We start from the raw sequence: 57,671 nt of genomic DNA, 5'->3' as shown, positions 1-57,671 counted from the left end.
GGGTCAATGACGCGCCGGCGCTCGCCCAGGCCGATGTCGGAATTGCCATCGGCGCGGGCACGGATGTCGCGATCGCCTCGGCGGGCGTGATTCTTGCGAGCGATGACCCGCGCTCGGTGCTTTCGGTGATCGAGCTGTCTCGCGCCGCCTACCGCAAGATGCGCCAGAACCTGTGGTGGGCGGCAGGGTACAACCTGATCTCGGTGCCGCTCGCGGCGGGCGTGCTGGCGCCGGTCGGGTTCGTTCTGCCGATGTCTGTGGGCGCCGTGCTCATGTCGATCTCCACGATCGTCGTGGCATTGAACGCGCAGTTGCTTCGGCGGCTCGACCTGAGGCCGGATGCGGGCGCTGTCGCGCCATCGGCCGCGCGCTGAGGTTCGCGTCGCTGGCGTTCGCGGCGCTGGGGTTCGCGCCGCTGGTGTTCGCGCCGCGGGCGTGGAGAGTCGATCAGCAGCCGGGGCCGGTGGGGTTCGCGTTGCAATCCTTGTCGACGAGCACGGTCTTCGCGTCGCTCGCCAGCACCGCTACCACGGTGGCATCGGCCGGGATCACACCGTTCACGGGGCGCCAGCCCGGCTCCCCGTAGCGATACTCGGCGGTGTACTCCACCGTGAGCCGCACCTGATGCACGCCCTTGGCTGTGTAGATGTGGCTCGTCGCCGTCTGTGAGAACTCGGGAACCCGCAGCGCGGCCCACGTCGCTCCGGCTGCGCTGGTGCGCCTGGTCGCGCCATCTCCGTACGACCACACATAGGCGTGCGGGGTGAAGCGCACCTGCGCCTGATAGCCCAACAGCATTCCTGACTGGATGCTGCCGGTGGCGCGCGCGAGGAAGTTCGCCGGCAGCCCCACGATCGCCCACCCGTCCGGCTCCATCGAGGCGGAAGGCGCCGCCGGCGTGAAGTTGACGAGATCGCTCGCGTTCACGGTGAAGTTGCGGGTGTCACACGGGCTGAACGGGATGCATCGCGCCGAGGGGGTGTCGCGTACGACCTCCTGTGACTCGAAGTTGCCGCACACCCGCTTCGGCACGCCGTCCTGCTCCATGGTCACGCAGGTCCACGGCACCTCGGGCTCGGCTTCAGGTGCCGCGGCGGTGCGGCCAACGGACCGACGCGGCGCTTTCGTCGCCGCCCCTGGACCCGAGCGATTCGCCCACACGTCGACGCCGCCGCCGGAGGCTGCTGCGCCTCCACATGTCCCACCCACTGTGGCAGTGATCGGGCAATCAACCGAAGCAAACGCAGCTGGAGCACTAAGGGCGACAGACGCGACGACCAGCGCGATCGTCAACAGATACTTTTGCCGGACCATGGTTCAATCCTGGAAACGACCAATTGCTTCGGGTGCTCTGCCGAAGCGCTCTTGAATTGTGCAACAACGGTCGCCAACGGCGAGCGATCTGACGGAAGAACACTCGTGCCGGCGGCGTCGACAAAGTCAGTTGCGGATGAGTCGACGCACACATAGATGGAAAGAGCGCCACCAACGTCCGTGATCTGATCTTCTTGTAACTGGATCTTCGTATAACGAGACTCGCCGACCTGGCGATACCCACGCTCACGCAATTCCTTAAACTCTTGCAGCTCCGCCTTTGCCTTTGTTGGAGTTACTACGGAAACAATCTGAGTCGCACCTTCACCGCCGTTTTGGGCAATTTTCTGCCCAATCGACTGGTACTCGGCGTAAGCCTTCGTCGCCGCTGCGAGCGCTTCGTCGTTCGTGGCGAACACGGGGGTCGCGGCTGGCTTCGACGAGTGGGTCTTGACGGGCGACGGTGCGGAGGCGCATCCGCTTAGTAGAAATGCCGTGATCGAAAGCAGGGCGACTGCCGCGATGCGCGCAGGGGCGGCAGGCAGGCGGCGGTCGGTCGCGAAGCGCATGGGCCAACGGTAGGGCAATGCCATGCCGTCGCGGGGAACTTATCCACAGCGTGCGTTGGCGAGAGGGACTCGGGTTTCGAGACGGCCGCTTTGCGGCCTCCTCAACCTGCATAGGCGAGAGCGACTCGGTTTCGAGACGGCCGCTTTGCGGCCTCCTCAACCTGCATAGGCGGGAGCGACTCGGGTTTCGAGACGGCCGCTTTGCGGCCTCCTCAACCTGCATAGGCGAGAGCGACTCGGGTTTCGAGACGGCCGCTTTGCGGCCTCCTCAACCTGCGAACGTGCACTCGCCACCAACTGCCGTAGTTTGGAGGGATCAACGCAGAGATGAGGGGCAGCATGGCGATCCCGGGTCGATGGCAGCACGCCGCGCGAGGGGCGGGCCTGCTCGCGCCCGACGGCACGATCGCCGCCACGATCTTCGCCGAGATGAGCGCCCTCGCCGCCCGCACCGGCGCGATCAACCTGGGCCAGGGCTTCCCCGATGAAGACGGGCCAGACGTCGTGCTCGAGGCGGCGATCGACGCGATCCGCCGCGGCGACAACCAGTACCCGCCGGGCCGCGGCATCCCCGATCTGCGGCAGGCGGTCGCCGAGCACCAGGAGCGCTTCTACGGCATCAGCCTCGACTCCGATCGCGAGATCCTCGTGACCGCCGGTGCAACCGAAGCGATTGCCGCCACGCTGCTGGCCCTGCTCGAGCCCGGCGACGAGGTCGTCACGCTCGAGCCGTTCTATGACGCGTACGGCGCCCTGATCGCGCTCGCCGGCGCGCAGCATCGCACGGTCCCGCTGCACGCCCCGCACTTCCAGCCGGACCTCGACGAGCTTCGCGCCGCCGTGACCGACCGCACCCGCGTCATCCTGCTCAATTCTCCGCACAACCCCACGGGCGCCGTGCTGCCCGCAGAAACCCTGCAGCTCGTCATCGAGCTGGCCCACACGCACGACGCCATCATCGTCACTGACGAGGTCTACGAGCACCTCACGTTCGAGGCGCCGCACATCCCGATCGCGAGCCTGCCCGGCGGCCGCGATCGCACCGTCACCATCTCATCGGGTGGCAAGACGTTCAGCACCACCGGCTGGAAGGTCGGCTGGCTGTCGGCCCCTCCCGCGATCGTCGACGCCATTCTCGCCGTCAAGCAGTTCCTCACCTACGTCAACGGCGCGCCGTTCCAGCCCGCCATCGCGGCCGGCCTCCGCCTACCCGACTCGTTCTTCACCAACGCGGCCGCCCAGCTACAAGCCAAGCGCGACCTGCTCCTCGACGGCCTCACCGAAGCCGGCTTCACCGTCACGCGCCCCCAGGGCGGCTACTTCGTCATCGCGGATGCCGCTCCGCTCGGCTTCGACGATGCATCTGATCTGTGCCGACGCCTGCCCGAGCTTGCCGGGGTGGTGGGGGTGCCCGTGAGCGCGTTCGTCTCCGAACGGCATGGCGACGCGTATGCGTCGCTCATCCGCTTCGCGTTCTGTAAGAAGAGGGACGTGCTTGAGCGCGCGGCCGCGCAGTTGGCGGGGTTGCAGGCTCAGCGCGGCTCGACCCGGTAACGACGCATCGCGAGGCTCGGGTTGACGCGGCGCGTCTCGGCAAGGCGCGCCGGTGAGACCCAGGCGAGAACCGTATCCGTCTGCTCGCCGAGCGAGGCGAGTTCGACGCCCATCGGGTCGATGATGACGCTGCCGCCCACGCCGGAGGGCGGCGCGTGGTCGGCCGCTGCGACGTATACGGTGTTCTCCAGCGCCCGCGAGGTGAGCAGGGTGCGCCAGTGGTGCTCTTTGAGGGGTCCGCGCACCCACTCGGCGGGAACGAGAATGAGGTCTGCGCCGGCATCCGTGATGCGCCGGCTCAGCTCAGGAAAGCGGATGTCGTAGCAGGTCTGCATGCCCACGCGCACGCCGTCGACCGTGAACAGCTGCGGCTCGTCGAGGTCGCCGGGCACGACCCAGCGCGACTCCGAGGCGCCGAACGCATCGTAGAGGTGCTGCTTGCGGTAGGTCGCGACGAGCTCGCCGGCGGGCGAGACGGCCACGACGGTGTTGTGGAAGCGGCCCGGGTCGTTGGCGCGCTCCAGCAATCCCGCGACAATGTGCACGCGCTCGGATGCGGCCAGCGCCGCCAGCTCGCTGACAAACGGGCCGTCAACCGCCTGCGAGGCGGTCACCATGCTCTCGCCGAGGGGCTGCTCGAAGTAGGAGGAGTATTCGGGGAAGACGACGAGGCGCGCGCCGCGGGAGACGGCCTTGCGCGTCAAGGTTCGCATGGCATCGAGGTTGATTCGCGTGTCGGCGGTCGGCGCGAATTGAGCCACGGCAACGGCGAGTTCGGGGGGCGCATCCATGAACCCATCATCGCCGATGTGAGCGTTATGGCGACTATTGCGTGCGGCGGGCGTCAGCCATCCGGGCGGATTCGAGGCGCTCGGCCGCCTGTGCTATCGTTGACTCTCGTGCCGCGGGGTGGAGCAGTTCGGTAGCTCGCTGGGCTCATAACCCAGAGGTCGTAGGTTCAAATCCTGCCCCCGCAACCAAGAATGGCCCGATCTCCGACAGGAGATCGGGTCATCGTTTTTCCCTTTGACCAGCCGTTACGAAGTTTCGAAATCGTCTAGATTTCCCGTGCGTCTGGCTCAAGTCTTGTCGCGAATGGCGACTCGCCAAAAAGGGGTTACGTGTTTGCCCTCAAAAGATGCGGGCATTAGGGCGGCTACTTCAGGGTTAATGTTTGGGCCAAGCTCAGTGCTGACGACGCGACATTCAATGACGTCGATCGAGGATCGGATGCGCGTCGCCGCCTCAGGAACAGCAGCTGCCCACCGACGCGTTCGAGCCGTGTCCGCTGTCGGTCGGACCGCTGCTGGAGCAGACCCCGGTCTCGGGTAGGACGAGTTGAACGCGTCGAGCGGCCTGCTTGTCGCCTGCCAGTTCATCCGCGATTGAACGGACTTGCTCGTAGCCTGTGAGCAACAAGAACGTGGGGGCGCGGCCGTAGCTCTTCATGCCGACGACGTAGAAGTTCGGTTCGGGATGCGTCAACTCCACGACACCGTGCGGGGGCACGGTTCCACAGCTGTGCAGGTTCGGGTCAATCAGCGGAGCGAGCGCACGCGGCGCTTCGACGATCTCATCAAGTGAGAGCCGGATCTCGCGGAGCATGTCGAGATCGGGCCGGAAGCCGGTCGCCCCGACGATCGTGTCTGCCTCGATGGTCGTCGTCTCACCGTTCCGTCGTCCCATCGCGCGGACCCGACCATTTTCAGCGGCCTCCGTTGAGTCGATCTCGAACCGGTCTATGAGAGCGATAGCGCCATTGCGGACGAAATCGTGTACTCGCGCGCCGATCGACGCCCGGGCGGTTAGCTCGTCGGTCGCCGCTCCGTAGACACGCGCCGGCGTTTCGTTTCGGATCGCCCACGTGACGCTCGTGCCCGGCACTTCGTCGGCCAGGGTGGCGAGTGCGATCAGCGTGTTCGCGGCGCTGTGTCCTGTGCCGACGACGAGGGTGTGTTTGCCGGCGAAGCGGGCGCGTTCGCGTCCCAGGACGTCGGGAAGCGCATGGCTGACGTGGTTCGCGACGTCGTCGAATCCGACTGGGTCGAGGCCGCTCGAGCCGATGCTGTTCGGATTGAAGTACGTGCCCGAGGCATCGATAACCGCACGGGCAAGGACATCCTCAGTGCGGTTCGCGTTCGTCACGCGCAACAGGAACGGGGTCTCGGCGCGGCCGGCCGAGCGGGTGCGATCCATGCCCTGGCGCGAGATAGCTGCGACAGTTGAGCGGTATCGGATGCGCGGGGCAAGTTCGTCGGTCGCGGCAAGCGGCAGCAGGTAGTCGTGGACGAGTTCGGTGCCATACGGGAGACTCGCCGCGGCTGGTGCTTCCCATCCGGTTCCTTCCAGCAGCCGCGCCGCGGCCGGAGACACGACGTATTCCCATGGTGAGAACAGGCGGGTGTGGCCCCACTGCTCGACCGCTGCCCCGGCGCGGTTGCCGCGCTCGAAGACGATCGTCTCGATGCCGCGTTCGAGCAGCTCGGCTGCCGCTGCGAGACCGACCGGCCCGGCGCCGATCACGGCGACGGGAACGTCCGCCAGTTTGTCAGTGGCCGGCGTGGTGAGGGTGGGGAATGGCAGTTCTGCGATGCTCATGGTCTTCTTCTTTCTTCACTCTCTGCGCTGGGCAGGATCTCAGCCAACAGGCTTTCGATGCGTGCCCTGATCTCGTTCCGGACCCGACGAACCGTCGTGATGTCTTTGCCGGCAGGGTCTTCGAGTTCCCAGTCCTCGTACCGTTTGCCGGGGAAGATCGGGCACGCATCACCGCATCCCATCGTGATCACAACGTCGGACTCCTGGACCGACTCGGTGGTCATCAGCTGCGGCACCGCTTCGGAGATATCGATGCCCTCCTCAGCCATCGCCTCGACGGCGATCGGGTTAATGCTCTCGCCAGGCTCCGAGCCGCCGGAGCGAACCTCAACAGCACCTCTGGAGAGAGCCCTCATATAACCGGCGGCCATCTGGGAGCGGCCGGCGTTGTGAACGCAGACGAAGAGAACGACGGACTTTTGGGACATGCTGTCTTCCTTACATGGTGGGATTACGCCCGGCTCGAGGCCGGAAGTTGAGGAACAGAAGAGTCAGAGTCATGGGCCGGTTTGAACAACCGTCCGCGCAACCACAGTGAGACATACACCAGTCCGACCAGCACCGGCACTTCGATCAGAGGGCCGACGATGCCGGCCAACGCTTGACCGCTGGCAGCACCGAACGTGCCGATGGCCACGGCGATCGCCAGCTCGAAATTGTTTCCCGCGGCGGTGAACGCCAGGGTTACCGTCTTGGCATACGTGAGACGGATCGCCTTGCCCAGGAGGAATCCGACGATGAAGGTCACCGCGAAATACACCAGCAGCGGCAGCGCGATTCGCGCCACATCGAACGGATGCGCGATCACCTGATTGCCCTGCAACGCGAATAGCATCACGATCGTGAACAGCAGCCCCCGCAGGGCGAACGGCCCAACCTTTGGCAGGAATGTTGACTCGTACCAGGTTCGGCCCTTGGTTCGTTCACCGATGCGGCGCGAGAGATATCCGGCCACCAATGGGACCCCGAGGAAGATCAGAACACTCAGCGTGATCGCCCAAATCGAGAAGCCGGCACTGGTGGTGGCAAGACCGAGCCAGCCGGGAAGTACCTGCAGGTAGAACCAGCCGAGCGCCGCGAATGCAAGCACTTGGAACACCGAGTTCAGTGCGACCAGGAACGTAGCAGCTTCTCGATCTCCACAGGCGAGGTCGTTCCAGATCAGCACCATCGCGATACAGCGAGCGAGACCCACAATGATCAAACCCGTGCGGTACTCGGGCAGATCCGGAAGGAGAACCCAGGCCAGCGTGAACATCAACGCCGGCCCAACGATCCAGTTCATCACGAGCGAGGCGATGAGCAGTCGCTTGTCGCCCGCGACGGCCGCAGCATCCGAGTAACGCACCTTGGCCAACACCGGATACATCATCACCAACAGCCCCACGGCGATCGGCACACTCACCGTACCGATCGTGAACGCCTGCAACGCAACGACCAGCCCCGGCGCGATCACCGCCAAAAGCAGTCCCAGACCCATCGCTAGCAATATCCACACTGGCAGGAACCGATCGGCTGTGCCGAGCTTGCCTGATTTCACCACAGTCTGCTGGTCAGTCACAGTGTCTCCGAGATTGTGAGAATCGATAGTCATCGATGTTCAGTTTCCCCGACGATATCGACGTTTGTCAATGTTGGTGAGAGACTACCTCTATGACGTTGACTGGCTTCCTGCCCGTGACCGACGTGACGGCATGCTGCAACCCGATCGCACGCGAAGCGATCTCGGCCGGGAACGCGACGAACCTGGCGAAGTCGCTACGTGCCCTCGCCGACCCGGCCCGGATCCGGTTGATCTCGATGGTCGCCGCACACGAGGATGCCGAGGCGTGCGTATGCGACCTAACCGAACCTCTCGGGCTGGGCCAACCAACCGTCTCGCACCACCTGAAGATCCTGGTCGACGCCGGCTTTCTCAGCCGCACCAAGCGCGGAACCTGGGCTTACTACCGACTCATTCCGGGTTCCCTCGACTCTGTCGCACGATTACTTGTAACGGTCTAACCGAGACAGCGGGCGAACACTGCTCCGATACGGGTGACACAAGATGGTGACGTGAGCGCAGCCTTCGATCGCGGGGCCGTCACGGCGGAATATCAGCAGGCGGGCGACGAGCCCCAACGGCTCCTCGACTCGTTATCAGCCAGCCTGGATTGCAGAGCAACGGCACCCGCTGGACAAACGAGCAACTCCTGTTCCACATCCCCACGGGCGCCACACAAGATAATCAGGAGACCGGGCAGGGATCACCGGCTATGCAATAATCTGCGTATGGATGCAGATATGCCGGTGTGCGGGCGAGAACCTGATAGTCAATACGTCGAGCTTGCGGTCGAGGTCTTCGCGATGCTCGCCGACGCAACGCGGGTGCGGCTGATCCTCGCGCTGCGTGATGACGAGTTGTCGGTCAACCATCTGGCGGACATCGTCGATAAGTCACCGGCCGCAGTTTCGCAGCATTTGGCGAAGCTGCGGCTCGCCCGCATCGTGTCGACTCGGCAGCAGGGGACTCGCGTCTTCTACCGGCTCGAAAACGAACACGCGCGACAACTCGTCTCCGACGCGATCCTCCAGGCCGAGCACTCCCTCGACAGCAATCCCCGCCACCACCACGCCCAGAACGAGGCGACCACGTGAATACTTCACAGGCACATCAGGACGAGGATGGTCACGAAAACGGGCAGCCTCAAGTTCATGAGCACGCGCACGCACACGCTCACGAGCACCCCCACGAACACGGTCATTCGCACGATCCCGGCGGCCACTCGCATCCGGCCGGAATCAAGGGTTTCTTCTACGGCTTGTTCGTGCCCCACAGTCATGACGCTGCCGACTCGATCGACGACGCGCTAGAGGCGAGCACGCGAGGCGTTCGCGCCTTGAAGATCAGCCTGTTCATCCTTCTGGGAACAACCGTGGTGCAATTCATCATTGCCCTCTTCAGCGGATCAGTGGCGCTGCTGGCGGACACAATCCACAACTTCTCAGACTCGCTAACCGCCGTACCGCTCTGGGTTGCCTTCGTGCTCGGTCGCCGCGTGGCCACCCGCCGATACACCTACGGGTATGGTCGGGCCGAAGATCTCGCCGGTCTGTTCATCATCGCGGTTGTCGCCATCTCGGCGGTGGTCGCGGCGTGGCAGTCCATCGACCGGTTCTTCAATCCACAACCGCTACACAATCTGTGGTGGGTGGCCGCCGCCGGTGTGATCGGCTTCATCGGCAACGAGGCAGTCGCGATCTATCGCATACGGGTCGGGCAGAAGATCGGCTCCGCCGCTCTCGTCGCCGACGGGGTGCACGCCCGCATCGATGGCTTCACCTCCCTGGCTGTCGTTGTCGGCGCTTTCGGTGTGATGCTGGGCTTCCCGCTAGCGGACCCTATTGTTGGTCTTCTCATTTCGGCGGCGATCATCGTGCTGCTGTGGGGCACGGTCCGAAGTATCGGCCAGCGGCTCATGGACGGCATCGAGCCGGAACTCGTGGACCGTACGCAGTCGGCGCTTGAGCACACGCCGGGAGTGCTGTCCGTATCAAAATTGCAGCTGCGGTGGGTCGGTCATCGACTCCAGGGTGCGGCCACGGTCGTGGTGGCCGACACTGCGCTGTCACATGCGGAATCCGTGGCTCATGAGGCAGAACACCAGCTCGTCCATTACCTGCCTAACCTTGACGATTTCGCCATCCGCACCGTTACCACAGCAGAAGATTTGAAGCCGCACTCTCATGACGGTTGAGCCGACTGGCAGTCATTCGGCACACAGCCATGGCATCGCCCCTACAGCGGACACGCGTTACCTGGTCGTCGCCCTGTCATTGATCGTCGGATTCATGATCGTCGAGGTCGTCGTGGCAGTACTGTCCGGGTCGCTGGCGCTGCTATCGGATGCCGGTCACATGCTCACCGACGCCGGCGCGATCGGCGCGTCACTGTTCGCGCTTCGCCTGGCGGCGCGTCCGGCGAAGGGAAAGTGGACCTACGGACTCAAACGAGCCGAGATCCTCTCGGCCGCCGTGAACGGAATCACGTTGGTGGTCATCAGCGGTATCGTCGCGGTCGAAGCCATCCGCCGCCTGCTCGACCCACCTCCCGTCGAGGGCGGTCCGGTGCTCGTGGTTGCCCTCGTCGGGGCGGCGGTGAACCTGGTCGCCGTGTGGGTGCTGGCCAAGGCGAATCGCACCAGCCTGAACGTGCAGGGCTCCTATCTGCACATCCTGACCGACCTGTACGGGTTCATCGCCACCGTCGTGGCAGGAGTTGTCATTCTGGCCACCGGCTTCAGCCGTGCCGACGCGATCGCATCATTGATCGTGGTTGCGCTGATGGTGCACGCCGCCTGGGGGCTGCTGCGAGATTCCGGACGCGTTCTCCTGGAGGCCGCTCCGGAAGGCGCGGATCTGTCGATGATCCTCAACCACCTGATGGAGCCGGAACATGTCCGATCCGTGCACGACATGCACGTCTGGACGGTGACCTCCGCCCTGCCCGCTCTGTCGGCGCACATTGTGCTCGACGACACCTGCTTCCGCGATGGCCACGCCCCGCAGGTTCTCGACCAACTGCAGACCTGCTTGATCGGTCACTTCGACGTCGAACACAGCACCTTCCAACTGGAACCAGCCAACCATGCCGCCCACGAGAGCGGAACGGAACACTAGGGCCGGCGCCAACGACTCCTGACGACGAGGTGAAGATGCGTCAGCGCGTGCTGTATAGTCAGCCTATGCTGACCTCCGCCTCCCGACTTGACGTCATAAACCGGCTGGGCCGCGCCATGGCCGATCCGACCCGCTCCCGCATTCTCATGAGTCTGCTCGAGCAACCGGGCTATCCCGCACAACTGGCGCTGACGCTGGAGCTGACCCGCTCGAACGTCTCGAACCACCTCAGCTGCCTGCGGGGGTGCGGCATCGTCGCTGCTGTTCCCGAGGGCAGACAGACACGGTATGAGATCGCCGACGCCCACCTGACGCGGGCGCTGTCGGCGCTGGTCGACGTGGTACTCGCTGTCGATGACGGTGCAGCCTGCGCCGACGAGAGCTGTGACCTCCCCCTATGCTGCGGAACCGGCGCATGACCGCCACCACGAACGGTTCAACCCCGGTGCTGGGACCCCAGCGCAAGTGGATGCTGCAACGACGCATCCGCTGGATCGTCGCCGTCACCATCGGCTACAACCTGATTGAGGCGATCATCGCCCTCGCCGCAGGTACCGTCGCATCCTCGGCCGCCTTGGTCGGTTTCGGTCTCGATTCCGTCGTTGAGGTGCTCTCCGCAGCAGCGATCGCCTGGCAATTCAGTGCGCCCGACCCCGAGAAGCGTGAAAAGGTCGCCCTACGCGTGATCGCTCTCTCGTTCTTCGGCCTGGCCGCCTACGTCATCGTCGATGCCGCGCCGTCGATCTTCGGTCTGCGCGAGGCGGAACACAGCCCTGTCGGTATTGCTCTCGCTGCGATCAGTCTGGCGGTCATGCCATTTCTGAGTTGGTTCGAACGTCGAACCGGTCGCGAACTGAGGTCGGCATCCGCGGTTGCCGATTCGAAGCAGACTCTGATTTGCAGCTTTCTCTCAGCGGCACTCCTGGTAGGCCTGCTGCTGAATGTACTGCTCGGGTGGGCGTGGGCGGACTCGATCGCCGCGCTCGTCATCGCAGGCTTTGCGATCAAGGAGGGGCTCGAAGCATGGAAGGGCGACACGTGTGCCGTGCCGGTGGCCGCGCTGACCGGTGAACGCACAGTCGAGGCCGACGAATGCTGCCAACCAGGCGAGGAACAACCGTGAAAATAGAGATCCTCCACATCGACGACTGCCCGAACACGGCGGAAGCCGGCGACCGGCTCCGCACGGCACTCGACGTGACGGGCCACGAGAATGCGCGCATCGCATTCGTGCTTATCGGTTCGGCGCATGAGGCAGCAGGACTACAGTTCGCTGGTTCACCCACCATCCTCGTCGATGGAACGGACCTCTTCCCCTCAGCCGGCCGCACGCAGAACCTGGCGTGTCGGATCTACAGCACTCCGACGGGAATCGCTGGGGTGCCGACTGTGGACCAGTTGAGTGAAGCGCTAGCCTCACGCCGCTGAAAACGAGTCGGCTAGTAACGGGTGAGAATCTCCTTCACCTGGTGCCTTGATGCGGATAGGACGGCCAACAGCTGCGGCACACTCACCGAGTCGAGGTCGATCACCAGCGTCCTCCCACTCCATATGCCCATGCGATCGCCCGCGATAGAGCGAGAGGCGCGCGGGGTAGGCAGCGACGCTGCGCTGACCACGGCTTGAAGATCGGCGAATGCTACGGCCGTGTAAATCTGCGTCGTGGCAGGCGAGGAATGGCCAAGCACTTCTTGGGTCGCTCGAAGGTCTTTCGTGCCGGCATAGCCCATGGTCGCTGCACGATGGCGAAGGCTGTGCAATGTCCAGCCCCGAGTGAGCTCTGTCACCCATTTGTAAACGGTGCTCGAGTGGAGGTGGCCACCGAATCGGCCAGGGAAGTAGAAGGTATCGGTGCCCTGCTCGTGCTCAAGTTGAACGAGTGTGGTGCGGGTCAGCTCGTCGAGTGGCACTGCTCGTTCTCTCGATCCTTTGCCAAAGAACCGGATGGTGTTGCTTCGGCGATTACGGGGGTGCAAGGCTGCGATTTCGGAGCGGCGGAGGCCCTCGGTCGCAGCCAGAAGAATCATCGCCCGCACCGCCAACGATGCTTGTGCGAACGCTTCCAAAACGACGTCCTCGGGAGTCGGATGCGGCAGAGGCCGAGGCACTGCCACAGGCATCAGCGCATACGCCGGATCGGATGCCATGCGTCCCGACAAGTGCGCCCACCGATAGAACGATCGGAACGAGGCGCGGATCTTCTTCAGGTACTCCGGCTTCCACCCGGCACATTCGGCGCCAACGCCCAGGTAGACGACAAGATCTTCCGCACACACCGCAAAGAGTTCTGGGTAGCGCCGGGAGAAGCGCTCGATATCGCCCATGCGCTGCTTGACTGTTCCGGCGCTCTTACCCGCCGCCAGCAGGTGATACCGGTATGCGGCAGGAACCTCCATTTCCCCGTTACCTAATCGTTATGCGCTCAGTGCCCTGCGGCGCAGAAACTCATCGACCCGAGTCACCACGGCGCCGCTAACCTGCTCGGACTTCCGCGTGTTTCCGCGGCTAACTCGTAACCCAGAGGTCGTAGGTTCAAATCCTGCCCCCGCAACCAAAGTCAGAACGCCCGGTCTCTTCGGAGGCCGGGCGTTCTGCGTATGCGGTTCCCCTTGCGGTGGAGGCGGCTGAAATTAGTCCGAAACTCCCGGCTTCCGCGATTTCGTTGGCCAACGCACATTAGATTCGGGTGGTGGCAGAAACAGAAGCCGAGCGACGCGACGCGCATCCGCTACTCGTGCTGATGTGTGGTCGGTCGTTCTCGGGCAAGAGCACGCTCGCTCGCGCAATCACCGATGAGCTCGGCGGAGACATCGTGAGCCTGGACGCAATCAACGAGGAGCGTGGACTGCGTGGCGGCGAGGGCATCCCGATAAACGAGTGGGCGCGCACAAATGACGAAGCGGATGCGCGTGCCGCCCTCGCACTCGCTGCCGGCCGCCCAGTTGTCGTCGACGACACCAGCTCACCGCGCTTTCTGCGAGACGGATGGCGCCGGCTGGCCGAGCGGTCGAGCTCGCGCTTCGTGCTGGTCTACGTCAACGCGGCGGAATCGTTGATTCTCGAGCGCGTGGAGGCCAATCGACAGGCGGGCGACCGACACGACGCCCGGGATGAGCTGCTGCAAGCGCATCTCGGCTCCTTCGAGCCGCCAGCCTCGGATGAGCCGCACATTCTCGTGGACGGTGGCGGGTATGACGTCGCCAAGGTGGTTGCGGCGGTTTCGCGAGACACGAGCTCTCGGGTCCCGGGACCCCAAGTGGTCTCGCGGGACCTGAAATGAAGGGTCCCACGAGGCGCTTTCGGGTCCCGCGACGGGCACGCGCCCCGCAACGGGGCACGCGCCCCGCAACGGGGCACGCGCCTCGCAACGGGCACGCGCCCCGCAACGCTGCCGTGTCACAGGGGCTCGGTACACTCGTCGAAACTCCGCGCACGAGGAAGAGGCGAGATGTCATTTCAGGCGTATCTGGACACCATCGAAGAGAAGACCGGGCTCACCCCGCGAGAGCTCGTCGAGATTGCCAACCAGAAGGGGTTCAACGACCCCGCCGTGAAGGCGGGCGCGATCCTCGAGTGGCTCAAGACCGACTACGCGCTGGGGCGCGGGCACGGCATGGCGCTCGTGCACGTCATCAAGAACGGGCCCGCGATCAGCGCGAAGCACGTCGGCACCACCGGCACCCACCGAGACGCGAGCGACACCCTGTGGCTCGACGGCAAGGCGACGAACCCGGCGGTAAGCTGAGCGCTCAGCTCGCCCTCGAGTGCGGGTCGGTTGCGTTCAGTCGGCTAACGACCGCGTCGTAGTCGCCCCGGGTCTCGGCGAATCGCAGCAGTTTCACGCCCTCGACGAGCACCTCCCCCGCCTCGCCCTCGAGGCGCTCGTCGAGCAGCGCGGCGGCCTCCGCGATGAACTCGTCGAGCGGCATCGCCACTGGGCTCTGCTCCTGCCCGGGCATCAGTGCCGTACGCACCGCCGGCGGTACCAGCTCGATGACCCGCACGCTCGTGTCGGCCAGCTGCAGCCGCACCCCCTCGCTGAGCATGTGGATGGCCGCCTTCGACGCGTTGTAGCTCGGCGTAGCGGCGAGCGGCACGAACGCCAGCCCTGACGAGACGGTGACGATGGCAGCATCCGCCTGTGCCTGCAAGTGCTCGATGAAGGCGCCGATCAGGCGGATGGGCCCCAGCAGGTTCGTGGTGACGATCTGCTCGGCTGTGCCGACGAACCCTGCCGGCGAGTGCCAGTCCTCGGCCCGCATGATGCCAGCCATCGTCACCAGCACGTTAAGGCGCGGATGCGCGGCGAGCACCTTCTCGGCGGCCCGACCGATGCTCGCGGCATCCGCCGTGTCGATCTCAACGGTATCGATGCCCGGATGCTCCCGCGCGATGCTCTCGAGCAGTTCGACCCGTCGGCCGCCGACGATGACGGTGTTGCCCTTCGCCTGCAGGGAGAGCGCCAGGGCGAGCCCGAGGCCGCTCGTCGCGCCCGGAATGAAGATGGTGTTGTTTGTCGTGTTCATGGCTCAAGCCTGAGGGCGCTCGGCCGGCTGTGGCAGAGAGGCCTCATCGGGGGATCCGCAGTCTCTGGCTCGCCACGCGCGCCGCGGTGGATGATAGAGGTATGGATCGCGCTGAGCTCGCCACGTTCCTCCGCACGAGGCGCGAGTCGCTTCGACCGTCGGACGTCGGCCTGACCGAAGGCGCAAGACGCCGCACCGAGGGCCTGCGGCGCGAGGAGGTCGCGGCGCTGGCCGCCATGTCGACCGACTACTACACGCGACTCGAGCAGCAGCGCGGCCCGCAGCCCAGCACGCAGATGCTCACGTCGCTCGCCCGCGCGCTCCGGCTGAGCTCGGACGAACGGGACTACCTGTTCCGCATGGCGGGTCACAACGCGCCGGGGCGGGCGGGCGCATCCGCTCATGTCTCCGCCGCCCTGCTGCGCGTGCTCGACCGCCTCGACGACACACCTGCGCTCGTGCTCTCGAACCTCGCCGAGGTGCTGGTCGAGAACCGGCTGGCGGCGGCGCTGCTCGGGGACCACTCCGCGTACACGGGATTCGAGCGCAGCGACATCTACCGCTGGTTCGCGCACCCGGAAAACGAGCGCGAACGGTACCCCGAAGACGATCGGGACCGACAGAGCAGGGCCCTCGTCGCGACCCTGCGAGTGACCTACGGCAGCATGGGCTCACGGTCGCGCGCCGGGGAACTCGTACGAACCCTGCAGGAGCTCAGCGCGGAGTTCGCGGCACTCTGGGAACGGCACGAGGTCGCTCAACGCTTCGCCGACCACAAGACGATCGTGCACCCCGAGCTCGGGCCCATCGAACTGGACTGTCAGGCCCTCTTCAACGAGGAGCAGAGCCAATGCCTGCTCGTGCTGACCGCCGCCCCACGGTCCGCGGACGCGGAGAAGCTCGAGCTGCTCGGCGTACTCGGCGCGCAGAGGTTCTGAGTGACGCGGCGTCACGCAACTCGCAGCTAACCGGCCTACCGTCAGCATGTGAGTTGGCCGCACACACTGACGGCTGCAGGCGAGCCCCTCGCCGCGGGTAGTCGCCGCATGCCCTCCGGGCTGGCGGCATGGCTGCCTTCGATAGCGTCGGGCGCGGTCATGGCTGCCCTGGGCGCGTGGGGGCTCGGCCGCACCTCGATGTACGGCACCGAGGGAGCCACCTATTGGGCGGCACACCTGCCGCTGGCACAGCTCTGGCACCTTCTCGGCCATGTGGACGCCGTGCACGGTCTCTACTACCTGATGATGCACGGTGTGTTCGCGCTTGGCAGCAGTACCGTCGTGCTTCGCCTTCCGTCCCTCATCGGCGCCATCGCGGCCGTCGCGCTCACCGCTCGCGTGGCGCAGTTGCTGACCGGCAGGTGGGTGATCGCGCTCACGTCGGGGCTGGTGCTCGCCGCGCTGCCCCTCGTCAACGAGTACGCCCAGGTCGGCCGGTCGTACGCGCTCGACCTCGCGCTCGTGATGGCGGCGAGCCTCGCGCTGCTGCACGCGCTCCGCGGAAACCATTCGGCCGTGCCGCGCTGGCTTCTCTACCTGGGACTCGTCGTGCTCGCGGGGTACCTGCACGAGATGACCACGCTGATGCTGCTGGCACATGGCGCGACGCTGCTCTGGGCGCGGGTTCCCAGAGCCACGTTGAGGGCATGGATGCTCTGCGCCTGCGGCGCAGCGGTGGCCATGACTCCGCTCATCGTGGTCAGCCACGCCGAGGAGGCGCAGCTCGCCTGGATCGGTTCGGTGGGATGGGCCGCCGCCGGCCGACTCTACGCCACACTGTTCGGCTCGACACCCGGCGTCGTCGCCACTGTGAGCGCGCTCGTGGGTGGCGCACTCCTGTTCGGTGTCGGCGGCGCGCGGTCGAAGCAGAGCGTCGGGATGCGCGCGCCGAGTGCCGGGATGCTCGCGCCGAGCGGGCCGCAGCGCGCTCCCGTCTCCCTGGTGCAGTTCGCACTTCCGCTTCTCGTGCTGCCCGGCGCCGCGCTCATCATCGAGTCGTCACTCAGCACTCCCCTCTACGGCGGCGTGCGATACGTGCTCTACAGCTCGGCCGGCGTCGCGCTGCTCGCCGGGTACGGAGCCTACGAGATATCCCGGCGACTGCAGCCGGCCCTCCGCGGATCGCACCTCGAGCGCTTCGTCTGCGCAGCCGTCGTCGCGATCATTCTCGTGGCCGGGGCCCCGCTGCAAGTGACCCTGCGCACGGCGTCCGGGCATCCGCAAGACATGCTTTCAGCATCCGAATACGTGACGAAACACGCTCGAGCGGGCGACGCGATCCTGTTCCTTCCCGAGGTGTCATCGCTGGCCCGGCTCGCGTACCCGGGCGACTTCTCGCATGTGAACGACATCGCGCTCGCCGCCTCCCCCATGAGCACCGGCACCTTCTACGGCACGCAGCACTCGCTGCCGGCGATCGTCGACGAGGTGCTGGAGACGCGACGAGTCTGGGAGTTCAGCAACGACGGCTCTACCGGGATGTCGGCGCGCCAGCGACGCGAGCGCGCGACACTGGAGCGCGACTTCCACCTCGCCCGCAAGCAGGAGTTCACCGGCATCACGGTGCGGCTGTGGGTGCGCGACGCCGGCGTCGGCCGCCCCGCCGAGGCGGATGACAACGTGCACCAGTCGGCGGCCCGCGGAATTCTTGGGACATTCTGAGAGGCGTTGGGAAACGCTTGAGAGCGTGAGCACACGTGAACTCAAATCTGTGAGCGCCAGCCTCCCCACATTCGACGTCAGCAAGGTGCCCGCTGCGAGTGTGCCGTTCTGGGTGACGAAGGTTTTGACGACGGGAATGGGCGAGACGACCTCGGACTTTCTCGTGCACCGCTTTGATCCCGTGCTCGCGGTGCTGGGCGCGGGGATCGTCTTCGTGATCGTCCTTGCGCTGCAGCTCGCGGCGCGGCGCCTGTTGCCATGGCTGTATTGGGCAGCCGTCGTCATGGTGGGTGTGTTCGGCACGATGGTGGCCGATGTGATCCACGTGCAGTTCGGCGTGCCCTACGCGGTGTCGACTGCGGCGTTCCTCACGATCCTCGGCGGGATCTTCGCGCTCTGGTACGTGAGCGAACGCACTCTGTCGATCCACAGCATCCGCAGCAGGCGTCGGGAGCTGTTCTACTGGGCCACCATCGTCGCCACCTTCGCGCTCGGCACAGCAGCGGGCGACATGACCGCGAAGACGCTGGGTCTCGGCTACCTCGAATCCGGCGTACTGTTCGCCGTTCTCATCGCCCTGCCTGCCGCGGCGTACCGCCTGCGCGTGCTGCCGGCGACCGCAGCATTCTGGATCGCGTACGTGCTCACTCGCCCTCTCGGCGCCTCGTTCGCCGATTGGGGCGCGATGCCGTCGAGCGCCGGCGGACTCGGATTAGGCCCCGGACCCGTCTCGATCGTGCTCGGTTGCGTCATCGTGATGTGCGTCGCGGTCATCAGCGTGCAGTTCGTGCGCCGCTCTGCCACGCTCAGCTGAACTCGGCGCGCGTAAACTCGGCCCATGACCTGGTCGGCCGACCTGCTACCGAGCCTTCTCGGCATCGCCATACTCGTGCTGCTCGCCACGGCCGTGCTCAGCGTGTACCGCGCCCCTCACCGTTGGGCGCCGGCCCTGGCCGTGCTGCGAGGCACGCTGCAGTTGGCCGTCATCAGCGTGATCCTGACCGGCGTGATCTCGAGCGGGTTGTGGGTCGGCGTGGCGCTCGGCGTCATGTTCGTCGTGGCTGCTGCGACCGCATCCCATCGCCTCGGCTGGTCGCTTGCCCACGCCGGGCTGGTGACGGGCGCGATGGCGCTCGGGATCGCCATGACCCTCAGCATCGTCTTCGCCACGGGAGCGATCGAGTTCTCGCCCCGCTACGCGCTGGCGATCGGCGGCATCGTGATCGGCAACTCCATGAGCATCGCCACGCTGGCCGGCCGGCGTTTCACCGAAGCCGTCGGTGATCGGTGGGAGGAGGTCGAGGGGTGGCTGGCGCTCGGGGCGACGCCGCGCCAATCGACCCTCGACATCGCGCGGTCGTCGGTCTACTCGGCGCTGATCCCGTCGACCGATCAGACGAAGACGACCGGCCTCGTAACCCTGCCAGGCGCGTTCGTGGGTGCGATCTTCGGCGGCGTCTCCCCGCTCGAAGCCGGACGTTTTCAGATCGTCGTGCTCGCCGGCATCATGGCTGCCGGAGCGATCACCGCCGTCGTTCTGGTCGCGGGCCTCGCGCCGGTGCGAGTGAAGCCGCGCCCGGTCTCCTGACGCCCGCTGCCGTCGGTCTACGACACTCCGAGCTGGCCCGACAGCACCATGACGCCCGCACCGCGCACCACGATGTCGCGGCCAAGGGCGGTCATGCGCAGCTGCACGTCGGTGTGGAAGCCGGCCATCGTTCGCTCGCGAAGCGTCGCGATGGCCGCATCCGTCAGCGCTCCCCCGAGCAGATCCTCGGGGCCGCTCAGCACGACCTCGGCAAGGTTGAGGGCGCCCACGATCGGTGCGAGCACGATGGCGAGGCGGCGGCCGGCGTCGGCCAGAACCGCTTCAGAGTCCTGACCAGCGGATGTCGCGTGGCCCAGCCGTTCGCGAAGCTGCGGCACGGCGAGCGACGCCTCCAGCGACCGCGCCCCGTCGTACGGCCCACGCGCCGAGTCCACCATCACCTGGCCGATCTCGCCGGCCGCGAACCGGCTGCCGTACACGAGCGCACCGCCGACGAGCAGGCCGGCGCCGACGCCGTGGCCCACCTTGACGAGCATCATGTCGCCGAGAGCCTGGCCGAAGCCGTACTCGGCGAGCACGGCGACGTTCGCATCGTTGCCCACATACGCGGCAGAGCCCGTGTGCTCGCGAACGCGCTGCTGCAACTCGAGAGCGGACCAACCGAGGTTGGGTGCCGACACGACGACACCCGTCGGATCGACGATTCCCGGAGAGCCGACACCGATGCCGAGCAAAGGGGCCGTCGCATCGGCAGCGAGCGCGTCGGCGAGTTCGAGAACGAGTGTGACCGCCCGCTCGCCCGTGGCACCGTCGAGAGGCACGTCGCGGCTCGCCAGCACCGTGCCGTGCAGGTCGAGCACGGCACCACGAAAGTACGCGTCTTCGCTGAGGTCGAGACCGACGATCTGCGCGTATTCGGCGTTCATGTCGAGCAGCACCGCCGGCTTGCCCGGCCTGGCCTCGTCGCGCTGGCCGAGCTCGACGATGACACCCTCGGCGACGAGCTCGGCGACCAGGTCTGAGATCGTCACACGGGTCAGGCCCGTGGCCCTGGCCAGGTCGGCGCGACTCTGGCCACGGTCGCGGTAGAGCGTCTGCAGAACCAGGGAGCGGTTGTGGGCGCGCGCCTGTTCGGGAAGAACCTTGGTTCGAGGCCGGAGTGTGCGCCCCAGCTCGAACTCTCCCGACATGCGTGCGCCCTCTTCCGCGCGACTACTTGCCGGACGAACCGGAGCCGGAGCTTCCCGTCGAGCCGCTGCCCGAACCGCCCGTCGAGCCGCTGCCCGTCGTGCTGTCGCCTTCCGCAGCGAGTGCCCGGTTGAGAGCATCCGTCAACTGCTGGTCCGCCGTGCCGTACGCCGCCCAGTCGCCCGCCTTGAGCGCCTGGTCACGAGCGAGCATGGCGGCCTTCGCATCCTGCAGAGCCTGCTGGAGCGCCGCGTTGTTCGCCGCGCTGCCCGTGGACCCGCCCTGAGACCCGTTTCCGGTGCCCGTGCCGTTGTCGGCCGGCGGCGTCTCGGTGCCGCCCGTGCCGCCCTGGCCGTTACCGGTATCCACGTTCGTATCACCCGCGTTTGCCCCTGAGTCACCGCCGAACAACGCGTCGAGCGCGCCGTCGAGGGTGTCTTCAAAGGCGATCTTCTCGCCGAACGCCACAAGCACCTTCTGCAGCAGCGGATAGCTCGTCTCACCCGTGGACTTCACGTAGACAGGCTGCACGTACAGCAGTCCGCCGCCCACAGGCAGCGTCAGCAGGTTGCCGCTGATGACGTCGGTCTTGCCGAGTCGCAGAACGTTGAGCGCCTGAGAGACGTTGGGGTCGGAGCCGAACGTGTTCTGCACCTGGCCGGGCCCGGGCACGTTATCGTCGGTCGGCAGGGTCAGCAGTCTCAGCTTTCCGTAGCCCGAAGCGATCTTGCCCGGCGTTCCGCCGGCATCCGCATCGACGGCGAGGTACCCCTTCAGCACGCTTCGCGTCGACGATGTCGTCGCCTGAGGTATATACGTCGAGTACAGCGAGAAGCTCGGCTTCTTCTGACCGGGCATCTGCATCGTCAGGTAGTACGGCGGCTGCAGACTCTGATTGCTCGACACCGGGTCATCCGGCGTCACCCACGCGTCATCCCTGGAGAAGAACGAGCCGGGGTCTGTGACGTGGAACTGGCCGAGAACGTCGCGCTGAACCTTGAACAGGTCAGCGGGATAGCGCACGTGGCTGAGCAGCTGGCTGCTCATCTCCTTCATCGGCTTGACGGTCGTCGGGAAGATCTTCTCCCACGTCTTCAGAATGGGATCGCTCGTATCCCAGGCGTAGAGGGTGACGGAGCCGTCGTACGCGTCGACGGTGGCCTTGACCGAGTTGCGAATGTAGTTGATGTCGTCCATCGCATACGGGTTCGTCTTCGGCGTCTGCGAATCGGCGATCGCCGAGCTGAAGCTGTTCACCTTCGAGTACGGGTAACTGTCGCTCGTCGTGTACCCGTCGATGATCCACTTGATGCGGCCATCGACGACCGCCGGATACGGGTCGGAGTCGATCGTGAGGTACGGCGCCACCTTCTGCACGCGCTCGACCGGCGAGCGATCGTACAGGATCTGCGAGTGGCTGTTCACCGAATTGGAGAGCACGATCTGCTCGTCCTGGAACTTCAGCGCGTAGACCAGGCGATTAAAGAGATTGTCGAGCTTCGGACCACCGTTGCCCTGGAAGGTCGTGTACGTCTGTGACGCGCCGTCCTTGCCGGCGGGGTAATCGAGTTCGACGCCGCCCTTCTTGTTCTTCAGGCCCCCGACGATCGAGTATCTGGGCGATTTCTCGCCGAAGTACACGCGAGGCTGATATTTGCCGAGCTCGCCGGAGACCGGGATGCCGGATTCGAGGAAGACGGGCTGGCCGTCGGGCGACCGTTTGTTGCCGTAGGCCGCGACAACGCCGTAGCCGTGCGTGTAGACAAGCGCGTCGTTGAACCAGTTGCGCGACGAGATGCCGGACTGCTCGAGCTCGCGCACGGCGATCACGGTGTCCTGCTCCTTGCCGTTGAGCTTGTAGCGGTCGACATCGAGCGTGTCTGGGAACCCGTAGTACTGCTTGAACTGCTGCAACTGGGCGAACGACTGGCTGACCTCTGCCGGGTCGATGATGCGAATATTCGCGGTCGTCTCGGCATCCTGCCGAAGCGCACCCTGTTCTGCCGTGGTCTTCGCGTTGTACAGCCTCTCCTGCACATCGCTGACGCCGTACGCGTCGCGCGTGCCGTCGATCGCCCGCTTCACGTACGTCTGCTCGATGGTCTTCTCGCTCGGGTCCACCTGGAACTTCTGCACAACCCAGGGGTAGATCGAGCCGATGATGATCGCGGAGACGAGCAGCAGCGCCGTGCCGATGAGCGGAAGTCGCCAACGGCCGACGAGCGCGGTGATGATGAAGAGCACGGCGACGACCACGGCGATGCCCGCGAGAATGGCGCGACCGGGAATGGTGGCGTGCGTATCGGTGTACGCCGCGCCGTTGATCATGCCACCGTTGACGTTCGCGTCGGTCAGCGTCGCATAGCGGTCAAGCCACACGCTCACGCCCTGCAGCAGCAGGTACACGGCGGCGGTGATCGCGATCTGCACCCGGGCCGCCTTGGCGATGCGCACCTCGCGACCCGTGATCCGGATCGAACCGTAGAGATACGTGGTCGCGAGCACCGCGATGAGCGAGATGATCACGGTCGCCGAGGCGAACCCGACGAGGCCGCGATAGAACGGCAGGTCGAAGAGATAGAACGAGATGTCGAGATGGAACTGCGGGTCGACCTTGCCCGTCGGCGTGCGGTTCAGCCACATGAGCGCACTCTGCCAACGGCTGCCGGCCGAGACACCGGCGAAGAGTCCGAAGATGATGGGGATGCCATACATGGCCAGGCGGCGAAGCGGCTCGATCACCTGCTGGTAGCGGTCGAGCTGCGCGTTCAGCTTCGCGTAGACGGGGCGCAGCCGGTACGCGAGCTGGATGCTCAGCCACATGGGGAACGCGAGAGAAATGAACCCGATGCCGAACAACGCCGCCGCGGCGAACCACTGCGTCGTGAGCACCTCGAGGAAGCCGAGCTGCTGGTACCAGAGCCAGTCGGTGTACAGCCCGCTGAAGATGAAGAAGAGGATCACCAGGGCGACGATGACCCCGATCGTGATCCAGATCGCGGCGCGTCGCCGCGTCGTCGGCCGTTGTGCTGCAGCTGATGTCACCCTGTTGTCCTCGTGCTCTGCGTCGGAAGGGGGTCTAGACCATCCTAGGCGTGGCAGCGAGGCAGCTTGTCGAGGTCGCCGGAGGTTCGAAGCGCCTTCATAACATCGAGCGAGTCGCCGAGCGTCTTCACCGAGAACACGCGCAGCCCATCGGGAACGTGCCCAACGACATCACCGCAATCGGATGCCGGAGCAAGGAAGTAGTCGGCGCCCGCATCCCGTGCGGCGAACATCTTCTGCCGGATCCCGCCGATGGGGCCCACGTTGCCCTCGTTGTCGATGGTGCCTGTGCCCGCGACGGATTTTCCGCCATTGAGCGTGCCCGGCGTGAGCTTGTCGATGATCCCGAGCGCGAACATCATGCCGGCGCTCGGTCCGCCCACCTTGTCGAGCTGAATCCTTACCTCGAACGGGAACGTGTAATCCATGCCGACGCCGACGCCGAGAACCACCGACCCGTCCCTCGTGACCGGCGTCACCTCGACCGTCTTCGACTTGCCGTGACGCAGCACGCCGATCTCGGCCGTTCGGCCCGCACCGCTCTTCGCGACGAGGGAGCGCAGGCTGGCGACGCCTCCCACCTTGGTTCCGTTCACGGTGACGATCTCATCGCCGACCTCGAGTCGACCCGACGCCGGCGTGCCCTTCAGAACCTGCTTCACCGAGACGGCCTGGGGGAACGTGGTGCCCAGCTGGTTCAGAGCCGCTGCGACCGCATCCTTCTGGGAATTCAGCATGAGGGCCGTGTTCTCGGCGTCCTGCTCCTTGACGGTGCTCGACGGCGGGTACGCCACGTCGACGGGAATCACGGCCTTGCTCGGCTCGAACCAGGCGCCGACGACCTGCATCCAGCTGGGCAGCGCACCCGGCCGGCCCACCGACGCGACCGTGAGCATGTCGAGGCTTCCCGACGTGGGATACGTCTTCTGGCCGGGGATTGAAATGAGCGGCACGGCCTTCTCGGTCTGCTCCGCGCCGGTGGCCTTCCCCGAGTCGCCCACGGGTTGATCACTCGCCAACGTGTTGAAGACCGGGCCCGGCATCTCGATGACGTACGGCGCGGGAGTGAGGCCGAGGATCAGAACGAGAACGACGCCGATGGCGAGCAGCACCCAGCCGACCGTGACCGAGCGGCGCACGACGGGTGCGGGGCCCTGGGGCTCGGCGAAAGCAGAGTCTTCTCGGAACAGCGCCACGGCATCCCTTCTGCATGTGTTCGCGGCAGGCGGACACCTCGGTGCGACAGTCTATATACCGGCGGGTTAGCGTAGTTTGAGCGGCTGAGAGCTTGCCATGATGAAAGAGGCGCGATGACCATGCCAGGCGACGACAACGAAGACCGGCCGGACGACGGCGCGAACGGCGACGGCCCAGATGACTTCCTCGAGATGCTGCGCGAAATGCTCTCGGGCTCCTCGTCGATGGATGCAAGCCAGCTGGCGGGTGCCGCAGGGCTGCCGAACGATCCGGCGGCGGTGGCAGGGCTCATCTCCCAGCTGCAGAATGCGATGCGCGCTGGCGGCGGGATCAACTGGGACCTCGCGAGTGAGCAGGCACGCACCCTGGCTTCCGAGGGCGCGAAGGCGATCGAGCCCGGCAGGCGCAGCGCCATGGAGCAGGCGTTCCACGTTGCGGCGCTGTGGCTCGACGAGGCCGCTTACGTGTCGGAGCTGAGCGGCACGCCCACCCTCACGAGTCGCGCCGAGTGGGTGCGCACGACCATGCCGTTGTGGATCCAGCTTGCCGAGCCCGTGGCTCTCAGCATTGCCGCCGCGATCACTCGCGTATTCCAGGAGCAGGCGCCTGAGGAGATGCGCTCCATGGTGCAGGGCGCAGAGTCGGTCATTCGCTCGGTCGGCGGCGCCCTCTTTGCGATGCAGCTCGGTCAGGTCGTGGGTCAGCTCTCGCGCGAGGTCGTCTCGGGAGGCGACATCGGCATCCCCCTGCTCGACGACGGCAGCGCCACGCTGCTGCCGCAGAACGTGGAGGAATTCGGCGCCGGCCTCGACATTGCCCAGGACCAGGTGGAGCTGTACCTGGCCGTACGTGAGCTGGCACACGCACGGCTGTTCCGCCACGCGCGCTGGATGCGGCTGCAGCTCATCACCTCGATCACCGAGTACGCGCGCGGCATCTCGATCGACACCGGCATGCTCGAAGAGGTCGCCGAGAACTTCGACCCGTCAAACCCCGAGGAGCTGCGGCAGATCATGGCGAGCGGCGCCCTGATCCCGCCGAAGTCGCCCGCGCAGGAGGCGGCGCTCGCCCGCCTGGAGACCATGCTCGCCCTCGTCGAGGGCTGGGTCGACGTGGTCACCCGCTCGGCGACCACTCGCCTGCCCTCGTCAGACGCGATCGCGGAGATGGTGCGCCGACGGCGCGCGGCCGGCGGGCCAGCCGAATCGGCGTTTGCGACGCTCGTCGGCCTCGAGCTGAGGCCGCGCAGGCTGCGTGAGGCCGCGGCCATGTGGCAGCAGGTGACGGATGCGGTCGGCGCCGAGGCGCGCGACCGGCTGTGGTCGCACCCCGATCTGCTGCCGGACGCCGGCGACCTCGACGACCCTGCCGCCCTCGTCGCCCGGCTGCGCGCCGAGCAGAGCGGCCAGTCGCCCGAGCCCGACGAGCTCGACCAGGCCATCGAGGATCTGCTGCGCGACGACGGACCGGACGAACGGCCGACGGAGCAGTAGGGGCACGCCAGCGCAGCACTTCTCCCCCGCCCCGCTGTGGACAATCGCGGCGGCCTCACCCCGTTTTCGGGCATCATGCCTGCATGGTCCTGCGCATCGATCCCCGCGTTCCCCACGTGTGGCGCACGCCGCACGAACTGCAGTTCGGCGTCGACCGCCCCGCCGTGCGACTCCTCGACGTCTCCAACGCCCAGGAACGGATGGTCGCCGCGCTGCTCGCCGGGGTCACACGTGCCGGGCTCACCATGCTCGGCCGCACCGCCGGAGCAGCAGACGCCGAGATCGACGCTCTGATCGCCGCGCTCGCGCCCGTGCTCCTCGAGGATGCGACGGGGCTCGGCCGCCGGCTTCCGCTGCGCGTAGCGGGCAGCCGCGAGCCGTCGACTCCCGTGCACGAGAACGCCCTGAGTGTGGCGATCGACGGTGACGGGCCGGCGGCCGACGCCATCGCCGGGATGCTGCGGAGATGCGGGCATCGGGTCGTGGCCGTCGCCGGGGACGCGGCCGAGGCATCCGTCGATCTGGCGGTTCTCGTGGGCGATTATGCGATCTCCCCCACCCGGTACGGCGCGTGGCTTCGGCGCGATGTGCCGCATGTCGCCGTGGTGATCGGCGACCGGCTGGCGCGCGTCGGCCCGCTCGTGACGCCCGGCGACGGGCCGTGCCTCTACTGCCTCGACCTCGCCAAGACCGATGCCGACCCCTCCTGGCCGGCGATGGCGGCGCAACTGCTGCGACGCCGAGCGCCAGAGACGGCCGCGGAGGTTCTCGCCGAGGTCGCGGCGCGGGTGGTGCGCGCCGTGCGCGAGGTCGCGGCAGACGGTAGCGAGCGTACCCTGCACGCGGCAAGCGTCGCGATCGATGTGGAGGACGGCAGCGTCAGCGTGCAGCGACACCGGGAGCACCCGGCCTGCGCTTGTCGAGCTCTGCCAGAAAACGTGACGGTGCTCGGGAGCCGCCGCGCTGCGCCTGCTCCGCCCAGCTCAGAGACAGCAGACGTCGTGCTCTGGTGATGCCAACGTAGAGCAGGCGCCGCTCCTCGTCGATCTGCTCGAAGCTCGTGGCGTAGCTGATCGGCACGAGGCCCTCGCTGAGGCCGAGAATGTGCACGGCATCCCATTCGAGGCCCTTCGCGGAGTGCAGCGTCGCGAGCGTGACGGCGGCGAGCGTCGGCTCGTGCTGCGCCGCCTGCCGCCGCAGCAACTCGTCGGTGAACTCGCGGAAGGTCGTGCCGGGCCTGGCCTCGTCGACGAGGCCCATGATGGCGTTGAGGGAATCCCACCGCTCGCGCACGGCACCGCGCGTCTCGGGCGGTTGCTGCGCCCAGCCGAGCGAGCGCAGCACGTCGCTGACCGACTTGAACAGGGGCTCGCCCGAGATCGAGACCGAGGCGGCCCGCAGCGTGAGAATCGCCTGGCGCACCTCGGGCAGGTCGAAGAACCGCGTGGCGCCGCGAATCTGGTAGCTCACGCCCGCCTCGCTGAGCGCGGACTCGAGGGCCGCAGACTGCACGTTGACGCGGTACAGCACCGCAATCTGTTCGGGAGGCACCCCGGCCTCCAGCTCGCCGAGGACCGACTGGGCGACGCCGCGCGCCTCGGCGATATCACTCGCATACGAGCGGATGCGCGGCTCCGGCCCCTGGTACGCCTCGTCGGCGCGTGCGTGCAGCGTGAGGGCGCCGGCCCTGCCCCGCATGAGCCGGTTGGCCGTCTCGACGATCTGCGGGCTCGAACGGTAATTGTGCTCGAGGCGCACGACGCTGGCGTCCTGATACCGCCGTTCGAAGTCGAGCAGGTATTCGCTGCGCGCGCCCGCGAACGAATAGATGGTCTGGCTGGCATCCCCGACGACGCACAGGTCACGGCGGCCGCCGAGCCACAGATCGAGCAGCTGCTGCTGCAGCGGCGAGACATCCTGATACTCGTCAACGATGAAGAATCGGTACTGCTCACGCACCTGCATGGCGATCTGGGGCTCGCACTCGATCATGCCGGCGCAGGCGAGCAGCACGTCTTCGAAGTCGAACTGCCTGCGCTCGTCCTTGAGGTCTTCGTACGTCTGCAGCAGCGCGAGAACCTGCTCCGCCGACAGCGCCTTCGGGGTGGGCCGGCTCGCGGCGCGGGCGGCGTACCCCTCGATGCTGAGCGCGGAGACCTTGCGCCACTCGATCTCGGCCGCGAGGTCGCGCAGGGTTGCGGTGTCGACCTTGAGCTTCAGCCGTTCGGCAGCGTGCCCGAGCAACCGGGCCTTGCCACCCAGAATGGCCGGCGGCTGGCCACCCACGACCTGGGGCCAGAAGAAGTTCAGCTGGCTGAGCGCGGCGGCGTGGAACGTGCGCGCCGCCACGCCTGCCGCGCCGAGTGCGTGCAGCCGGCCACGCAGCTCGGATGCGGCACGCGTCGTGAAGGTGAGGGCCATGACACGGCCGGGCGCGTATGCGCCGCTCGCCACACCGTACGCGATGCGGTGCGTGATGGCGCGCGTCTTGCCCGTTCCGGCGCCGGCGAGAATGCACACCGGCCCCACGAGCGTCTCGGCGGCGACGCGTTGCTGCTCGTCGAGCGCCGCGAGCAGGCCGTCACTGCCGATCATGGCGCCGGCGGGGCGTCGAGCGGGCCACCGTACCAGCCCTCGATGAGGGCGTGCGCGATCGATGCCGTGCCAGGCAGGCGCACGCTCTCGCGCGCGGCCCACAGGTCGGCGCGGCTGAAGAACCGCAGCTCCCGGATTTCCTCTCCGTCGGGGCGCAGGTCGGCATCCGTCTGCCCAGAGGCGAGCGAGGCATGCATGCCCACCATGATCGAGGCGGGGAACGGCCACGGTTGCGAGGCCTCGTAGGCCACATCGGTGAGACGGATGCCGGCCTCCTCGCCGATCTCCCGCACCGCGGCCGCCTCGAACGACTCGCCCGGCTCCACGAACCCGGCGAGCAGCGAGAAGCGGTCGGATTCCCACATGAGGTTGGAGCCGAGCAGCAGCCGGTCGTCGTCGTCGGTGACGGCCACGATCACGGCCGCGTCGGTGCGGGGAAAGTGCAGGGCGTCGTCCTGGAAGCAGCGGCGCACCCACCCGCCCTGCTCGACCACGGTCGGCATGCCGCAGCGCGAGCAGTGCGTGTTGGCGATGTGCCAGTTGACGATGGCGAGCGCCTCCACGAAGATTCCGGCGTCGCGGGCGCTGAGGCGGGGTGCGGCATCGCGCAGGCCGGCCCAGCGGCTCTCGTCGGGTTCGAGTTCGCGTGCCGCGGCATCCGTCAGCGTGGAGACGACGATGGGGGCGCCCGCTGGTTCATCCCCCGGGACGCCTCGTGTGCGGCCGAGGTAGACGCGGGTCAGGGCGCTGGTGACGTCGTCGACCCGGCGCAGGTCGAGCCGAAGGTTGTCGCCGAGGGCGCCGTCGCCGTCGGAGGCGGCTTCGCCGTCGCGCAGCAGCGCCCTGCCCTGCCAGAGCGGAAGGATGCGGGTGCTCTCGTCTGACCACAGCTCGTCGAAGAGGTCGGGATGGCTGCGGCTCTGGCCGTCGCGGTCGAGCGCCGGATACGCGAGGCTGAGACCGGGGTGAGGCAGAGCGCCCATCGACGACCTTTCGTTTCGAGCGGCCTGGCGACCGATTGTGCACGAGGGGCGCGGTCAGGCGTGGCGAACGGCATGGGGCGGCCGGTGTCGACCTAACCTAGAGGTCATGGCCAGATCCCATCTCACTCTAGCCGCGTTGGCCACTTCGGCCGTCGCCGGCCTCGACGTTGCCGGCGCCCGCAGCTTCAGCAATTCGGGGGCCGGTGACTACGATTCCGCGCTCCTCACGAGCCGGGATGGTGCCGAGTACCTGATCCGCATTCCCACGACCCAGGCGGCGGAGACCGAGCAGAGCGCCGACCTCGTCGCGCTGCGTGCGCTGACGACGGGGGTGCGCGGCAGGCTGCCGTTCGACGTGCCGACGTACCTGGGGCAGACGCCGATCGGCGGCACGCGTGCGCTCGTGTACGAGTTCCTGCACGGTCGGCACGTCTCGGTGGATGACATCACGGTCGACGACGGTCTCGCCGCGTCGGTCGGGCGCGCTCTCGCGGCGGTGCACCGGCTGCCGACGGCGTTCATTGCCGAGGCCGGGCTGCCGTCGCTCAGCGCCGCCGAGTGCCATTCGTCGACGCTTTCGCTCATCGAGGCGGCCGTCTCGACCGGGCATGTTCCGACGGGGCTCCGGGACCGCTGGCGTGAGGCGGCGGCAGACGACGCCAGCTGGCAGTTCCAGCCCACGGTGATCAACGGCGCCCTGACGGCCGACTCACTCCTGGTCGAGGGCGCGACCGTGACGGGTGTGCTCGGCTGGTCGGCGCTGCGTGTCGGCGACCCGGCCCGTGATCTGCACTGGATTCTCGCCATGTCGTCCGACGCTGCGGACGCGGCGCTTGAGGCCTATGCCGCCGCGCGCCAGGTGTCGACTGATCGGCACTTCACGCAGCGCGCCATGCTCTACGCCGAGCTTGAGGTGGCCCGCTGGCTGCTGCACGGGCGAGAGACGCACGACCAGTCCATCGTCGACGACGCGGTCGAGATGATGGATGGGCTCGTCGACCAGGTGCACGGCTCTCAGGCTGCCCCGCTTTCCACCGAGACGGGGCCGGTCATGGCGGTCTCCGACGTGGAGGCCCTGCTGCGCAGCACACCGGGCGACCGCGGCGCGGACGACTACGGTCACGCTGGCGGCATGAAGCCCGTGGAGGAGCGCAGCGAGCCCGAGTATCAGGCCGACGACGAGGACTGAGGTCTCGCGCGTGACGCGGCGCGTCAGGCCATGGCACCCTGCCACAGCCGCAGCAGCTCATCCTCATCGAATACTCTCGTCGGCTCGATGACGGTGTCGTCGCTGACGAAGTAGAAGTACGCGTCGATCAGGCTGGAGTCGATGCCCGCCCAGCGGGAGTATGCGAGGCGGTAGAGGGCGAGCTGAAGCTGCCGGCGCTCCAGGTCGGCGGCGTCGGTCGGTGCCTTTCCCGTCTTCCAGTCAACGACCTGGTAGCGCCCGTTCTCGGCGTAGACGGCGTCGATCTTGCAGATGACGATGCGGTCGGCGAACGGCAGATGGATCTCGCGTTCCACCTCGACGGGCTTCAGCTCCGCCCAGCGGGACCGTTCGAACGTGGCCTTCAGCTCGTCGAGACGCTGCGCCTCGTGCTGCTCGACGAGCATGCCGCCGTCGTCGCGCTCGGTCGCCCAGGCGTCCAGGGCCTCGCTCGCGTCGAGCAATCCGTCGGGGCCCGCCCCCGCGCCGGAACGCTGCTCGACCCAGCTGTGGAACAGCGTTCCGAGCCGGGTCGCGCGGTACGGGCGCTCTGGCATGGGGCGGCGCAGTGATGCGGCCACCTCGGCCGGATCGTGCACGTAGTCCTTGAAGCGGGAGGCGGGTACGCGCACGGGAAGGCTGACGGTGGCGGCAGGGCGCATCCGCTGCCGCCGCTCTTCGAGCAGCAGGTCGACGTCGCGCTGCCAGGCGCCGCCCTGACCCGCCACCGCATGCCGCACCTCGTCGGCCGCGCGCTCGACGGCGGCGCGGCGCGAGCCGAGCGGATCGAGCGGCCAGCGCAGCATCTCGACGTCGTCGCCGAGGGGGTTCTCGTCGTCGACGCTCGCCTCGGGCAGCGGGGCGATGATGCCGGATTCCGCCAGCTCGGCGAGAAACCTGCTGGGGCGGCGGGGCTTTGTCTGGCTCGCCCAGAACGACCCGGTGACGAGCAGCGAGTGCCGCGCCCGGGTGACCGCGACATACGCGAGTCGGCGCTCCTCGAGGTCGTGCCGCGCGCGCACGGCGTCTTTGAAGACGGCCACCGCGTCCTTCACCTCTTTGCGCGTATGCGCGCCGCGCCAGGCGAGTGCGGGCAGCTCGGCGGCGTCTCCGCGGAACTCGTACGGCAGGGTGCCGAAGGTCAGCCACCCGCCGGAGCCCTCGCGCGGGGTGCCGGGCAGCTCGCCTTCCACCAGCCGCGGCACGACCACGTGATCCCACTCGAGGCCCTTCGCGCCGTGGATGGTGAGCAGCTGCACGGTCCCCGGCTCGGGATCTTCTGGTCTCGGCGCGAGCCCGTCGCGCCATTCCGCCTCGCGCAGCCAGCCGAGGAAACCGCCGAGACCGGCGTTCTCGCTGACCGAGAGGTAGTCGCCAAGCGCGTCGTAGAACGCCTCCATGGCTGCCCCTCCCAGACCGGCCGTCTCGTTGGCGAGCGCCTCGATGTCGAGCATCAACTCCTGCTCGACCAGGGTCACGAAGTCGAGCAGATCGAGGCCAGATCGTGCGCGCAGCTCGGCGAACAGTAGCCCCGCCTCGCGAAGACGCTCACGGCCCGCGTCGCTGAAGGTCGCGAGCTGCGTGTGGCCGTCGGGGGCGTGCGCGACGAAGTCGAGAGCGTCGACGATGGAGCCGCCCTCACCCTCGGCGACGGATGCCCGCAGCCGTTCACGCACCCCCTCGTCGAGAGGGCGTTGCGCCCAGTCCCGGTCGCGCAGCCACGAGGCCACCCGGGCGAGGGCGCGCAGGTCGCGCACGCCGATGCGCCAGCGCGGACCGGCGAGCAGGCGGATGAGCTCGCTTCCCGCGGTGGGGTCGCTCACGACCGAGAGCGCGCAGACGAGGTCGGCGATCTCGGGCTGCGCGAGCAGGCCGCCGATGCCGAGCACGTGGAACGGGACGTCGTGGCGCTTCAACGCCTCGATGAACACACCCTGCGTGCTGCGGGTACGGAACAGCATGGCTCCGGTGGGGGCTTCGAGAACGCCAGCAGGCCGCGCCATCTTCTGCTTCAGCCACCGGGCGGCGGAGTCGGCTTCGGCGAGCACCGTCTCATGGAAGCCCACCTCAACCGGCACGGCGCTCGCGGTCGGGCTCGGCTCGAGGCCGGCGACGGCAACCCGGGTGACGGCGGCGAGCGGTTCGACGATGGCGTTGGCGACCCTCAGCACGTCGTGCCCGTTGCGCCAGCTGGTCGTGAGCGCGAATTCCCTGGCGCTGCCCGACGCGAACTGCGCGGCGAACTGCTCGAGGTTCGCGGCGCTCGCGCCGCGCCATCCATAAATGGACTGGTTGGGGTCGCCCACCGCCATCACCGCCTGGCCGGCGAATAGCTCGGAGAGCAGCCAGGTCTGCACGACCGAGGTGTCCTGGTACTCGTCGAGCAGCACGACGCGGCAGCGCGCCCGCAGCTCCTCGGCCACGCGCGGCACGGTGCGCACGATGGTCAGGGCGAGCGCCACCTGGTCCGAGTACTCCACGAAGCCGCGCCGCAGCTTCTCGTCGCGGAACCTCTCGGCAAGGTCGACGAGCACCGGGAGCGCGCCGAGAGTCGAGGCGAGCGCGGCGACATCTGCATACGCTCCCGAACCGCCCGGCGGCAGCTCCGCCAGAGCCGCGAACGACTCCGCCATGCGCTGCACGGCCTCGGGGTCTGCCACGTTCTCGCTGAGTTCGTGACTGAGCGAGAGCACGGCCTTCGTGACGACGTCGACGCTGCGATCGAGCAACGGCAGGCGTTCGTCGGTGCTCGCGACGACGATGCGCCTGGCCAGCTGCCACGCAGAGGCTTCGCCGAGCACCGCGCCGTCGCTCTCGCGGCCGAGCAGGATGGCGTTGTCGCGATAGATGGCGTTGGCGAAGGCGTTGTATGTGCCGACCTGCGGCGGGTCGAACGGATCGAGGTCTTCTGCGACAAGGCCGACCGCCGACAGCTGCGCGATGCGCTCGCGGATGCGCGCGGCGAGCTCGCCCGCCGCCTTGCGTGTGAAGGTGAGACCGGTGATCTCGCCGGGCTTAACGTGCCCGTTCGCAAGCAGCCACAGCACGCGGTTCGCCATCGTCTCGGTCTTGCCGCTGCCCGCGCCCGCGACGACGAGCGCCGGCTCGAGGGGCGCCTCGATCACCGCGCGCTGCTGGGGCGTCGGCCGGGGGCGGCCAAGCGCATCCGCTATTTCATCCGCGCCGATCACTGGTCACCGCCCTCACCCTGTGCAGTCTGCGCCGGGCGACATCGCCCGCGTTGAACGCGTTCAGCTCCACGACGCCGTCGAAGGCCGCCGCCGCCATGCCGATGGCAGCCTGACGGATTCGTGTGCGGAACCCCTCGAGGCGCTCCTCGCCGAGCGCCGCCTGAACGCCCTCGCGATACGCCTTGCCGCGCACGCCCTTCTTGACGTAGAGCAGCTTGGCGCCGCCGGGCCGATGCTCGCCCAGCTCGGCGAGGAACTCGTCGAGCACCCCCTCGGCGTAGGCGAGCTGGTATGCGCCCAGCTGCGGGTGTTCGTCGATCTGCTGCTGGTTCGTGATGGGCATGCCGGTCTTCAGGTCGACGATCACAACCGAGCCGTCGGCGGCGCGCTCGACCCGGTCGATGGAGCCCCGCAGCGTCGCCCGGTCGATCGTGAGTTCGAAGCGGCTCTCGGCGCCCACGAGCGCCTTGCCGTCGCGCCGGAAGTCGGCGAGGTACTCGGCCACCCCCACCGCCAGGATGCGGGTCGCCCGCTTCTGCCGTTCGGCGAGCCACGGCGCCTCGAAAAGCAGCTCTTGCCACCGCCCCTCGATGGCCTGCCAGATGGCGTCGACATCGGTGTCTGTCGCCGTCTCCATGGCCCAGTGCACGATCGTGCCGATTCCCATGGCCGGGCTGGGGTTCGAGCCCGCGATCGACTCGATGAACCAGTCGAGCGGCGACTGCTCGAACGCCTCAAGCTTCGAGGGCGAGACCGGCACCTGCTCGTCGTCATCGAAGAGCGGCTCGGCCGTCGAGGGCTCCAGCAGGCCGTGCCACTGGGCCGGGTCGGCGCCCGGTACCTCGGCCGCCGCGAGGGTGGCCAGAGCGGATGCCGCCGCCGCTCTCTGCGCCGATGACCGCTCGAGGCTCGTGATCTCCCGCCGCAGCCGCCCCGTGAGGCCGCGCAGTGTGAGCGGGACCGGCACCGCGGCATCCGCCTGCACGGCGGATGCGGGCAGCAGGGCGAAGAACACACTTGCGGCTTCATCGTCGTTGGCGACCGCTGAGACGATCACCTGTCGGCGGGCCCGCGAGAGCGCGAGGGCGAACATGCGCAGCTCGTCGGCGAGCACGTCGCGACGTTCGTCGAGCGTGACGTCGGCGAGACCCGTGACGACGCGCACGAGCTGCTGCGGGTATAGCAGCGAACCGCGCAGGCGAAGGTTGGGCCAGATGCCCTCCTGCACGCTGGCGACCACCACGACGTCGACCTCGAGGCCGATCGCGCCGGACGGCGTGGTGACGAGCACCGAGTCGGCGGCCGCGGTCGGCGACAGGGTGTCCTCCGGCACTTCCGCGTCGAGCACCGCCTCGAGGAACACCTGGGCCGGCGACGACGGCTCTCGCTCGACAAAGCGCTTGGCCGCGGTGAACAGCGCGACGATGCCGTCGAGGTCGCGATTCGCCTCGGCTGCAACGATGCCCGTGCCGAGCGCCTGCTCGCGACGCGAGCCGGGCCGGCCTGCCCGTTCCCACGCGAGCCACAGCAGCTCTTCGATGGTGGAGCCCTTCGCGCTCGCTTCCCGCAGCTCCGCGAGCGTCTCACCCAGCCTGGCGGCATTGCGCGCGACCCGATGGTCGATGGTCGCGAGGTGTCCGGGCGCCGAGAGTGCCTCCACAAGCAGTTCATCGGATGAGCGGTTGCCGTCGCCCGCCAGCTCCTCGGCACGCAGTGCGAGCCGCAGCCGCCGCAGGGTGAGCCGGTCGAGGCCGCCGAACGGGCCGAGAAGCAGCTCGCTCGCGGCCTCGGGCGTGAGCGAGCTTCGGCCCGTTCCGATGTCGACGAGGTTCAGCAGCGCCCGCGCAGCGTGGTCGTCGCGCAGGGCGGTGCCGCCGACGGCGACCCGCGTGGGTACGTCGGCGAGCGCAAGAGCGCGCGCGGCAGCGGGCACCTGGGCGCCGCTGCGCACGATCACCGCCATGCGCCGCCACGGCATGGCACCGAGCAGGTGGTGCTCGCGGAGCCGCCGGGCCACTGCCGCCCACTGCCTGCTCGGGGTCGCCGCCTCGATGCGCACGATGGGCGGAAGCTCGTCGTCGGTCGAGCCCGCCGGCGCCAGTGCCGCTCGGTGGCCCACCGCGCCCGCCGTCCCGATGCGCTCGGTCACCACCCGCGTCAACTGCCGCAACTCCGGCCGTTGCCGGTGCGCGCTCGAGAGCGTCAGCGTCGCAAGCCGGGGCAGCCCGAGCGCGTTTCCGAGGCGGCCCAGCACGTCGGGTTCGCCGCCGCGGAACGCGTTCGCTGCGACATCCGGATCGCCGAACGCCACGATCGCCACGCCGCGCGCCGCGAGCGCCCTCAGCAGCCCGACCGTCGAGGCCGTGGCCTCCTGCAGGTCGTCGACGACCACGAGCCGCAGCGACGCGACCGTCTCAGAGACGTCGCCCCGCTCGAGCGCGGCGATCGCGAACTGCACGAGTTCTGCTGAGTCGAGCTGGCCCGGTCGTGAGCTGGAGACGACCTCGAGATATTCCGAGATGAAGGATGCCGCGGCCTCCCACTCCGGCCGACCGTGCTGCGCGCCCAGCTGCCGCAGCCGCTCCGGCGAAACGCCGTACTCCGTGGCACGCATCATGAGCTCGCGCAGCTCGGTGCGGAAGCCTCGAAGGCGCCGCACCTGAGGCTCAAGCAGAGGCGGCCACTGTGGCCCCGTTCCGTCGTCGATCTGCCCTTCGAGCAGCTGTGCGACATCACTGTCTTGTTCGCCGCCGGTGAGTAGGCGCGGCGCCGGGGCACCCGTCAGGGCGGCGGCGTGGCGCACGATCTCGAACGCGATGGAGTTGACCGTTCGCGCCAGAGGCCCGCTGGTTGGCCGACCGACGCGCGTGGCGAGCGCGTCGCGCAGCGCGGTGGCCGTCGAACGTGTCGTCGTCAGCGCGAGGACGGACGAGGGGTCGTAACCACGCCGCAGGATGCGGTCGGCGACGAGCTCGATGAGGGTCGACGTCTTGCCGGTGCCGGGCGCGCCGATGACCACGGCGGATTCGCCGTCGGCGAGCGCAAGCACGGTCGCCTGAGCGTCATCGGGGATCATGGCTGCAACGGTATCCGCCGCCTCCGACATCGGCAGGCAGAAGCGCGCAGGAGTCCGCCGAGAGAGAACGATGCCTCTGGCCCGCGGCTTGTGTCGTAACCTGATCGAGCAGGCCGGGGATATCGCCTCGGCCCTTCTGCACAGGCCAATGGAAGGTACGACAGGTGGAAATCCGCATCGGTATTCTGAACGCCCCCCGCGAGCTCAGCTTCGAGAGCAGCCAGTCCACCGACGAGATCACGAGCGCGGTGACGGCCGCACTCGACGGCGGGGCGTCGCACATCCGCCTGACCGACAGCAAGGGCAGCGTCTACCTGGTGCCGACCGCGAACCTCGCATATATCGAACTGGGCAGCGAGGAATCGCGCCGCATCGGCTTCGTCGGCTGAGCGACGGCAGACCCATGGAACTGATGTTCGTCGTTCTCGGCGGCGCCATCATCGGCCTCGCCGCGAGGTACTTCCTGCCCGGGCGGAACACGCATGGCAGTGTGCTCGTTCCCGCACTCGGAGCGGCCGTCGCGGCCGTGTTCTGGGAGGCCCTCACCTGGCTCGGCATGAAATGGGACGGCGGATGGATCTGGTGGATCACGCTTCTCGCTACGGCGCTGGTCACGTTCGCGGTTGACCTGGGACTGGTCATGTCGAGGCGGCGCTGGGACCAGGAGCGGCTCGCGACCCTGACGAAGACGGGCGTGGCCGCGCGGGACTGAGGCGGGCGTCGCTCGGGGCCGGGTTTCGAGACGCAGCCGTTGGCTGCTCCTCAACCCGCAGCCGCTCACGCAGCCGTTGGCTGCTCCTCAACCCGCAGCCGCTCACGCAGCCGTCGGCTGCTCCTCAACCCGCAGCCGCTCAGGCGGTCAGGCCGAGCGCATCCATTCGCCGCGTGTGCGCCGCGATGAGCTCGGTGAGAACCGGCTCGATGTTCTCCTCGTGCTCGGCGTGATCTCCCGTGTGATGCAGCACAGAGCGGGCGAGCAGCAGGGTGTCGCCGACGAGCCTCCTGCCCCACATGGCCAGCACCGAGGCGAGCGGCTCGTCTTCGGCGATGGCCTGGCGCAGCACCTCGGCGATGGCCTCCTCGCCCGAATCCAGGGCAAGCAGCCGCGCGGCACGCGGGCCGAAGTCGCCCGGAAGCCCCTCGGCGAGGCGGATGAAGAAGTCGTCGAGCAGCCCGAACCCCACGTAGGCGCCGAGCAGGGCCTCGGTCCAGCCCTCTCCGCGGATCACCCGGCCGTACCGCTCTACAGGCTCAGCAAAGGGCCGCATGACCTCCACCGGGTCGTCGTCTCTGCGCCGGATCTCCGCCGCGAGCCCCTGATGTCGCACGAGGGCCGCGCCCGCCGCCTCGCTGACCGCGGCCTTGACGGCGAGGTCCGACACGCCCGAGACGATCGACGAGAGCGACTCGAACGCGAGCAGCTGCAGACGCGCGCTGAAACCGAGGTATGGCAGCAGCTCCGGGGTCAGTTCGCCGAGGTCGACACGGGTCGACGGGGCCTGCTCTCCGCGCGGCTTCAGCCGGGGCACGACGACGGGTGCACGACGACGAGAGAACCAGGAAGCCACGTAGGCAAGTGTATGCGGCGGGGCGCGTGAACTAGGCTTGTCTCGCCGCCGGCGTTGGATCGACGGCCCTACGCCTGTGCGAAACGACGGGGCGTAGAACTCTTTTCCCCTTATCGACGGGCATTCATAACGTGACATTCACCGATCTCTCGATCGACCAGGACATGGTCGACGCACTCGCAGCCAAAGGCATTCTCGAACCGTTCCCCATCCAGACCCAGACGATCCCCCTCGCGCTCAGCGGGCAGGACATCATCGGTCAGGCCAAGACCGGCACGGGCAAGACCTTCGGCTTCGGCCTCCCCCTCATCCAGCGCCTCGGAACCGACCCAGAGCCCGGCGTCAAAGCCCTCGTCGTCGTGCCGACGCGCGAACTCTGCGTGCAGGTCTCAGAAGACCTCGAGCTCGCGGCCTCGAACCGCGGCACACGCATCGTCTCCATCTACGGCGGCAAGGCCTACGAAGGCCAGATCGAGCAGATCAAGGCCGGTGCGCAGATCGTCGTCGGCACGCCGGGCCGCCTTCTCGACCTCGCCGGCCAGCGCCTGCTCTCGCTCGCGAACGTGCGCGAGATGGTGCTCGATGAGGCCGACAAGATGCTCGACCTCGGCTTCCTCTCTGACATCGAGAAGCTGTTCGCGCAGACCCCCGCGAACCGCCACACCATGCTGTTCTCCGCGACGATGCCAGGCCCCATCGTGGCCCTCGCGCGCCGCTTCATGAACAAGCCCATCCACATCCGCGCCTCCGACCCCGACGAGGGTCTCACGCAGGCCAACATCAAGCACATCGTCTACCGCGCGCACTCGCTTGACAAAGACGAGGTGATCGCGCGCATCCTGCAGGCCGAGGGCCGCGGCAAGACCGTCATCTTCACGCGCACCAAGCGCGCCGCCGCCAAGCTCGTGGAAGAGCTGAACGACCGCGGGTTCAACGCCGCCGCCGTGCACGGCGACCTCAGCCAGGAGCAGCGCGAGCGCGCCATGGCGGCGTTCAAGGCGGGCAAGAAAGACATCCTCATCGCCACCGACGTCGCCGCCCGCGGCATCGACGTGCTCGACGTCACTCACGTCATCAACCACACCATCCCCGAAGACGAGAAGGCGTACCTGCACCGCGTGGGCCGCACCGGCCGCGCAGGCAAGACCGGCGTCGCCGTGACCTTCGTCGACTGGGACGACCTGCACAAGTGGGCCCTCATCAACCGCGCCCTCGACTTCGGCCAGCCCGAGCCGACCGAGACGTACTCGTCGAGCCCGCACCTCTTCACCGACCTCGACATCCCCGAGGGCACGAAGGGCCGCCTGCGCCCCACCAGCAGAACAGCGGATGCGCACGGCTCCTCGAGCGAGCGCGGCTCGCGAGGCGGCTCCGGCGACCGAGGCGCCCGCGGCGGCAGCGGCTCGGGTGGCGGCCGGTCACGCACGCGCAGCCGAGGCGGCCAGAACCAGAACCGCACCGAAGCGGATGCCGCATCCGGCGCCGCGACAGGAACGCACGACGGCCAGGGTGGCGGTCACCACGACGGCAACAGCGCGCCGCGCCGCCGCAGTCGCACGCGTCGCCGCTCGGGCGGCGGCTCGACGCCCGCCGTCGGCTGAGCCTGCTCCACGTAGGTTTCGAGACGCCGCTTCGCGGCTCCGGGGCCCGCATCGCGGGCAGGCCCTACTGGTACCGGCCGGGGTTTCGAGACGCCGCTTCGCGGCTCCGGGGCCCGCATCGCGGGCAGGCGCTACGCGTAGATCGGCGCGCTGCCCGTGGCCTCGGCGATGATGCGCTCGAGCACGGCGGGCACCGTCGTGTTCTCGCCGAGCAGGTTCGGCTTGCCCTGCCCGTGATAGTCGCTCGATCCGGTGACGGCGAGGCCGAAGCGGGCCGCAAGTTCGCGCAGCCTCTCCTTGCCCGCGGGCGTGTTCAGCCGGTGCTCGATCTCCAGCCCGAACAGCCCGGCGTCGACGAGCCGCGCGAGCGTCGCCTCCGGCACGATGCGCTCGAGCGGCCCCGTCGCCGGGTGCGCGAGCACGGGCACACCACCCGCCGCCCGGATCAGCCGCACCCCCGTCAGCGGGTCCGGTGCGTAGTGCGGCACGTAGTAGCCGCTTCGCCAGTGCAGGATCCCGGCGAACGCCGCACTGCGATCCGGCGCGTGTCCGCGGGCCACCAGCGCATCCGCGATGTGCGGTCGGCCGACGGTGCCGCCCTCGATCGTCTGGGCGAGCACGTCGTCCCAGCTCAGGTCGTAATCGCGGCCGATTATTTCCACCATCGCCTGGGCGCGCTCGCGGCGAGCCCGCCTGATTCGCTCGGTCTCCGCGGCCAGTGCGGCATCCGCCGGGTCGAAGAGGTAGCCGAGCATGTGCACGCTGGCGTGGCCCATGCGGGTCGACAGCTCCATGCCGCCGATGAACGTGACGGATGCGTCGCGAGCCGCGCTCGCGCCGTCTCCCCAGCCTGCCGTCGTGTCGTGATCGGTCAGCGCCACCGTGCCGAGACCGGAGCGCGCCGCCGATCGCACGAGGTCGCCGGGCGTCTCGGTGCCGTCTGAGACCGCCGAGTGCGTGTGCAGGTCGATGGGACCAGCGAACGCCCGCAGCTCAGCCATGCTCTCATCGTAGAGGGGTGGGAGACTGGAGGCATGGCAACGAACACCGAGACCAGAGTCAGTTCGTCGGCGGCGACCGGCGGCGCCGATGCTCCCGCCGAGGGCAGCCACCCCGAGACATCCGCTGCGCAGGCGAACGGAAGCCAGGCGCACGGCGACGCTCCCGAGCCGCGCGCGACTTCGAACCGGTCGACCACGCCCGGCTCCGAGGGCTTCAAAGAGTACATCGGCAGCGGATGGGCGCCCCGCGACGACGCGCTGCCGGCCGCCCGCGAGCAGGCGCCGTACGCCGCCACCCGCCGCCAGAAGCTCTCATCGATGTACCCCGGCAAGCGGCTGATCGTGCCGGCCGGCTCGCTCAAGCAGCGCTCGAACGACACCGACTACCCGTTCCGCGCGCACGCCGCGTTCGCCTGGCTCACCGGCTGGGGCTCGGATTCCGAGCCCGGCAGCGTTCTCGTGCTCGAGCCCACGGGTGACGGCCACGAGGCAACCCTGTACTTCCGGGAGCGCGCCGGCCGCGACTCGGACGAGTTCTACGCCAACCCTGAGATCGGCGAGTTCTGGATCGGCCCGCGCCCGTCGCTCGCGCAGGTCGCCGCCGACCTCGCGCTCGCCACGCGCGGCATCGCCGAGGTCGACGATGTCGTGGCCGCGGCCGATGCCGACACGCTCATTGTGCGAGAAGCGGATGCCGCGCTCACCCGCGAGGTCGACGAGCGGCGGCAGGGTGCCGCCCCCGACGATCAGCTGGCGCGCGACCTCTCCGAGTTGCGCCTCGTGAAGGACGACTACGAGATCGGCCAGCTGCGGCTCGCCGTCGAGGCGACCGCCAGGGGGTTCGACGACATCATCGCGTCGATGGCGAACATCACGCAGCACGAGCGCGGCGAGCGCGTGGTCGAGGGCGTGTTCAACGCCCGGGCGCGTGCCGACGGCAACGCGGTGGGCTACGACACGATCGCGGCAAGCGGCCCCCACGCCTGCATTCTGCACTGGACCCGCAACGACGGGCCGGTCGTGCCCGGCGACCTCATTCTCATCGACGCCGGCGTGGAGGCCGAGAGCTACTACACCGCAGACATCACGCGCATGCTGCCCGTCGGCGGGCGCTTCACCGAGACGCAGTTCCTCGTGTATGAGGCGGTACGCGAGGCCGCGGACGCCGCGTTCGCGATCGTGAAGCCCGGCATCCGCTTTCGCGACGTGCACGCGACGGCCATGGAGGTCATCGCGAAGCGCACGGCCGAGTGGGGGCTGCTACCAGTCACGGCCGAGCAGGCGCTCGAGGCCGACAACCAGCACCACCGCCGCTACATGGTGCACGGCACGAGCCACCACCTGGGGCTCGACGTGCACGACTGCGCCCAGGCGCGGCGCGAGATGTACCTCGACGGCGTGGTGGAGGCGGGCATGGTCTTCACGATCGAGCCTGGCCTGTACTTCCAGCCGGACGACCTCACGGTGCCCGAGAAGTTCCGCGGCATCGGGGTGCGCATCGAGGACGACGTGCTCGTCACGGCCGACGGCGCCGAGCGCCTGTCGGGCGATATCCCCCGCACCGCAGAAGACGTTGAGGCATGGATGGCGCGCCTCGCCTGAGGCGGGGCGCTACTCGCTGCGCTCGCCGTAGCGGGGCGGCTCCCGGTCGTGCTCGCCGGCGCTTCGTCGGCTGCGCTCTACTCGCTGCGCTCCGCCGGCTGCGCTCTACTCGCTGCGCTCCGCCGGCTGCGCTCCGCCTGCGAGTCGGGGCATATTGCGGGTCCTCCACGAAGGAAACCCACGATCTGGCCCGCCTCGAGCAAAGCGGAACAGGTCGGTGCGCGGCCCGCTGCTCCGAGTCGGGGCATATTGCGGGTTCTCCACGAAGGAACCCACGATCTGGCCCGCCTCGAGCGCGGCTGGCGTACCGTGGGCCGATTCGAGCACGGCTGGCGTGGCGTAGCCCGACCCGACCCGAGCAGAGCAGAGCAGAGCGGCGGGCTACTCGCTGCGCTCGCCGTAGCGCGGGGGCTCGTCGCGCGACGATGCGCCGGTGTTCGGCCTCGGCTCCGACTCGGATCCAGAGTCCTGCCCCGCGTCAGCCTCAGCGCCCGGGTCGCCCTGCCCCGCCGAGCGGTCGGGCGGCCGTGGTGGGTCTGACGAATTCGCCGACGCCGCGTAACCCGCTGGCGCTACGCCAGCGGCATCCGTACCGAGAATGTTGCGGGCTCGGTTGACGAGATCAGGGCTCACGATGACCTCGTACCGGCTGGCGAGCACCTGCGTCATCGAGGTGAAGTCTCGCCTGCGCCGATTGATGGCGTAGGAGACGAGGCCGAAGAGCATGCCGAAGCCGGCGCCGATGAGCACGGCCGCGAAGATGAAACCCATGTTCGTGGTGGGCGAGAAGATGACGAGGAGGAGCCCGAAGAAGATCCCGAGCCAGGCGCCGGATGCCGCGCCCGCGAGCGCCACGCGACCCCAGGTGAGCTTGCCGGTGACACGCTCGACCGTCTTCAGGTTGCTGCCCACGATCGAGAGCTTGTTGACGGGGAAGTCGGCCCGCGCGAGCACGTCCACGGCCTGCTGTGCCTCGACGTACGTTTCATACGTCGCGACTGCCTCGCCTTTCGGCAGGGAGGGCAGGGGCACACGGCCGCGACCGCCGAACGGACTCTGATTGCTCATACTCGCCATTCTCCCATCGACGCCTGAATCCTGCCGCCGCGGCGAGGCAGGGATGCGGCCGCGCGAGGGCCTAAGTTAGTACTGTGAGTGCCACCAGAGTCTTCGCCGCCCGGCTCGCCGGGTGCATCGTCTTCGACCCCGCGGGCGACCGCGTGGGCAAGGTGCGCGACGTTCTCGTGGTCTACCGCAAGAGCGACCCGCCCCGCGTGGTCGGTCTCATCGTCGAGATCCCGGGAAAGCGCCGCGTGTTCGTCTCGATCGGGCGCGTGACCAGCATCGGCGCCGGGCAGATCATCACGACCGGTCTCATCAACGTTCGCCGCTTCGAGCAGCGCGGCGGCGAGGTGCGCATCATCGCCGAGATGCTGGGGCGCACGGTCGTTTTCGCCGACGGCTCCGGCCGGGCGACGATCGAAGACGTGGCCATCGAGCAGTCCCGGCACGGCGAGTGGGCGATCGGCCAGCTGTTCGTGCGCCGGCCGAAGACGAGCGCCTCGCCGTTCGCCAAGGGCGCCACCGCGTTCGTCTTCTGGGAGCAGGTGCGCGAGAAGGCCGAGCGCGGCCAGGCACAGTCGGCCGAGCAGCTCATCGCGACGTACTCCGAGCTGAAGCCCGCCGACCTCGCGAACACACTGCGCGACCTGCCCGAGCGCCGCATGCTCGAGGTCGCGGGTGAGCTGCCCGACGACCGCCTCGCCGATGTGCTCGAGGAGATGCCCGAGCGCGAGCAGATGCAGATCCTCACGCAGCTGGGCGACGACCGCGCCGCCGACGTGCTCGACCAGATGCAGCCGGATGACGCTGCCGACCTCATCGCGCAGCTGCCCGAGGAGCGCGGCGAGCACCTGCTCGAGCTCATGGAGCCGAAAGAGGCAGAGGACGTGCGCTTCCTCCTCGCCTACGCCCCCAACACCGCCGGCGGCCTCATGACCACCGAGCCCATCATCGTCTCGGCCGACGCGACCGTCGCCGAGGGCCTCGCGCTCATCCGGCGCCACGAGCTCGCGCCCGCACTCGGCGCCGCCGTCTGCGTGACGCTGCCGCCGTACGAGCCGCCCACGGGTCGCTTCCTCGGCATGGTGCATTTTCAGCGGATGCTGCGCTACCCGCCGCACGAGAGGCTCGGCACGCTCATCGACTCCAGCCTCGACCCGGTCACCGCCGACACGTCGGCGGCCGAGGTGAGTCGCATCCTCGCAAGCTACGACCTGGTCTCCGTGCCGGTCGTCGACGACAACCATCGGCTTGTCGGGGTGGTGACCATTGACGACATCCTCGACTATCTGCTGCCAGACGATTGGCGAAATCAGGAGGGCGACGACGCGCAGGCGCGCCAGTCCGCCCGGCTCAAGGCAGGAACAGGCAGTATTCCGATAGTGAACGGACGGAGGGTCGGACATGGCACGAGCTAGCAAGGCCGAGTCGCGACTCGACGCGCCGAAGGGCCTGCGCACCACTGTCATCGCCCGCCGCAACCGCGGTGAGAGCGACCGATTCGGGCGCTTCACCGAGTGGATCGCGCGCGCCATGGGCACGCCCTGGTTCCTGCTGTTCCTCACGCTGTTCTGCGTTCTGTGGATCAGCTGGAACGTCATGGCGCCGACGGGCTTGCGCTTCGACTCCGCCGACTACGGCTTCATCGCGCTGACGCTCGTGCTCTCGCTGCAGGCCTCATACGCTGCCCCGCTCATCCTGCTCGCGCAGAACCGGCAGGACGACCGCGACCGCGTGCAGATCGAGCAGGACCGGCAGCGCGCCGAGCGCAACCTCTCTGACACCGAGTACCTTGCCCGTGAGGTCGTGGCGCTGAGGCTGGCGATGCAGGATGTCGCCTCGAAGGACTTCATCAGGGCCGAGTTGCGCGCGCTGCTCGAGGAGCTCGACCGTGACAAGAAGGTGGAAGACGGGCCCCATGCGGGTTGAGGAAAACGGCGGCCCCCATGCGGGTTGAGGAGGCCGAAGGCCGTCTCGAAACCCCGCAGCGAGAGGATGAGCACCATGCGGGTTGAGGAGGCCGAAGGCCGTCTCGAAACCCCGCCGCCCTCCCCCGACGCCATCCGCACCGCCCTCGCCCGCGTCATCGACCCAGAGATCCGCCGCCCCATCACCGAGCTCGACATGGTCGGCGACATCGCGGTCTCGCCCGGCGGCTACGCAACGGTCGGCATCCGCCTGACTATCGTAGGCTGCCCCGCCGCGCGCGCCATCGAGCGGGATGTGCGCGAAGCGGCAGCATCCGTGCCAGGAATCACCGATGTGACGGTCGAGGTAGGCGTCATGACCCGCGAGCAGCGCGCCGCCCTCACCGAGCGCCTGCGCGGCGGCCGCGAGCGCGTCATGCCGTTCGGGCCCGGAACGCTCACGCGCGTCTTCACGATCACGAGTGGCAAGGGCGGCGTGGGCAAGTCGACGATCACGGCCAACCTCGCGGTCGAGCTGGCCTCGCGCGGCCTGTCGGTCGGCCTCATCGACGCCGACGTGCACGGGTTCTCGATCCCCGGGCTGCTCGGGCTCTCCGGGCCTGAGGGCACGGCGAAGCCGACGCGGGTCGACGACATGATCCTGCCGCCCGTGGCGTTCGGCGTGAAGGTCATCTCGATCGGCATGTTCATCGACACGTCGACGGGCTCGGGCGGCGCGCAGGCCGTGGCATGGCGGGGGCCGATGCTGCACCGCACGATCGCGCAGTTCCTCACCGACGTGTACTTCGGCGACCTCGATGTGCTGCTGCTCGACCTGCCCCCGGGCACGGGAGATGTCGCCATCTCGATCGGCCAGCTGCTGCCGAACGCCGAGGTCGTGGTCGTCACGACCCCGCAGCCCGCCGCCGCCGACGTCGCAGAACGCAGCGGCATCGTCGCCCGGCAGACCGGCCAGCATGTGCTCGGCGTGATCGAGAACATGGCGGGCCTGCCGCAGAACGACGGCAGCGTCTTCGAGCTGTTCGGCGCGGGCGGAGGCGCCGAGGTAGCCCGCCGGCTTTCCGACGGGCAGGATGCGCCCGTGCCGCTCATCGCCTCGGTTCCGCTCAGCGTCGCGCTTCGCGCAGGTGGTGACGCGGGCGAACCGGTCGTGCTCTCGGCGCCGCAGGACCCGGCGGCTGCTGCCATCCGCTCGGTTGCCGACGCCCTGGAGGCGCGCGGCCGCGACCTCGCGGGGCGCCGCCTGGGCGTGGCCCCGGCCTGATCGGCCACGTGAGCGGCCAAAAAGTGCCCTTAAGCAGCGCGGATAGGGGCAACTTTTGGCCATTCGATGGGTGGCGGGGCCGGTCAGCGGGGCTGGGTGGCGGGGCCAGTCGGCGGGGCTCGGTGCAGGGCCGGTCAGCGGGGGCTCGCCGGTGCGGGGCCAGTCAGCGGGGCTCGACCGCGCGCGCCAGAAGCTCAGTAAGCAGACGCTCGGTGAGCGCATGCGGCAGCGCCTCGATGAGGGCGAGGAACGGCGCCATGCGCTCGGGCTGTGCGCCGGCCCCCTCCTCTCCCACGAGCCCGATCCGGGTGAGCACCGCGAAGGCGCTCTGCGCGTCGAGCGGGGGCGCATCCGCTCGGGTGAGCTCGCCAAGCAGCTCGGCGGGCAGGGCGCCTAGAACGCTCTCCGCCGATACCGGCGGCACCCCGCGCACGTCGTCCGCCGCACGGACCAGCGCCGCCGAGAGGTCGCCGAGAACACGCTCGGTCACGGGCGTGATCGTCAGGTGCGTCGTGCGGGGCAGCCGCGTGCCGTCCGCCTGCGCGAGCCCCGGCTGCTGCTGCAGGTACCAGCCGGCGGCGCGCGCCTGGTCGGCCCAGTGGTGCGGGTCGACCCGACGCGCCGCATCGACCGCCTCATCCGTCGCCACGGCCAGCAGCGGCCCGACGGGCGCCCCAACCACGCGCAAACCTTCGATCGCGCCGATCGTCTCGGCGAGCGCCGCGGTCGAGCGCGCGCATGAGAAGGCCCGCTGCTCGAACCCCTCGTGTCCCAGCGCCTGAATGATCGCCCACGCCGCTGCGAGTGGTCCGGCCGACTTCGACCCCAGCATCGTCGGGTTCACCACCGGGTAGCCCGGCCAGCCCGTTGTCGCGAAGTACTGCGCGCGCTGCCGGTCACGCCCGCGCTGCAGCAGCACACTCGCACCCTTGGGCGCATAGCCGAACTTGTGCACGTCAGCGCTGATGCTGCTGACACCCGGCACACGAAAGTCCCACGGCGCCAGGTGCGCCGCATCCGGCCAGAATGGCAGTACCCAGCCGCCGATACACGCGTCGACGTGGCAGGCAACACCAGCCGCCGCGCACGCCGCCGCCACCTCGGCCACGGGGTCGAGCCCCGCGAACGGGTACGACGGCGCCGAGACGACGACGAGCGCGACATCCGGCCCGAGGCGTTCACTGAGCGCGGATGCGGCGACCGCCCCCGTCGCCGGATCCACGTCGGCGAGGTCCAGCCTCAGCCCGAAGTAGTGCGCGGCCTTGCGGAACGCGGCGTGCACCGTCACCGGAGCAACGAGGCGCGGCGCAACGGAAGTCTCGGGATTCGCCGCCCGCCACACGTCTCGCGCCGTCTTCACCGCGAGCAGACAGCTCTCGGTGCCGCCGCTCGTGACCGTGCCGACCACGTTCTCGTCGCCGCCAAGCAGCTCGCGCGCGAAGCCGACGACCTCGCGCTCCATGACGGCGACCGACGTGAACGTCGTGGGGTCGAGCCCGTTGACGCTCTGCACCGCGCGCATCGCCGCCGCCGCGAGTTCGTCGAGCTCGGCCAGCCCCGAGTCGTACACGTACGAGAGCACGTGGCCGCCGTGGGTGGGCGCGTCCGCGGCACGCAGGTCATCCAGGCGCCGCAGCACGTCGCGCGGGTCAGTCTTCATCGATGTCGGCCTTTCGCAGTCGGTAACGGGTCAGCGGAATCAGGCTGAGCCCAAGCAGGGTGGCGGGAACAATGCTGAAGCTGACGATGATGCCGGCAACCGCGGCGGGTGACTGCGCGATCGCCGCTCCGCCCGTGTGCTGCTGGTAGCCCGAGATCGCGAGCACGAGCGTGAGCACCGTGGCGCCGAGCGCCATGCCGGTGGTCTCCCCCGCCGTCCACATGCCACCGAAGATGCCGGCCCGGCCTGGCCCGTTGCGCCTGGCGTCGTGCGAGATCACGTCGGGCAGCATGGCCATGGGCAGCGACTGCATGCCTGCGTAGCCCGCGCCGACCAGCGCGACCGGCAGGTAGATCCAGTCGCCGGGCCACCAGAGCAACAGCACCATCGACAGCGCGGCGATGCCGAACAGAATACTGGCGACAAGAAAGCCGCGCTCCTTGCCGATGCGGCGCGAGACGACGCCCCAGAGCGGCGTGACGAGTAGCGCCGGGCCGATGAGGGCCACAAAGAGCAGGGTCACTGCATCCTCGGAATGCAGCACGTAGGTCGCCACGTAATTGGCTCCCGTGAGCATGACCCCGGTGGCGAGGCCCTGCAGCAGGAACGCCGCGAGCAGCGCCCGGAACGGCTGACTCACGCGAAGGGCACGGATGCCGGCGGCATAGTGCGCGGCGATAGAGGCACGCGGGGTCTCCGTCGCCGAGGCGGCCGGGCCGCCTGCCGGCGCGACGAAGCTCGACACCATGAGCCCGAGAGCGATCACGACCGCCGCGACGACGGCCATCAGCAGGTAGCCCGCATAGCCGTTACCGCCAAGCGAGCGCAGCGCCGGCCCTCCCGCGCCGAACAGCAGAATGGCCAGCGTGAGCACGACGACCCGCCACGTGAGCAGTCGGGTGCGCTGGTCGTAGCCGGCGGCGAGCTCGGCCGGCAGCGCAATGTACGGCACCTGGAACAGGCTGAACGCGGTGGCGGTGAGGAGGAAGGCCAGCAGTACCCACAGGCCCGCCGCCACGGGAGCCGTCCCCGCCGGTACCGCAAACGTGAGAATGAAGAACAGCGGCAGCGCGAGGGATCCGATGAGCATGCCCGTGCGGCGAGTGCCTCGGCGCGCCAGGCCGCGATCGCTGAGCGCGCCGATGACCGGGTCGATCACCACGTCCCACACCTTGGCCGCGGTCACGAGCACGCCGGCCGCGAGTGCCGCGACGCCGAGCGTGTCGGTCAGGTAGTAGACGAGCACAAGGCCGGGAAGGGTGGAGAAGCCGCCCGTGCCGAGAGACCCGACGGCGTAGCGCACCACCGTGCGCGCGGGCAGAGATCGGGTTGGTGAGCGCTCCGTTGCGGTCATGCCCGCAGCCTATCGCCCACCGACCCGACCGATGCCACGTCTGCTCGCCCCGCGGCGTGGTGCCTACGCGGTGCGCCGAAGCGGATGGCGCCAGCGGTCGATCGTCAGCCAGACGAACCCGGCCGTGATGACGGTGCCGCCAATGGCGTGGAGGAAGCCGAACCACGGGCCGACCCCGAACCCCAGACCCACGAGGATGCCCTGCACGGTGAAGAGCATCACCGCCAGGACGAGGGGAATGACCCAGGTCTTCCACCCCGACCAGGCGAGGAGGCCCAGAATGAGCAGAAGTACGGCCAGGTACTGCAGCACCTCTCCGTTCATTCCGTGCGGCGCGAACGCCGCCCGTGTCGCCTTCTCGCTGCCACCGTTCAGCTGCGCGCCCCAAAAGCCGAGCGCCGCGAAGCCGATCTGCAGGGCGCACAGAATGACGCCGAGCAGGGCGAGCCAGCGCTGAGCGACGTCGCAGGCCACACGGTAGCCCGCCACCGTTCGCGCTGGCGTGGCGGTTGCCTGACTGTGAATTGCCGTACTCATGATGTCTCCTTCTGTTGTGATGCGGACTGTTGTGATGAGGACTGCTGCCTGAGGGCCAACCGCGATGCAGCGGCCGTTCCGCTTCGCTTCGTGACCGTGACCCGGCCGAGAGTTCCGTCGACGCTGAGGATGTCGCCATCTGCGAGAACGGATGTTGCGAGGGAGGTTCCCAGCACGGCCGGGATGCCGTGCTCTCTCGCGACGATCGCCGCATGGGAAAGCACACCACCGATGTCGGTGACGAGACCGGCGGCGATGGCGAACAGCACCGACCATGCCGGATCGGTCGTGGCGGCGACGATCACGTCCCCGTGCCGCAAGGCGCCGAAATCCGCTTCGCCGTGAATAACCCGCGCCGGGCCGATGACGCGACCGGCCGAGCCGGGAATTCCCTCAAGCGCGTGCTGCTGCCCATCGACCGGAGCCGCAGCCGTGCGCGACGCCGAGCGCACCCACTGCATCGCCTCGTTCACCGTGCGCGCGCGACGTGGGATGCCGCGAAGGTCCGGCACGGGCGAAATCCCCCCTCCGAGCACCGCCGGTCCCGGACGCCGCCGCACCCACGCGCGCTCGGCTAGCGCCGTGGCGACCGCCCGTCTCACGTCACCGCCTCCGCCCGCGAGGGCGCGGATGAGCGTGTCGATGTCGAGGTTCACTGCGTCGACGGAGCGGTCAAGGCGACCGGCGGCTGCGAGCCTGCGGCCGGCAGCAAGCGCCGCGTCGCGCAGCAGGCCGCCGCAGCGCGAGCCGGTCCAGTACGCCACGTCCTCACGCAATCCGTATGCGGTGAGCGCCTGGGCCAGGGACGCCTCGAAGGCGCGCCGGATGCGCGGTCCGCGCCGCATCAATTGCCCGCGCACCTCCTCGATCACCGCGAGCGCCTCGCGGCGAACGGCGTCGAGCCTCCTTGTGACGGCGCCGGCGTCCATCAGAATCAGTTCCCGCAGCACCTCCGGTCGTTCCGCGAGAGTCGCCGAGCCGGGATCGTCGCTCAGGCACGAGCAGGCGTATCGCTTGCACCACTTGTCGTAGGCGCGAGCGAGGTCGACGGATACCGCGCTCAGCGCCGACGCGATGTCGCCGCCCGCGCGAATCGCCTGTGTCGCGTCGGGATACTCCCGCAGCCGCGCGGCGAGAGGAGCAATCGTTCTCGCCGGCTCCGACGTGGCTGGCGAGACGCCCGCAAGCATGCGCAGCGCCCGGGCGTCGTCCCAGCCCAGCAGGCGCCGGCACATGCGGGTGAAGACATACAGCGGCAGGACTGCGGGAACGCTCAGGCTGAAATGCAGTGCCATCGCCCTCTCGAAGAGATCGCGAACCGATCCAAGGTGCGCCGCGAGCGCCGTGTCATCGAGCAGGTCGATCCGCACGGCCTGGACTGCCTCGATCTCGCTCCGCAGCGCGCCCCGCTGCGTGTCACGCCACCGCTCGATGCTCTGCGCGATCGCACTGGGTGACGCATTCCGGCGGGCACGACGCATGCGGTGGCGGAGGTCGGGCACGACGCGCGTGAGGATGCTGAGGAGCCACCATGGCGGAGGCGCACCCTGCTCGCGCCCGCCGACGGGCATCATGCGCAGGTAGATTTCGCCGCCGACGGAACGACAGTCGACCCTTTCGACAAGTCCGCCGTACCGGCTGAACACCGACGTCAGGCCTCGACCGACGACGACCGTGGCGACCGACGCGCCGAGCGCCGTCATCGGCTCGGCATAGCGATCCAGCTCCTTCAGCCAGACCCCGTCGCATGGCTCGTCGACCGGCCGCTGCGGCAACGCCGTGATGGGGCGCGTCTGCAGAATGACCAGCCGGCCGGCATCCATCGCCCATTCGATATCCTGCGGGGCGCCGGCGACCGTCTCGATGCGGCGTGCGAGTTCGGCCACCGCCAGCGCCTGCTCGGCGGTGAGCGCCTGCAGTGTGGCGCGTTCGGCGACAGCCGAGCCGTTCGACACGCGCCACTGGTCGGGCGTGACGCTGCCGTCGGCGAGACGGTCGCCGAGTCCGGGCACCGCGGAGACGACAGTGACGGAGCGGTCTCCGCTGAGAGGGTCGGCCGTGAATGCGACGCCGGCCACATCGGGCGTGAGCTGGCGCTGCACCAGCACCGCCATCCGTGCGCCCGACAGCATGTCGCTCGAGACGTAGCGCCGCACTCGTGCTGCGGATGCCGACGCCCAGCACACAAGCACCGCCTGCCTCAGCTGCGCTTCGCCGCGCACACCGAGCACACTCTCGTAGAGGCCGGCGTACGACGCGGTGGGGCGGTCCTCATCGACGGCGGAGGAGCGCACGGCGAGCGGCACGTCGCCGAAGTGCCGGGCGATCGCCAGGATCGCGGCGTCGACTTCCACGGGGATCCCGGCCGAGCGGGTCTGCGCCGCTCCCGCGGCAAGGTACGCCTCCGTGGTCAGCACGAGGCTCTCGGGCACGGCAATCCGGGCCCGAGCCAGGCGAGCGAGGCCCGCCGCTTTGCGCCCGATACGCACGTCAAGGGCGTCGGGGGATGTGCCTGTGCGGCGGCCGAAGATTCCCGTTCCGGCAAGGGAGACCACGTAGTCGGCGGGCCCGCCCGCCGCATCCGGCTCTCGTTCGTCTCTCGGACTGCTGATGGTCACAGGGAAATGGTGGCCCCGCCGTGGCATCCGAAGGTATACGCAGGACTACGTAATCGCCTCGTCGATCGCAGAGTCGAGAAGTCCCGAGTCCGCGAGATAGCGCGTCAGCGCGGCGCGGGAGTTGAGCCCGAGCCTCTGGTAGATGCGGTCGAGATGCGTGGTCACGGTGCGCGGACTGATGAAGAGGGCGGTGGCGATCTGCGCGTTGCTGCTGCCCGACGCCACGAGGCGGGAGACCTCGAGCTCGCGCGGGCTCAGCAGCACGCCGGTCGCCATCGCCGCCCGGCCCCGTGAGGGAACCACGCCGAGTGCACGCAGCACCTGCCGGGCGCGCTGCGCGTGACGCGGCGCACCGAGCCGCTCGAAGACGGTCAGGGCCTCGGCGGCGAGGTCCGTCGCCGTGTCGCCCGCCTCTGCGCGAAGACGATCGGCACGCTCGATGCGCGCTCGGGCGGCGAGGAACGGGAAGCCGAGCGAGTCGAAGCCACCGGCAGCGGTGGCAAATGCGTCGGCAGCAACAGCAGGCGACGTCTCGCACGTGCCGTCGATGAAGCTCGCGACGGCGTTCGGAAACGGTGTGCCGATCGTATTCCAATCGCGGATGCGCTCGCTCAGCTCTGCGGCCCGCGTCGGCGCCGTCCTAGCGAGCGCCTCGCCAAGCAGCATCGCGGGCGCGAACGGGTACCAGCTCGCCGTGAGATCGGCGAGAGGGGCGCCGACTCGCGCTGCCTCCTCGTCATCACCCTGCGCGAGAGCGAGGGCGGTGGACGCCGTGGTCATCGCGGTGGAGAGCTGCCTGCGGTCGGCGTAGCCGCGCGCGCCGTCACCATGCTCGAACAGGGGCCGGGCTCGAGCGAGCGTATCGGCGGCCTCGGCGAGGCGCCCGCGCACGACGAGCAGCCAGGCGTGCGTACCCAGCGCGCTCAGCCTGCCTCGTTGCTCCCCGAAACGGTCCACCGTCGCGAGCACGTCGGCACTGGTGCGTAAGGCGCGATCCCATTCGCCGCCGAGCAGGTCGGCCAGGCTCAGCCGCATGCGCGGCCAGAATTGCATGCTCATGGCGCCGAGCTCCTGTGACATGTCGAGGCTCGCCTCGCTGTCACGACGCAGCTCGGAGAGGTCGCCGCGGATGCTCGCTGCCACGGAGCGCTGGTCGTACGCCCGCATCATGAGCGCGGGTTCGTCGGCCGCCCTGGCCAGGTCGAGGGCGCGCGTATTCTTGTCGACCGCGGCGTCGAGCCGCTTCTCGGCGATGTCGTGCGCGGCCTCCACAAGCAGCAGTCGAATGCTCAGCTCCGTCGATCCGAGGCGGGCTGCGATCGGCCGCAGCCGGTCCGCCAGTTGGGCCACCGTGCCCGTGTCACCGTCGCGCACCGCGACGGTCATGCGCGTGTACAGCAACTCGGCGTGCTCGCGCGATGGCTCCTGCCCCTCTTGGGCACGCTCGGCCTTCTCGAAGTGCTCGCTGGCGACGGCGGCATCACCGTCGCCCCACGCGAGCAGGGCCAGTTCCCGGTGCACATGCGCGACACCGTTCGCGTCTCCGCGTCGGCGATAGTTCTCGAGCGCCCGCCGCCAGTGGTCAGCGGCCTCACCTCGTCGCCCCGCCGTGACGCACGCGATGCCGAGTTCCACGAGCACGTCCGCCTGCGCGGACCTCGGGGCCGGCGCGGCCTGCGAGAGCTCGAGGGCCGCCCTCAGATAGCGCACAGCGTCGTCGGTTGCCCCGAGCGAGCCAGCACGCGCCGCCGCCTCACGCAGCGCGCCGAGCGCCAGCGCCGGATCTATGAGAGAGCCCGCCCGCATGAGGTGCTCCACGATCCTCGGGTCGCCTGCGTCACGCGCCCGCAGCGCTCGCGCCAACTCTGAGTGCCGTCGACGACGCCGCGCGGGCGCCAGCTCATCGATCACCACCTGCTGCAGGATCCCGTGCGCGAGCGTGATGGTGCCGTCGTCGGCGGAGACCGCCAGCATCCGCTTCTCGAATCTCTCGAGTGCGGCGTCGAGCTGCTCCTCCGGGATTCCGACGGCGGCGAGCACGGAGTACTCGCTGTACGAACCGCTGAGGGCGATGAGCTCGATGACGCGTCGATCGTCGGCCGTGAGCGCGGCCAGTCTCAGCGCGATGCGGCTGCGGAGATCGGCGGGCAGCGGCGGCGCACTGCCGGCCAGCGAGACCGATTGCCCGCACCGCGTCAGCCTGCCGCCCTCGAGCAGGTCCTCGGCGATCGACTCGATGAAAAGCGGGACTCCACCGCACTCATCCAGCACGAGGCGGGCGAGTTCGGGGTCGGCCCGGGCGCCGAGCGCGTTGTCGAGCAGCGTCGCAGCGTGCGCGGGCGGCAGAGGATCCAGTTGCACGCGGTCGTGCCACCAGGTCGCCGATGACATGCCGGCGACCAACTGGCGTGCGCGCGTGCCATGCGGCTCGTCAGAGCGCGTGGTGAGCACGAAAAGCAGCGCACGGTCGTCGATCGTGAGTGCGAGGTGGGCGAGCAGTGCCGCGCTCTCGCGATCGAGTGCATGGCCGTCGTCGATCATGAACGCCAGCGGGGCACGTCGAGCGAGCCTCTCGACCAGCACGGCGAAGCCATCGACGATGCGCGCACGCTCCAGTGCGGGGTCGCGGAGCTGACGCGGTGCACGCACATCGAGCGCGCCGATTAGGAGCGAGAGCTGGCCCAGGCCCCGCAGGAGCGTCGCCCGCTCGTCGGCGGGCATGTCGCGCAGCAACGGCCCGAGTGCCTCGATGAACGGGGCGTAGGCGATGCCCGCCGCCGACTCGTCAGCGTGCCCGAGGAGGGTGCCGAAGCCCGCATCGCGCGCGAGCGACAGCGCCTCGGCTGCGAGCCTGCTCTTTCCCATTCCCGGCAGCCCGCTCACGACGATGACGCCGGGGTCGCCGCCAGCCGCCCGTGCGAGCCCGGCCCTCATGCGAGCCAACTCCGCATCCCTGCCGATAAGCGAGGTCATAGGGTCGAGCGCTCAGGTGGCCTCGGCGTCGAACGGCGGTGTGGCGCCGACCTCGAGCGCTGCCCGGCCGGGGGCCACCTCGGCCCGAGCCGGCCGGATACCGGGTCGCACCGCGTCGTCGTCATCGTCGAGCAGGGCCTCGCGGATGATGCGGCGCGGGTCGTACTGGCGAGGGTCGAGCTTCTGCCAGTCGACGTCGTCGAATTCCGGGCCCATCTCCTCACGCATGCGGTCTTTCGCGCCGTCGGCGAGGTTGCGCAGGTTCTTCAGTAGTTGGGCGAGCTGCCTAGCGTAATGCGGAAGCCGCTCCGGACCCAGCAGAAAGACCGCGATCACCCCCACGATCAGCAGCTTGTCGAAACTGAGCCCATTGAACACGAGATCAGACTAACGCGTGCGCCCTGCGCGTATGCTGCAGCCTCGCACCGTATTCTTGTGCTGAGACAACGGGAGTGTGCGTGGCCGACAAGACATCGAACTGGAAGTTCGCCGACGAGATCGTTGCCGAGAGCGACGTGATCACGAGGGCGCGCCAGCAGTCGCTCGAGCTCGGCATCGAGCCGATCGCCCCGTCGATCGGGGCCCAGTGCGCCGTCATCGTGGCGGCGACGGATGCGCGCTCCATTGTCGAGATCGGCACGGGCGCCGGCGTCTCCGGTCTCTGGCTGCTCACCGGGGGTGAGAAGGCCATGCTCACGTCGATCGATTCAGAACTCGACCACCAGCAGCACGCGAGGTCCGCATTCACGGAGGCCGGCATTTCCGCCAATCGCGTCCGCCTCATCACGGGTCGAGCCCGCGACGTTCTCCCCCGAATGAACGAGAACTCGTACGACATCGTGTTCGTCGACGCCGATCCGCAGTCGGTCATCGAGTACGTCGAGCACGGGCTGCGGCTCGCACGGCCCGGCGGCACCGTTCTGGTTCCGCACGCACTGTGGAAGGATCGCGTCTCCGACCCCGCCCAGCGCGACGACCTCACCACGGGCTACCGCTCTCTCGTTACCGAGATCGCTGCATCGGGCGCCGTCGTCAGCGCCCTGTCACCCGTCGCCGACGGGCTGCTTCAGATCACCAAGCTGGCCGAATAGGGCGCCTG

General features: G+C 68.5%; 49 protein-coding genes, 1 tRNA gene and 1 pseudogene (1 of these 51 cut by a window edge). 27 read left to right on the top strand and 24 right to left on the bottom strand.

Features of this window, described 5'->3' with window-relative positions:
• A protein-coding gene (locus tag OSC27_RS06745; protein WP_416348836.1) for a heavy metal translocating P-type ATPase crosses the window boundary here: on the top strand, positions 1-374 show its 3' portion. It extends 1,732 nt beyond the left edge of the window; 374 of the gene's 2,106 nt are visible here — the last part of the coding sequence; the start codon falls outside the window, past its left edge; the stop codon is at positions 372-374.
• A gap of 73 nt (positions 375-447) precedes the next feature.
• Here the strand turns inward: OSC27_RS06745 and OSC27_RS06740 are convergent, their stop codons facing one another.
• Positions 448-1,053, bottom strand: a complete 606-nt coding sequence (locus OSC27_RS06740) for a hypothetical protein (RefSeq protein WP_267180684.1) — start codon at positions 1,051-1,053, stop codon at positions 448-450.
• A 236-nt stretch (positions 1,054-1,289) separates the two neighbouring features.
• On the bottom strand, positions 1,290-1,883 hold the full coding sequence (locus OSC27_RS06735; RefSeq protein ID WP_267180683.1) for a hypothetical protein: 594 nt from the start codon (positions 1,881-1,883) through the stop codon (positions 1,290-1,292).
• A gap of 339 nt (positions 1,884-2,222) precedes the next feature.
• Between OSC27_RS06735 and OSC27_RS06730 the strand changes: the two genes are divergently transcribed.
• The gene (locus OSC27_RS06730) at positions 2,223-3,437 is read left to right on the top strand and encodes a pyridoxal phosphate-dependent aminotransferase (RefSeq protein ID WP_267181153.1); all 1,215 of its coding nucleotides are present in this window, start codon (positions 2,223-2,225) and stop codon (positions 3,435-3,437) included.
• Here OSC27_RS06730 and OSC27_RS06725 read toward each other — a convergent pair.
• Positions 3,416-4,228, bottom strand: coding sequence for a carbon-nitrogen hydrolase family protein (locus OSC27_RS06725; RefSeq protein ID WP_267180682.1), 813 nt, complete (start codon positions 4,226-4,228; stop codon positions 3,416-3,418). The genes OSC27_RS06730 and OSC27_RS06725 overlap by 22 nt on opposite strands.
• Before the next feature lie 112 nt (positions 4,229-4,340).
• On the opposite strand from OSC27_RS06725, the gene OSC27_RS06720 reads away from it, so the two are divergent.
• Positions 4,341-4,417: transfer RNA gene (locus tag OSC27_RS06720), tRNA-Met, on the top strand.
• 265 nt (positions 4,418-4,682) lie between these two features.
• Here the strand turns inward: OSC27_RS06720 and OSC27_RS06715 are convergent.
• Genes OSC27_RS06715 through arsB form a run of 3 tightly spaced genes read right to left on the bottom strand, consistent with a single transcriptional unit; the run spans position 4,683 to position 7,629 of the window.
• Positions 4,683-6,035, bottom strand: coding sequence for an NAD(P)-binding domain-containing protein (locus OSC27_RS06715; protein WP_267180681.1), 1,353 nt, complete (start codon positions 6,033-6,035; stop codon positions 4,683-4,685).
• Positions 6,032-6,463, bottom strand: coding sequence for an arsenate reductase ArsC (locus tag OSC27_RS06710; protein ID WP_267180680.1), 432 nt, complete (start codon positions 6,461-6,463; stop codon positions 6,032-6,034). Before OSC27_RS06710 ends, OSC27_RS06715 begins: the two co-directional genes overlap by 4 nt.
• Before the next feature lie 23 nt (positions 6,464-6,486).
• A complete protein-coding gene (gene arsB, locus OSC27_RS06705; RefSeq protein ID WP_416348826.1) occupies positions 6,487-7,629 on the bottom strand; it encodes an ACR3 family arsenite efflux transporter in 1,143 nt (380 codons plus the stop codon).
• A gap of 59 nt (positions 7,630-7,688) precedes the next feature.
• Here arsB and OSC27_RS06700 point away from each other — a divergent pair, with 59 nt between their 5' ends.
• The 7 genes from OSC27_RS06700 to OSC27_RS06670 all read left to right on the top strand — a co-directional run bounded on the left by OSC27_RS06700 (position 7,689) and on the right by OSC27_RS06670 (position 12,122).
• Complete coding sequence (locus tag OSC27_RS06700; protein ID WP_267180678.1) at positions 7,689-8,039, top strand: ArsR/SmtB family transcription factor; 351 nt, start codon at positions 7,689-7,691, stop codon at positions 8,037-8,039.
• 267 nt (positions 8,040-8,306) lie between these two features.
• A complete protein-coding gene (locus OSC27_RS06695) occupies positions 8,307-8,672 on the top strand; it encodes an ArsR/SmtB family transcription factor (protein WP_267180677.1) in 366 nt (121 codons plus the stop codon).
• Complete coding sequence (locus OSC27_RS06690) at positions 8,669-9,772, top strand: cation diffusion facilitator family transporter (RefSeq protein ID WP_267180676.1); 1,104 nt, start codon at positions 8,669-8,671, stop codon at positions 9,770-9,772. The genes OSC27_RS06695 and OSC27_RS06690 overlap by 4 nt, the downstream gene beginning before the upstream one ends.
• Entirely contained in the window at positions 9,762-10,694 is a 933-nt protein-coding gene (locus OSC27_RS06685; protein ID WP_267180675.1) for a cation diffusion facilitator family transporter, read from the top strand. Before OSC27_RS06690 ends, OSC27_RS06685 begins: the two co-directional genes overlap by 11 nt.
• 65 nt (positions 10,695-10,759) lie before the next feature.
• Entirely contained in the window at positions 10,760-11,113 is a 354-nt protein-coding gene (gene cmtR / locus OSC27_RS06680; RefSeq protein ID WP_267180674.1) for a Cd(II)/Pb(II)-sensing metalloregulatory transcriptional regulator CmtR, read from the top strand.
• The gene (locus OSC27_RS06675) at positions 11,110-11,817 is read left to right on the top strand and encodes a cation transporter (RefSeq protein ID WP_267180673.1); all 708 of its coding nucleotides are present in this window, start codon (positions 11,110-11,112) and stop codon (positions 11,815-11,817) included. Before cmtR ends, OSC27_RS06675 begins: the two co-directional genes overlap by 4 nt.
• The gene (locus tag OSC27_RS06670; protein ID WP_267180672.1) at positions 11,814-12,122 is read left to right on the top strand and encodes a thioredoxin family protein; all 309 of its coding nucleotides are present in this window, start codon (positions 11,814-11,816) and stop codon (positions 12,120-12,122) included. Before OSC27_RS06675 ends, OSC27_RS06670 begins: the two co-directional genes overlap by 4 nt.
• A gap of 11 nt (positions 12,123-12,133) precedes the next feature.
• Here OSC27_RS06670 and OSC27_RS06665 read toward each other — a convergent pair whose 3' ends face one another.
• Positions 12,134-13,090 (bottom strand): tyrosine-type recombinase/integrase, encoded by a 957-nt coding sequence (locus OSC27_RS06665; RefSeq protein WP_267180671.1) that lies wholly within the window; start codon positions 13,088-13,090, stop codon positions 12,134-12,136.
• A 293-nt stretch (positions 13,091-13,383) separates the two neighbouring features.
• Here OSC27_RS06665 and OSC27_RS06660 point away from each other — a divergent pair, with 293 nt between their 5' ends.
• Both OSC27_RS06660 and OSC27_RS06655 read left to right on the top strand, forming a co-directional pair.
• Positions 13,384-13,974, top strand: a complete 591-nt coding sequence (locus tag OSC27_RS06660; RefSeq protein WP_267180670.1) for an AAA family ATPase — start codon at positions 13,384-13,386, stop codon at positions 13,972-13,974.
• 168 nt (positions 13,975-14,142) lie between these two features.
• On the top strand, positions 14,143-14,439 hold the full coding sequence (locus OSC27_RS06655) for a DUF4287 domain-containing protein (protein ID WP_267180669.1): 297 nt from the start codon (positions 14,143-14,145) through the stop codon (positions 14,437-14,439).
• A gap of 4 nt (positions 14,440-14,443) precedes the next feature.
• On the opposite strand, the gene OSC27_RS06650 is transcribed toward OSC27_RS06655, so the two are convergent.
• Entirely contained in the window at positions 14,444-15,220 is a 777-nt protein-coding gene (locus tag OSC27_RS06650) for an SDR family oxidoreductase (RefSeq protein WP_267180668.1), read from the bottom strand.
• A 101-nt stretch (positions 15,221-15,321) separates the two neighbouring features.
• On the opposite strand from OSC27_RS06650, the gene OSC27_RS06645 reads away from it, so the two are divergent.
• Genes OSC27_RS06645 through OSC27_RS06630 form a run of 4 tightly spaced genes read left to right on the top strand, consistent with a single transcriptional unit; the run spans position 15,322 to position 19,468 of the window.
• Positions 15,322-16,158, top strand: coding sequence for a helix-turn-helix transcriptional regulator (locus OSC27_RS06645; protein WP_267180667.1), 837 nt, complete (start codon positions 15,322-15,324; stop codon positions 16,156-16,158).
• Positions 16,159-16,206: 48 nt separating this feature from the next.
• Positions 16,207-17,880, top strand: a complete 1,674-nt coding sequence (locus OSC27_RS06640; protein WP_267180666.1) for a glycosyltransferase family 39 protein — start codon at positions 16,207-16,209, stop codon at positions 17,878-17,880.
• A gap of 25 nt (positions 17,881-17,905) precedes the next feature.
• The gene (locus OSC27_RS06635) at positions 17,906-18,694 is read left to right on the top strand and encodes a hypothetical protein (RefSeq protein ID WP_267180665.1); all 789 of its coding nucleotides are present in this window, start codon (positions 17,906-17,908) and stop codon (positions 18,692-18,694) included.
• Positions 18,695-18,718: 24 nt separating this feature from the next.
• The gene (locus OSC27_RS06630; RefSeq protein ID WP_267180664.1) at positions 18,719-19,468 is read left to right on the top strand and encodes an ABC transporter permease; all 750 of its coding nucleotides are present in this window, start codon (positions 18,719-18,721) and stop codon (positions 19,466-19,468) included.
• Between the two features lie 17 nt (positions 19,469-19,485).
• Here the strand turns inward: OSC27_RS06630 and OSC27_RS06625 are convergent, their stop codons facing one another.
• The 3 genes from OSC27_RS06625 to OSC27_RS06615 are packed head-to-tail and all read right to left on the bottom strand — an operon-like array spanning position 19,486 to position 24,858.
• Entirely contained in the window at positions 19,486-20,619 is a 1,134-nt protein-coding gene (locus OSC27_RS06625) for an ROK family transcriptional regulator (RefSeq protein WP_267180663.1), read from the bottom strand.
• Between the two features lie 22 nt (positions 20,620-20,641).
• Positions 20,642-23,662 (bottom strand): UPF0182 family protein, encoded by a 3,021-nt coding sequence (locus OSC27_RS06620; RefSeq protein ID WP_267180662.1) that lies wholly within the window; start codon positions 23,660-23,662, stop codon positions 20,642-20,644.
• Positions 23,663-23,706: 44 nt separating this feature from the next.
• The gene (locus tag OSC27_RS06615) at positions 23,707-24,858 is read right to left on the bottom strand and encodes a PDZ domain-containing protein (protein WP_323373975.1); all 1,152 of its coding nucleotides are present in this window, start codon (positions 24,856-24,858) and stop codon (positions 23,707-23,709) included.
• Between the two features lie 120 nt (positions 24,859-24,978).
• Here OSC27_RS06615 and OSC27_RS06610 point away from each other — a divergent pair, with 120 nt between their 5' ends.
• Positions 24,979-26,352: a zinc-dependent metalloprotease gene (locus tag OSC27_RS06610; RefSeq protein ID WP_267181151.1), complete on the top strand. Its 1,374-nt coding sequence runs from the start codon at positions 24,979-24,981 to the stop codon at positions 26,350-26,352.
• An 83-nt stretch (positions 26,353-26,435) separates the two neighbouring features.
• Positions 26,436-27,233, top strand: a pseudogene (locus OSC27_RS14460) (hypothetical protein); the annotation flags it as partial.
• On the opposite strand, the gene OSC27_RS06600 reads toward OSC27_RS14460, so the two are convergent.
• A complete protein-coding gene (locus OSC27_RS06600) occupies positions 27,232-28,947 on the bottom strand; it encodes an ATP-dependent helicase (protein WP_267180661.1) in 1,716 nt (571 codons plus the stop codon). The pseudogene OSC27_RS14460 and the gene OSC27_RS06600 overlap by 2 nt on opposite strands.
• On the bottom strand, positions 28,944-29,930 hold the full coding sequence (gene nudC, locus OSC27_RS06595; RefSeq protein ID WP_267180660.1) for an NAD(+) diphosphatase: 987 nt from the start codon (positions 29,928-29,930) through the stop codon (positions 28,944-28,946). The genes OSC27_RS06600 and nudC overlap by 4 nt, the downstream gene beginning before the upstream one ends.
• A gap of 106 nt (positions 29,931-30,036) precedes the next feature.
• On the opposite strand from nudC, the gene OSC27_RS06590 reads away from it, so the two are divergent.
• Positions 30,037-31,119 carry a phosphotransferase gene (locus OSC27_RS06590; RefSeq protein WP_267180659.1) on the top strand — a complete coding sequence of 361 codons (1,083 nt, stop codon included), beginning with the start codon at positions 30,037-30,039 and terminating at the stop codon, positions 31,117-31,119.
• Positions 31,120-31,142: 23 nt separating this feature from the next.
• Here OSC27_RS06590 and OSC27_RS06585 read toward each other — a convergent pair whose 3' ends face one another.
• Positions 31,143-34,328 carry an ATP-dependent DNA helicase gene (locus OSC27_RS06585; RefSeq protein WP_267180658.1) on the bottom strand — a complete coding sequence of 1,062 codons (3,186 nt, stop codon included), beginning with the start codon at positions 34,326-34,328 and terminating at the stop codon, positions 31,143-31,145.
• A complete protein-coding gene (locus tag OSC27_RS06580; protein WP_267180657.1) occupies positions 34,312-37,404 on the bottom strand; it encodes an ATP-dependent DNA helicase in 3,093 nt (1,030 codons plus the stop codon). Before OSC27_RS06580 ends, OSC27_RS06585 begins: the two co-directional genes overlap by 17 nt.
• A gap of 164 nt (positions 37,405-37,568) precedes the next feature.
• On the opposite strand from OSC27_RS06580, the gene OSC27_RS06575 reads away from it, so the two are divergent.
• Entirely contained in the window at positions 37,569-37,793 is a 225-nt protein-coding gene (locus tag OSC27_RS06575; RefSeq protein WP_267180656.1) for a DUF3107 domain-containing protein, read from the top strand.
• Between the two features lie 14 nt (positions 37,794-37,807).
• Positions 37,808-38,116 carry a hypothetical protein gene (locus OSC27_RS06570; protein WP_267180655.1) on the top strand — a complete coding sequence of 103 codons (309 nt, stop codon included), beginning with the start codon at positions 37,808-37,810 and terminating at the stop codon, positions 38,114-38,116.
• A 139-nt stretch (positions 38,117-38,255) separates the two neighbouring features.
• Here OSC27_RS06570 and OSC27_RS06565 read toward each other — a convergent pair whose 3' ends face one another.
• Positions 38,256-38,972: a ferritin-like fold-containing protein gene (locus OSC27_RS06565; protein ID WP_267180654.1), complete on the bottom strand. Its 717-nt coding sequence runs from the start codon at positions 38,970-38,972 to the stop codon at positions 38,256-38,258.
• Between the two features lie 131 nt (positions 38,973-39,103).
• On the opposite strand from OSC27_RS06565, the gene OSC27_RS06560 reads away from it, so the two are divergent.
• Complete coding sequence (locus OSC27_RS06560) at positions 39,104-40,573, top strand: DEAD/DEAH box helicase (protein ID WP_267180653.1); 1,470 nt, start codon at positions 39,104-39,106, stop codon at positions 40,571-40,573.
• Between the two features lie 131 nt (positions 40,574-40,704).
• Here OSC27_RS06560 and OSC27_RS06555 read toward each other — a convergent pair whose 3' ends face one another.
• Positions 40,705-41,574, bottom strand: a complete 870-nt coding sequence (locus OSC27_RS06555; protein ID WP_267180652.1) for a PHP domain-containing protein — start codon at positions 41,572-41,574, stop codon at positions 40,705-40,707.
• A 33-nt stretch (positions 41,575-41,607) separates the two neighbouring features.
• Between OSC27_RS06555 and OSC27_RS06550 the strand changes: the two genes are divergently transcribed.
• Positions 41,608-43,176 carry an aminopeptidase P family protein gene (locus tag OSC27_RS06550; RefSeq protein ID WP_267180651.1) on the top strand — a complete coding sequence of 523 codons (1,569 nt, stop codon included), beginning with the start codon at positions 41,608-41,610 and terminating at the stop codon, positions 43,174-43,176.
• Positions 43,177-43,557: 381 nt separating this feature from the next.
• Here OSC27_RS06550 and OSC27_RS06545 read toward each other — a convergent pair whose 3' ends face one another.
• Entirely contained in the window at positions 43,558-44,244 is a 687-nt protein-coding gene (locus OSC27_RS06545) for a general stress protein (RefSeq protein WP_267180650.1), read from the bottom strand.
• Between the two features lie 83 nt (positions 44,245-44,327).
• Here OSC27_RS06545 and OSC27_RS06540 point away from each other — a divergent pair, with 83 nt between their 5' ends.
• From OSC27_RS06540 to OSC27_RS06530, 3 genes are all read left to right on the top strand, one after another.
• Positions 44,328-45,656, top strand: a complete 1,329-nt coding sequence (locus OSC27_RS06540) for a magnesium transporter MgtE N-terminal domain-containing protein (RefSeq protein ID WP_267180649.1) — start codon at positions 44,328-44,330, stop codon at positions 45,654-45,656.
• Positions 45,643-46,167, top strand: a complete 525-nt coding sequence (locus tag OSC27_RS06535) for a DUF1003 domain-containing protein (protein WP_267180648.1) — start codon at positions 45,643-45,645, stop codon at positions 46,165-46,167. Before OSC27_RS06540 ends, OSC27_RS06535 begins: the two co-directional genes overlap by 14 nt.
• Positions 46,168-46,242: 75 nt before the next feature.
• Positions 46,243-47,430 carry a P-loop NTPase gene (locus OSC27_RS06530; protein WP_267180647.1) on the top strand — a complete coding sequence of 396 codons (1,188 nt, stop codon included), beginning with the start codon at positions 46,243-46,245 and terminating at the stop codon, positions 47,428-47,430.
• Between the two features lie 163 nt (positions 47,431-47,593).
• Here the strand turns inward: OSC27_RS06530 and OSC27_RS06525 are convergent, their stop codons facing one another.
• The 6 genes from OSC27_RS06525 to OSC27_RS06500 form a co-directional block, all read right to left on the bottom strand.
• On the bottom strand, positions 47,594-49,090 hold the full coding sequence (locus tag OSC27_RS06525; RefSeq protein ID WP_267180646.1) for a pyridoxal phosphate-dependent decarboxylase family protein: 1,497 nt from the start codon (positions 49,088-49,090) through the stop codon (positions 47,594-47,596).
• A complete protein-coding gene (locus OSC27_RS06520; protein WP_267180645.1) occupies positions 49,080-50,444 on the bottom strand; it encodes an MFS transporter in 1,365 nt (454 codons plus the stop codon). The genes OSC27_RS06525 and OSC27_RS06520 overlap by 11 nt, the downstream gene beginning before the upstream one ends.
• Positions 50,445-50,507: 63 nt before the next feature.
• Entirely contained in the window at positions 50,508-50,981 is a 474-nt protein-coding gene (locus OSC27_RS06515) for a hypothetical protein (RefSeq protein WP_267180644.1), read from the bottom strand.
• Positions 50,978-53,599: a PEP/pyruvate-binding domain-containing protein gene (locus OSC27_RS06510; protein WP_267180643.1), complete on the bottom strand. Its 2,622-nt coding sequence runs from the start codon at positions 53,597-53,599 to the stop codon at positions 50,978-50,980. Before OSC27_RS06510 ends, OSC27_RS06515 begins: the two co-directional genes overlap by 4 nt.
• A gap of 45 nt (positions 53,600-53,644) precedes the next feature.
• A complete protein-coding gene (locus OSC27_RS06505) occupies positions 53,645-56,572 on the bottom strand; it encodes a helix-turn-helix transcriptional regulator (protein ID WP_267180642.1) in 2,928 nt (975 codons plus the stop codon).
• Positions 56,573-56,584: 12 nt separating this feature from the next.
• The gene (locus tag OSC27_RS06500) at positions 56,585-56,950 is read right to left on the bottom strand and encodes a sec-independent translocase (protein ID WP_267180641.1); all 366 of its coding nucleotides are present in this window, start codon (positions 56,948-56,950) and stop codon (positions 56,585-56,587) included.
• Between the two features lie 80 nt (positions 56,951-57,030).
• On the opposite strand from OSC27_RS06500, the gene OSC27_RS06495 reads away from it, so the two are divergent.
• The gene (locus OSC27_RS06495; protein ID WP_267180640.1) at positions 57,031-57,663 is read left to right on the top strand and encodes an O-methyltransferase; all 633 of its coding nucleotides are present in this window, start codon (positions 57,031-57,033) and stop codon (positions 57,661-57,663) included.
• Positions 57,664-57,671: the final 8 nt, after the last annotated feature.

The sequence above is a fragment of the Microbacterium sp. STN6 genome (assembly GCF_026410545.1).
Classification (GTDB): domain Bacteria; phylum Actinomycetota; class Actinomycetes; order Actinomycetales; family Microbacteriaceae; genus Root112D2.
Note: the sequence above shows the minus strand (reverse complement) of the source record. Positions and strands in the feature narration are given on the sequence as shown.

Bases quoted from the DNA above. Each gene is read 5' to 3' on its own strand.
- OSC27_RS06735 (WP_267180683.1), bottom strand. From the start codon at position 1,883: ATGCGCTTCGCGACCGACCGCCGCCTGCCTGCCGCCCCTGCGCGCATC.
- OSC27_RS06730 (WP_267181153.1), top strand. From the start codon at position 2,223: ATGGCGATCCCGGGTCGATGGCAGCACGCCGCGCGAGGGGCGGGCCTG.
- OSC27_RS06725 (WP_267180682.1), bottom strand. From the start codon at position 4,228: ATGGATGCGCCCCCCGAACTCGCCGTTGCCGTGGCTCAATTCGCGCCG.
- OSC27_RS06715 (WP_267180681.1), bottom strand. From the start codon at position 6,035: ATGAGCATCGCAGAACTGCCATTCCCCACCCTCACCACGCCGGCCACT.
- OSC27_RS06710 (WP_267180680.1), bottom strand. From the start codon at position 6,463: ATGTCCCAAAAGTCCGTCGTTCTCTTCGTCTGCGTTCACAACGCCGGC.
- arsB (WP_416348826.1), bottom strand. From the start codon at position 7,629: ATGACTATCGATTCTCACAATCTCGGAGACACTGTGACTGACCAGCAG.
- OSC27_RS06700 (WP_267180678.1), top strand. From the start codon at position 7,689: ATGACGTTGACTGGCTTCCTGCCCGTGACCGACGTGACGGCATGCTGC.
- OSC27_RS06695 (WP_267180677.1), top strand. From the start codon at position 8,307: ATGGATGCAGATATGCCGGTGTGCGGGCGAGAACCTGATAGTCAATAC.
- OSC27_RS06685 (WP_267180675.1), top strand. From the start codon at position 9,762: ATGACGGTTGAGCCGACTGGCAGTCATTCGGCACACAGCCATGGCATC.
- cmtR (WP_267180674.1), top strand. From the start codon at position 10,760: ATGCTGACCTCCGCCTCCCGACTTGACGTCATAAACCGGCTGGGCCGC.
- OSC27_RS06675 (WP_267180673.1), top strand. From the start codon at position 11,110: ATGACCGCCACCACGAACGGTTCAACCCCGGTGCTGGGACCCCAGCGC.
- OSC27_RS06665 (WP_267180671.1), bottom strand. From the start codon at position 13,090: ATGGAGGTTCCTGCCGCATACCGGTATCACCTGCTGGCGGCGGGTAAG.
- OSC27_RS06655 (WP_267180669.1), top strand. From the start codon at position 14,143: ATGTCATTTCAGGCGTATCTGGACACCATCGAAGAGAAGACCGGGCTC.
- OSC27_RS06650 (WP_267180668.1), bottom strand. From the start codon at position 15,220: ATGAACACGACAAACAACACCATCTTCATTCCGGGCGCGACGAGCGGC.
- OSC27_RS06645 (WP_267180667.1), top strand. From the start codon at position 15,322: ATGGATCGCGCTGAGCTCGCCACGTTCCTCCGCACGAGGCGCGAGTCG.
- OSC27_RS06630 (WP_267180664.1), top strand. From the start codon at position 18,719: ATGACCTGGTCGGCCGACCTGCTACCGAGCCTTCTCGGCATCGCCATA.
- OSC27_RS06625 (WP_267180663.1), bottom strand. From the start codon at position 20,619: ATGTCGGGAGAGTTCGAGCTGGGGCGCACACTCCGGCCTCGAACCAAG.
- OSC27_RS06610 (WP_267181151.1), top strand. From the start codon at position 24,979: ATGCCAGGCGACGACAACGAAGACCGGCCGGACGACGGCGCGAACGGC.
- OSC27_RS06600 (WP_267180661.1), bottom strand. From the start codon at position 28,947: ATGATCGGCAGTGACGGCCTGCTCGCGGCGCTCGACGAGCAGCAACGC.
- nudC (WP_267180660.1), bottom strand. From the start codon at position 29,930: ATGGGCGCTCTGCCTCACCCCGGTCTCAGCCTCGCGTATCCGGCGCTC.
- OSC27_RS06590 (WP_267180659.1), top strand. From the start codon at position 30,037: ATGGCCAGATCCCATCTCACTCTAGCCGCGTTGGCCACTTCGGCCGTC.
- OSC27_RS06580 (WP_267180657.1), bottom strand. From the start codon at position 37,404: ATGATCCCCGATGACGCTCAGGCGACCGTGCTTGCGCTCGCCGACGGC.
- OSC27_RS06570 (WP_267180655.1), top strand. From the start codon at position 37,808: ATGGAACTGATGTTCGTCGTTCTCGGCGGCGCCATCATCGGCCTCGCC.
- OSC27_RS06555 (WP_267180652.1), bottom strand. From the start codon at position 41,574: ATGGCTGAGCTGCGGGCGTTCGCTGGTCCCATCGACCTGCACACGCAC.
- OSC27_RS06550 (WP_267180651.1), top strand. From the start codon at position 41,608: ATGGCAACGAACACCGAGACCAGAGTCAGTTCGTCGGCGGCGACCGGC.
- OSC27_RS06545 (WP_267180650.1), bottom strand. From the start codon at position 44,244: ATGAGCAATCAGAGTCCGTTCGGCGGTCGCGGCCGTGTGCCCCTGCCC.
- OSC27_RS06535 (WP_267180648.1), top strand. From the start codon at position 45,643: ATGGCACGAGCTAGCAAGGCCGAGTCGCGACTCGACGCGCCGAAGGGC.
- OSC27_RS06530 (WP_267180647.1), top strand. From the start codon at position 46,243: ATGCGGGTTGAGGAGGCCGAAGGCCGTCTCGAAACCCCGCCGCCCTCC.
- OSC27_RS06525 (WP_267180646.1), bottom strand. From the start codon at position 49,090: ATGAAGACTGACCCGCGCGACGTGCTGCGGCGCCTGGATGACCTGCGT.
- OSC27_RS06520 (WP_267180645.1), bottom strand. From the start codon at position 50,444: ATGACCGCAACGGAGCGCTCACCAACCCGATCTCTGCCCGCGCGCACG.
- OSC27_RS06515 (WP_267180644.1), bottom strand. From the start codon at position 50,981: ATGAGTACGGCAATTCACAGTCAGGCAACCGCCACGCCAGCGCGAACG.
- OSC27_RS06505 (WP_267180642.1), bottom strand. From the start codon at position 56,572: ATGACCTCGCTTATCGGCAGGGATGCGGAGTTGGCTCGCATGAGGGCC.